Raw genomic sequence first — 57,671 nt, forward strand, 5'->3', positions numbered from 1 at the left:
GGCAACCACTATCAATGGGAAAATGAATTCAAAAATATTGGCGTGGACCAGATACAAGGGAGAGTCAAATTGGATTTTGACAGATTTAGCCTCAGCCCAAGTCTTACCCTCAATCGGGTGAATAATTATGTGTTTTTTGGGCTGGATAAGCAAGTGGCGCAGTCTGACGGAGGAGCGTTTATGCTAATGCCAGGGGTTTTAGGCAATTTCCAAATTGGAAAGAAGTTCAAGCTGGACTTCGAGGTGATTTATACTGAAATAACTGGAGCGGCTTCGGATAACTTCAGAATTCCAAGACTCTATGCAAACACCAGGTTCTACTTCGATAGTCCCGCTTTCAATGACAATGTCTATATCCAGATGGGAGTGGATGTGAGATATAAGTCTTCCTATTTTGGGGAAGCCTATAATCCTTCCTATCAGCAGTTTTATTTACAAAACACTTTTGATGTTTATGCCTATCCAGTGGCCGACATATTTTTGGATTTCCGAATTAACCGAACCCGAGTATTGTTTAAGTACAACCATCTCAATGCAGGCCTGATGAACCGCGAAGGATACTTCGTAACCCCGGATTATACCGGATATAAGTCCTTAATTGATTTGGGGATTACTTGGTATTTGTTTGATTAAAAAAAGAGGGATTGGCAGAGGGCAAGAGGCAATTGGCAATAAGCAAATGGCATTGGGCAAATGGCAATAAGCAAAATCCAATGACCAATGTCCAATAACCAATAACAAGTATCCAATAACTATCCTTCAAATCTCAAATCTCAAATTTCAAATCTTTAATTCCGATGACTTGGGAAGAAAGCACAAAACAGAAAATGCTTCATTTGAAGCTTCCTACTGATCCGCGATGGGTGAGAATTGCGGAAATGCAAATTGAGGATATTCTGGTGGATCATGCTTATTGTGAGCAAAAAGCTGCCTCTTCTTGCATTTCGCTTATTGTAAGATTTAATGAGTTGGAGGAACTTGTTGATACTTTGACTCCGATCGTAGCCGAGGAATGGGGGCATTTTGAGCGGGTTTTGGAACAGCTCCGTAAAAGAGGGATGAAGTTTGGTCCTCAGCGCAAAGATGAATATGTGGCCAAATTGAATGAATTTGTCAAAAAGGGAGGAAGCAGAAAGGATCAACTGACCGAACATCTCCTGCTAAATGCCTTGATCGAGGCAAGAAGTTGTGAGCGTTTTAAGCTTTTGTCAAAAAATATTGCAGACTTGGAGCTCCAGAAGTTCTATTATGAATTGATGATTTCTGAGGCGGGACATTATGTGACTTTTATTGATTTGGCTAGAAAGTATCAAGACCGAGAAAAAGTAGACAGACGTTGGCAGGAATGGCTTGACTATGAAGCAAAAATCCTAAAAAGCATGGAGCCTAGAGGAGACCGCATGCATTGATTCTCCCAAATTCAAAATTTTAAGAGAACATAGATATGGAGGATTTTGGTTAATAAATCAATTAAAATCCTCCTGAATTCCGGCTTGGTTTTCCTTATTTGTTTAATATTAAATCTGTTTTTCAGAAAATACCTTTTAATCTGTTCTAAACCGAACACAATATGAATTTGATCGAGAATGTCCGCGAAGCTCTAAAGTCCGTCAAAGTTAATTTGCTGAGAACTGTGTTGACTGGAGCTATTATCGCTATTGGTATATCTTCTTTGGTGGGTATGCTAACCGCGATTGATGGGATCAAAGCACAGATTGCGGAGAGTTTTGCAGGTTTAGGTGCCAATTCTTTTGATGTTCGCAATAAAGGACAAAGCGGAGGAAGGGTAGTTCAAGAAGGTAAAACAGAGAAAATTTATCCCAGAATCACTTACAGGGAAGCTAGCCAGTTTCAGGAAGAGTACAAGGAAATCGGTATTTCTACCATTTTTACTTCAGTGACCGGAATAGCAGAGGTGAAGCGTGGGTCTAAAAAAACAAACCCAAATACCCGTATCCGTGGAGGAGATGAAAATTATCTTTCCATCAAAGCCATGAAGCTGGCAAAAGGAAGGAATTTCAGCCAAATGGATATCAGATATGGTAGTTCTGTTGCGATCATTGGAAAAGAGGTGGAAGAAACCCTCTTCAACGCCGGCGAAGATCCGATCAATGAAAAGATTACTTTTTTGGGAAAGCCCTACACGGTTATTGGGGTTTTGGATAAGCAAGGTGGAGTAGGTCAGGACCAAGGTGCGGACAGACAGATTTTAATTCCTGTTGAAAACGCTTCCCGCATGGATCTACGCGGCAATTTCAATTACAGAATTACCGGTGTAGCTTCTGATCCGGGCAAGATTGATTATGAAATGGGACAGGCAATCGGGATTATGCGAAAAATCCGACAGGATCGAGTGGCTCAAGAAGATTCATTTGAACTCACCAAAAGTCAGTCAGTAGCGGAGAGTTTGGAGGAAGTGGCCGGATACCTTCGAATAGGTGGATTTGGAATTGGATTTATTACGCTTTTGGGAGCCTCGATAGGTTTGATGAATATCATGTTGGTTTCTGTCACCGAACGAACACGGGAAATTGGAATCCGAAAGGCACTTGGCGCCACGCCTCTACGAATCCGTCAGCAATTTTTGATTGAAGCCATTGTGATTTGCGTGATCGGCGGAATATTCGGGATGATGCTAGGTATCGCCATCGGAAATATCATTGCCAACTTCATCGGTCCGGGAGGATTTTTGGTTCCTTGGCTATGGATGGTGGTTTCCTTTGGAATTTGTATAGCAGTAGGACTTTTAGCTGGATACATCCCTGCATTCAAGGCGAGCAAGCTAGATCCTATAGAATCGCTACGATACGAATAAATTAAGTTATTTTATGTTTCTTCAAAGCCTCATCCATGAGGCTTTGATTTTTAGACCCTTGCAATTCGCTTCTTTAGCAAATTCTTCAAGAACTTTAGCGAGATTTGATCTCGAATTTAAAATTTTGGCCAATCCATATTTGATTTTTGGTTCAATCTTTGGCCATTCTTTTCTACTTTTGCCAAGTTTTCTCAAAAACTCTATCTAATTATTTATGCTTAAAATCCTAAAAGGAGCTGTTTTTGCACTTTTAATCTGGACGTCTTTCTCCTGCGTTTCCAACGAGAAAATCATCTATCTCCAGAATCTCGAAGGGAAGCAATCCATTGCCGAAGGAGAATTGATCACCTACGAAATTCCTGAATACAAGCTTCAGTACAATGACATCATTGACATCAATATTCAGACGGTCGATGATTTGCTGAAAAATGGTTTTAATACCAATAATGTCCCTTTTAATAATCAGATGGGAAATATCGCTGGCCAGGGCGGAGGGGATATTTATTACATGACTGGATATTCTGTGGATAAAAACGGAAATATCCGGATTCCTATCGTAGGAGAAGTTTCCGTGAAGGACAAGACATTGGAGGAGGCAAGAGCCGAGATTGAAAAACGAATCAAGGATTTTGTAGTCACCGAAGTCTATGTCAAAGTAAAGCTGGGCGGGATTCGATACTCAGCTTTGGGAGAGTTTAGACGGCCTGGGAAGTTTGTGATTTTGCAGGATCGTATGACTATTCTGGAAGCTGTTGCCAATGCAGGAGATTTAACCAATTTGGCTAAAAGAGATGAAATATTACTTATTAGGCAATACCCAGAGGGAACCAAGCTTCATAAAATCAACCTGAACGACCGACAGCTCGTAGCCTCGCCATTTTATTTTATCCAGCCGAATGATCAGTTGTATGCTGAGCCAATGAAGGTCAGAGAACTAGGAGCAGGTGAAAATGCTGCTCAGTCACTTTCCTTATTCATCTCAGCCATTACTGCTGCTGCGCTAATATTGAATTTAGTTATTGTTGCAAATAGAAACTAATGTACCCTAATTCACCACAAGTAAATCCTCAGCCACAGGCTCCATTTTTAGTTAATCAAGAGGATGAGATTGATTTGAAGGTTATTCTTTTCAACTACCTTCAGTATTGGCCGATCATTGTCCTTTTTGCCTTTTTGGGCCTTGTCAGTGCATTTTTGTTCAACAAATTCGCTACGCCAATCTTCAAAGTTGAGTCCACTGTAATCGTCAAAGACGAAAACAATGCTTTAGGATCCGATTTATTTGCAAATGCAGGTTTGGTAGGATTGCAGGGGAAAAGCAACATCGAAAATGAAACCGGAATCCTGAAGTCCTATTCATTGGCCATAGCAAGTCTGAATGAGCTAAATCTAAATGTTCGGTATTTCACAGATGAATTATTTAGAAAGCAACAATTGTATTCCAATAATCCCATTCTGGTCAATCCTGATTGGAAAAAACCTCAGGCCGTAGGGGGATTATTCAGACTCGAGGTTTTGGATGAGACCTCCTTTGAGCTTTCCATCGAGGAAAATGTTTTCCAGCTTTTCAATCCTGCTGACCCTAATTACAAAACCGCTCTCGAAGGCTTGACACTTGGGAAATCTGTGTTCCAGTTTGGAGAGGCGATTCAGTCGGAATATTACAACTTCAAAGTTGATCAGGTATCTGCCCTTCCAGGTGAGGTAGTTTATTTCAGCTTGGTGGATACTCCTTCCTTGGCCTTGAAAATGGTGCAGGACTTGAATGTCGCTCCTACCAATAAGCAGAGTTCCATCCTGACGCTTAGCATGGAAACACCTCTCAGAAGAATGGGGGTGGATTACCTGAATAAGCTGATGGAAACTTATCTGAAGCGTGAGCTGGATGAGAAAAACAGAACCTCAGAAAACACCATCCGATTTATTGATCAGCAGTTGAGCGGAATCACGGATTCTCTGAAATACTCCGAAACTAAACTTCAGCAGTACCGCTCCGAAAACAAGATTTTCAACCTTTCCCAGGAAGGCTCCGTGATTTTCCAGAGACTTCAGGAGCTTGAGAAGGAAAAAAGCCTAAATGAGATCAACCTAAAGTACCTACAAACCCTGAGAGACTACTTGGCCAGCGGGCAATCTGGGGATTTGGTGGCTCCTTCCATCATTGGTACAGCCGATCCATTGCTGAATGCGCTTGTTCAAAACTTGTCAGAACTCCAGGCAGAGCGGGTTCGTCTTACCGCCAATTTCTCGGAGCAAACACCACAGGTGAGAGACATCAATTCTAGAATCCAGAATACCTCCAAGGCATTGCAGGAAAACGTGAGTTCCGCTATTGTCAATACTCAAAACCTGATTGCCAATCTTCAAGGTCAGATTCGCATGATTGAGCGGGACATCAATCAGCTTCCGGAGACCGAAAGAAAGCTTTTGGATTTTACCCGCCAGTTTACCATCAACGAGAACATTTACATTTACTTTTTACAGAAAAAGGCGGAAGCTGAGATTACCAAAGCCTCCAACATGCCGAGCAACCAAATTTTGGACTTTGCCAAATCCGGTCAATTGCCTGTTGCTCCCAAAAAGTCTTTGAATTTGTTGATTGGATTGATTTTAGGATTGATTCTCCCAATCGGTTTTATTACCATCAAGGATTTCTTGAATACAAAAGTGGAAGATCCAAAGGAATTGGAGAAGCAACTTAAAGTGCCTTTGATCGGGATGATTGGAAGAAATAGCTCTGATGATTCTCTTCCAGTATTGAATTCCCCAAGATCTACAGTCACTGAGTCATTCCGATCATTACGGGCCGATTTGACGTATTTAAGCCCTCAAAAAGAAGGTCTTACCTTACTTTTCACCTCTTCGGTATCAGGAGAAGGAAAGACCTTTGTTTCGATGAATATGGCTTCCGTATTTTCCTTGCTAGGGAAAAAGACCATTCTTATTGGGTTGGATCTTCGAAAGCCAAGAATTGCTCAGGATTTCGGTCTGGTCAACGACAAAGGAATGAGTACTTGCTTGAGCAGCAATATTTATTGGAAAGAAGTAGTAAAGCCATCTGGTTTTGAGAATCTGGATGTGATCCTCTCAGGACCTATTCCTCCAAATCCGGCAGAATTGCTTCTTCAGGAGAAATTCTCCAAAATCATTTCGGAAATCAAGCAATCCTATGAAGTCGTGATTTTTGACTGTCCGCCAGTAGGCTTGGTTTCTGAGACTAAGGAGCTTTTTGCTTTCGCTGATGTGAATTTCTATGTGTTCCGTCAAGGATATTCCATGAAAGGAAATTCTCAAATCGTGAACAATTTGGTAGAAAAAGGAGGGGTGACAAAGATGTATGGTGTCCTCAATGACTTGCATATCGACAAAGGCTACGGATATGGCTATGGGTATGGCTACGGATATGGCTACGGAGGCAACTCTTATGGATACCACGAGGAAGTTCAATTGCCTTGGTGGAAAAGGGCTTTGAACCGAAAAAAATAATAAGGCTTCCAATTAAGGGCGAGGATCAATGGCTTCCTAGCCCTTTTTTAATCCGTAATCCTTCTATTTTTCTGAATTTCCGATCTTCTAATATTTTTTGTTTTTGATTACCAGTAAATTGCAGTATAAACTTATTTTCTAATTAATTTCTGAGAAAAATTATTTTTTTAATCCCAAAACTATATTTTCTTTGCGACTCAATTCAGCCATGGAAGCTGTCCGGTTTAAATCTGCCGTGGCAGTTCCTTTTTTAACTTTGTTTTTAATATGAAAAGCTATTTTAATAAGTTAATTACTGGGTATTCTTTAGAGAAAAAAGAAGTAAATGGCCAAAAATACCTTTTCAAGTATAGAGGCAAATTAACTTTCTTCGATCCGGTTTTGATGATTCAGGAGTGTAGGTATCGGGCAACCGACTCAAAAGTACAAACCTATGAAATGATAGGTTCTTGCTCTGATATTCAAAAACTTCTTCCTAAACCTCCTCAAGCAAGTAAGCCTTCTGTTATTTGTGAATTTAAAAAGGATGATCAGAAATGGTTAGTTTCCAGATTTGCCTTAAAAAATGAAAACAGATCCGTCAGTCATTATCGATTTGAAGTCGATGGTGAATTTATCGGGGGCTTATACCGGATTTATGATAATGGTAACAATATGCTCAACCATGCCCTGAAAATCGCATCAGCACAGGGGACTACACTTTCACTTTCTGCCGAAAAACTTATCTGGAAATCCAAAACCGGAGAAGAGGTTTTTGTTGAAAAATTCGGTCATACCCAAATATGGGTTTGGACACAACCTGTTTTGGAACTGGTTTCCTTGGAGAAATAAAGAGCAAAAAAACACAGGTAAAGTACAGGTTCAATGGTATGAAAATCCTTCAAAAAATTATGCCTTATAATGAGTACAAAAATTACTCACTATGGCTATCTTTGAGCCTGTAAATATGATTTAAATGTCGATTCTGATGGAATTGACTGTTTTTTAACTAAGAATACTAATATCAGATTTATCTGATTCTTTACTCAGAAAAAGTACACGTTAAGACCAAATAGAATCCGGGAAAAAGCTAGTCGATAGGTCTAAATTCAGGCTTTTGATCATTTCTTTTTTTCCAAAAATTCTAGACTGGGACTGAAAGGGCGAAGCTGTATCTGACCTATACCATTATCCCTATTTTTTCCCGAGCTTGAACGACTAAATTTGGTTGTTAAGCTCATCTCCAAAAATCTCCTTCATGTCGATTGTTAATGTTATTCTCTCCGGAGGAGTAGGTTCCAGGATTTGGCCTTTATCCCGAAAAAGCAGACCCAAGCAATATCTGCCCATTTTTAAGGGAGCGACTCTTTTTCAAAAAACTGTTGCTAGAAATACCTCTTTTTGCGATCAGGTTTTGGTGGTGGGAAGTATTGATAATTACCAACTTTCCAGACAAGATCTTCAAAGCACTGGGATAGAAGATTTTAAAGAGATTATTGAAGCTTGTCCAAGAAATACTGCGGCGGCGATAGCTTTTGCGGCTTTTGCCTGTCAAGGTGAGGATATTTTGTTTGTAACTCCATCTGATCATTTGATCGAATCAGGTGATGCTTATATGAAGGCCGTAAACCGAGCTCTTGAATTGGCCAAAGAAGGGTATATCGTCACTTTCGGATTAAAACCCACCAAACCTGAAACAGGCTTTGGATATATCGAGGCAGAAGGGGAGAATGTCAGAAGTTTCCGGGAAAAACCTGATCAGGAAACTGCCCAAGAGTTTATACAAAAGGGAAATTTCTACTGGAATTCCGGGATGTTTTGTTTCCAAGCAGGAGTATTTCTGGAAGAACTGAAAAAATTTGAGCCTAAGGTCTTTGAGGCTTCCAAAAAGGTATTTGATGAGGCTAAAGAAGGGAAGTTTGACGAAGAGTTGTCTCTTCAAATTCCATCTATTTCTGTGGATTATGCGGTAATGGAAAAAACACAGAAGATTAAGGTGGTTCCTTCAAATTTTGCCTGGTCAGATATGGGGAGTTTTGAGGCCATTTATGAATACAATCAAGCTCAAGGCTATCCTATAGATTCCAATGGAAATATGGTTATTGGTTCAGAATTACATACTGAGTTTGTGGGGATGTCCAATAGTATATTGATCTGCACTGCAGATGCGATTTTGGTATTGAATAAGGAAAAAGCCCAGGACGTGAAGAAGGTGTATGAGAGGTTGGAGAAGGAGAAGCCGGATTTAGTGGAATAGTTCGCTCGTAGGCTCCTTGAAATTGTAACACGGAGTTACACCGAGGATACACTGAGTTTCACAGAGTGCTCGCAAGCTCGCATATCTTTTCTAGACACAGAGGATCACTGAGGTGACACGGAGGACCACAGAGTTTGCTCGCAAGCTCGCGGGATTTGTTACACGGAGTTACATCGAGGATACACTGAATTTCACAGAGTGCTCGCAAGCTCGCGGGATTTGTACCACAGAGTTACATTGAGGAGGGACAGAGTAAAATATAGTCCGTTTTAAACCTGCTTGATAGAGCCGCTCACTAGTTTTAATACTGTTATAAACTCCGTGAGATTCCGTGTGTACTCCGAGTACCTCCGTGATCTAAAGAAACACCTTTCTCTCCTAAAATAAGAATGCTTCTAAAAGAAGACCTTACTGAACAAATCTTGAATTGTGCTTTTAAAGTGCATTCAAAACTTGGTCCAGGCCTTCTTGAATCTGCCTATCAAGCTTGCCTAAAATATGAACTGGAGAAATTAGGCCTTGATGTTAAATCTCAAGTTCCAGTACCGTTAGTTTATGAAGAGATAAGACTTGAGTGTGGCTACAGAATTGATTTGCTCGTTGAGGACCAAGTAATTGTTGAATTGAAAACTGTCGAGCAAATAACAGATGTTCACAAAGCCCAAGTTTTAACCTATTTGAAATTTTCTGGATACAGAGTTGGTTTATTGCTGAATTTCAGGACAAAAAGTCTTGTAAACGGAATTAATCGATTCATCATATAAACAAATTTTAAACTCAGTGGGCCTCTGTGTAACCTCCGAGAAACTCTGTGCTCCAAAAGAATAAATCTCCTTGGGATTCCGGGCTAACTCCGAGAAACTCTGTGCTCCAAAAGAATAAATCTCCGTGGTACTCAGTGCAAACTCCTGAAAACTCCGTGATCCAAAAAAACTCCTTCAATTCCTTTGCTCTAAAAAAAATCTCGGTGGGACTCCGTGCTAACTCCGAGAAACTCTGTGTTCCAAAAGAATAAATCTCCGATGGACTCCGTGCTGACTCCTTGAAACTCTGTGATCCAAAAACAAAAACTCCTTCAATTCCTTTGCTCTAAAAAAAAATCTCGGTGGGACTCCGTGCTAACTCCGAGAAACTCTGTGTTCCAAAAGAATAAATCTCCGAGGGACTCAGTGCAAACTCCTAAAAACTCCGTGATCCAAAAACAAAAACTCCTTCAATTCCTTTGCTCTAAAAAAAAATCTCGGTGGGACTCCGTGCTAACTCTGAGAAACTCTGTGTTCCAAAAGAATAAATCTCCGATGGACTCCGTGCTGACTCCTTGAAATTCTGTGACCAAACAAAACCCAATGATATCTAAGAATACCAAAATATACATCGCTGGTCATCGAGGCATGGTAGGATCGGCGATTTGGAGAGCGCTGGAAAGTCAAGGTTATTCTAATCTGATAGGGAAAACCTCCAAAGAATTGGATTTGAGAAATCAGCAGGCGGTTCAGGATTTTTTCAAAAATGAAAAGCCGGAAGTGGTAATCGATGCAGCAGCTAGAGTAGGAGGGATTTTGGCTAATAATGAGTATCCCTATCAGTTTCTGATGGAAAATATGCAGATCCAAAATAATCTGATTGATACTGCCTTTCATGCCGGAATCAACAAGTTTATCTTTTTGGGTTCTTCTTGCATCTATCCCAAAATGGCTCCTCAGCCTCTGAAAGAAGACTATTTACTTACCGGGCCTTTGGAGCCTACCAATGAGTGGTATGCAGTAGCAAAAATTACAGGAGTAAAGGCTTGCGAGGCAATACGAAAGCAATTTGGAAGAGATTACGTATCATTAATGCCGACCAACCTCTATGGTCCATATGATAATTTTGATCTAAAAACTTCTCATGTGCTTCCAGCCATGATTCGTAAGTTTCATGAAGCGAGTCAGTTTGCAGTAGGCAGCGAACAGTTGGCAGTAGGCAGTGAGCAGTTGCCAGTTGGTGGTGTTGATAGTAAGAGTGAACATGTGCCAGTAACGTTATGGGGGAGTGGGGCTCCGATGAGAGAGTTCTTATATGTTGAGGATCTTGCAGAAGCTGTAGTCTTTGCTTTGGAGAATGAATTCAAGGATAATCTTTATAATGTGGGAACAGGCCAGGATTTGACAATTCGGGAATTAGCGGAATTGATTCAAAAAATTGTAGGTCACAAAGGAGAGATAATCTGGGATTCTTCGAAGCCCGATGGCACGCCTAGGAAATTGATGGATGTATCTAAGATGGCAGATGCAGGCTGGAAGGCAAAAACCTCACTGGAGGATGGAATAAAGAAAACTTACCAGTGGTTCCTCGAAAATCAAGACACTTTCAAGCAAGTCAAGATTTAATGCTCGCAAGCTTGGGGATTTTGGAACACGGAGGTACACAGAGGGGGCAAAGAGTTACACAGAGTCTTTTCAGGTGCTTGATTAATAATTCACTCCTATTTAAAATTTAAATAACCTCGGTAAAACTCTGTATTGACTTCCCTTAAACTTCGTGTACCAACACTAACCTATAAAAGGCTCTGTTTACTGCTTATTGGGAAATCAAAAAAAGAATTAAACTACGTGAGCCTCAGTGAAACAACTGTCTAACTCCGGGTTCCAAGAAGATTCAACGACCAACTCTGTTAATAAAAAAATAAGTTCCGTGAGCCTCCGTGAAAACTCTGCTGAACTCCGTGACCAAAAAATATGAAAAAAGCATTAATAACCGGTATTACCGGCCAAGACGGCTCTTACTTAGCCGAACTACTTTTAGAAAAAGGCTATCAAGTGCATGGGATTAAGCGAAGAGCTTCTTCTTTTAATACCCAGAGGATTGATCACCTTTACCAGGATTTGCATGAAACTCACGTAAATTTTGTCTTGCACTATGGAGACTTGACTGATTCGACCAATATCATCAGAATTATTCAGGAAGTACAGCCAGACGAGATTTACAACCTAGGAGCCATGTCTCATGTAAAAGTTTCCTTTGATTCTCCTGAGTATGTTGCCAATGTAGATGGGATTGGTGCTCTTCGAATTTTGGAAGCTGTCAGAATTCTAGGTTTGGAGAAAAAGACGAGAATATATCAGGCGTCTACCTCCGAACTCTATGGTGGAATGGAGGAGAATAAGAATTCTGCAGGTTTCTATGATGAGAGTTCACCTTTTTATCCCCGTTCTCCTTATGGAGTAGCTAAGATTTACGGCTTTTGGATCACCAAGAATTATAGAGAGGCTTACAATATGTTTACCTGCAATGGGATTCTCTTTAATCATGAATCTCCAAGAAGAGGGGAGACCTTTGTGACCCGAAAGATTACTATGGCCGCGGCTGCCATCGCCTTGGGTAAGCAGGATTGTCTATACTTGGGTAACCTCGATGCACAACGGGACTGGGGACATGCCAAGGATTACGTAAAGGCTATGTGGTTAATCTTGCAGCAAGAAAAACCTGAGGATTATGTAATTGCCACAGGTAAATCCACCAAGGTTCGGGATTTTGTTCAAATGGCCTTTTCATATGTTGGTTTCACTATTCGCTGGGAAGGAGAGGGAGTCAATGAAGTCGGAATCCTAGATTCAATTGATCAAAACAAGTTTGAAAAAGCTACGAGTTTCAGCCAGGGCACCTCAGAGACGAAACTTGATAAGTTTAAAGGCCCAACGATTGGATCAATATTGGTGAAAATTGATCCGGCCTACTTCCGCCCCACAGAAGTCGACCTCCTGATCGGAGATCCTACCAAATCCAAAACCCAACTAGGCTGGGAACCAGAATATGATTTGGATGGATTAGTTGAGGATATGATGAGGGGGGATATTGAATATTTCAAGAATAAATAAAATTACCAGTAACTTTTTTACATGTTTACTAACTTAAAAAATAGCAAAATAGCCATTATTGGCCTTGGCTATGTAGGATTACCTCTAGCCACTGCATTTGCCGAGAAGTTCAAAACAGTAGGATACGATATTGACCCCAAGCGGGTGGATGAACTTCAAAAAGGGCATGACCGAACCTTAGAGGTAGAGGATTCTTTTCTTCAGTCAGTGCTTATAAAAACCTCACTTGAATTGGATGAAAAAGGGAAAGGCTTAGTAGTAACAGATGCCGTAGGCCCTATCTCGTCTGCCAATATCTACATTGTAACCGTTCCTACTCCTACGGACAAGCACAATAGGCCTGTTTTAACACCTATGCTGAAAGCCTCTGAAGCCATTGGCAAAGTTCTAAAAAAAGGGGATGTGGTGATTTATGAATCCACGGTTTATCCTGGTGTAACGGAAGAAGAATGTGTCCCTGTTTTGGAAAAAATATCAGGTTTGAAGTTCAATGAGGACTTCTTTGCAGGCTATTCTCCGGAACGAATCAATCCTGGAGATAAGGAACATACCGTTACCAAGATTTTGAAAGTAACCTCGGGATCCACACCGGAGGCTGCGGAATTTGTGGATCAGTTGTACAAGTCAGTGATTACGGCTGGTACGCACAAGGCTTCTTCCATTAAGGTAGCTGAAGCGGCAAAGGTGATCGAAAATTCACAGCGGGACATCAATATTGCCTTCGTCAATGAACTGAGCAAGATCTTCAATCTTTTGGGCATTGATACCCAAGAAGTGCTGGAAGCTGCCGGCACCAAGTGGAACTTTCTTCCTTTTCGACCCGGATTGGTAGGAGGGCACTGCATTGGAGTGGACCCTTTTTACTTAGCGCAAAAGGCCCAAGAAGTAGGCTATCATCCCGAGATAATTCTAGCTGGTCGTAGGCTTAACGACTCAATGGGTAAGCATGTAGCTACTGAGACCATCAAGCACATGATGCGGAAAGATCTAAAGGTAATAGATGCCAAGGTGCTGATTTTGGGCTTTACTTTTAAAGAGGATTGTCCGGATGTAAGAAATACTAGGGTAATTGATATTTATCAAGAATTGAAATCCTTCGATATGGAGGTGGATGTTTATGATCCTTGGGCTGATCCGGCCGAAGTGATGCACGAATATGGAATTCAAATTCTCCAAGGTGCCAGTCAGACTTTAGCTTTAGCTGATTCCTTTGAGGAATATGATGAAGAAGAAACCTATACTCCAAATTTGAAAGATTACTCCGCAATTATTTTGGCCGTAGCCCACCAAGAATTCAAAAACTGGCCGATTCAAAAATCGGAGAATCAGGTGATTTTTGATGTGAAATCAGTATTGGAAAAAGAAAAAGTAGATGCACGACTTTAAATCAAACCCTCAATTTCAAAATTTAGCTGGAAAGCGAGTCCTAGTTACTGGTGGGGCAGGATTTATAGGCTCTAACCTTTGCGAAGCACTTTTAGATTTAGGAGCTGAAGTTGTCTGTTTGGATAATTTTGCCACCGGGCATCGATATAATATTGAAGAATTTCTTGCTAACGCTCGATTTACCCTGATTGAAGGGGATATCCGTAACCTGGAAACCTGCCAAAATGCATGCAAAGGAGTCGATTTTGTATTGCATGAAGCAGCTTTGGGTTCGGTCCCAAGATCGATCAATGATCCGATTACCAGCAATGAAGTAAATATTTCAGGCTTTCTGAATATGCTTGTCGCTGCTCGGGATAATGGGGTCAAGCGATTTATTTATGCAGCGAGTTCTTCTACCTATGGGGATTCTACTGAGCTCCCTAAAGTTGAAGAGCGAATCGGAAGGCCACTTTCTCCATATGCCATCACCAAATATGTCAATGAGTTGTATGCGGATGTTTTTTACAAAACCTATGGCTTGGATACGATAGGACTTCGATACTTTAATGTATTTGGTCGACGCCAAGATCCGAATGGAGCATATGCAGCAGTGATCCCTTTGTTTATCAAAAAACTGATGAACTATGAGAGTCCGATGATAAACGGAGACGGTTCCTATTCTAGAGACTTTACTTATATCGACAACGTGATTCTAATGAATATGCTTTGCTTGACTAATGAAAATCAGGAAGCATTGAATCAGGTATATAATACAGCAGCTGGGGAGAGGACTACCTTATTAGAATTGGTAGAATTGTTGAAAAAATATTTATCGGAACTGGATCCTAAGATAGAAGAGGTTGAGATAAAGTTTGGTCCAGAAAGGAAGGGTGATATACCACATTCTTTGGCAGAAATAGAAAAAGCTAAAAACTTGCTAAAGTATAATGCAGAACCTGCTTTTAGCAAAGGTATTCTTAGAACGATATACTGGTTTTACGAAAAGAATTTATCGATTTAGTAATGAAAAAGGAAAAAATTCTATTTGTTTTTGGAACAAGACCAGAGGCAATTAAGCTTGCGCCTATTATCAAGGGATTTTTGGAGAGAGAAGAGTTTTTAACTAAAGTATGTTTGACTTCCCAACACCGGGAAATGTTAGATCAAGTCATAGATTTTTTTGAGTTACCAAAAGATTATGATTTGAACATCATGCAGCCAAACCAAACATTGGCCGGAATAACTTCGCGAATTTTTACAGGGCTTGATCCGATAATGAAGGACTTTCAACCAGACTATGTATTCGTCCATGGAGACACTACCACATCAATGGTGGCATCGTTATCGGCTTTTTATGCAGGCGCAAAAGTTTGTCATGTTGAGGCAGGTTTGAGAACAAATGACAAAAATTCCCCCTTCCCTGAAGAAATGAATCGGCAAATAACTGGAAGAGTTGCAACATTTCATTTTACTCCAACACAAGTAGCTAAAGAAAATCTGATAAAGGAAAATATTGCTGATTCATCCATTGTTGTTACGGGGAATTCAGTCATTGATGCCTTGTTGTTTACAGCCAAAAAGACTGTCCATCTCAAAAATGCTGAAATCTGTGAAATTTGCTCAAAAGTTGATCTTTCAAAGAAGGTAATTTTAGTTACTGGGCATCGACGGGAAAATCATGGAGAAGGTATTATCAAAATTTGTCAGGCACTTCGAAGAATTGCACTGGAAATAAAAGGGACTGAAATCGTTTTTCCCGTACATTTAAACCCAAACATTGCTTCCCCAGTAAAAAAATTGCTATCAGATATCCCCAATATCCATCTGATAAACCCATTGTCATATCCTTCGTTCGTTTGGATGATGAAACAGTCAAAATTAATTCTTACAGACAGCGGCGGGGTTCAGGAAGAAGCCCCAAGTCTTGGTAAACCCGTTCTTGTACTTCGAGAAAACACAGAACGCCCTGAAGCTGTAAAGGAAGGAACAGTTATTTTATTAGGGACTGATGAAGACAAAATATTTTTTACGACACAGGCACTATTAACTGACTCTGAAATGTATCACAAGATGAGTATAAAAAACAACCCATACGGAGATGGAAAAACTACTGAAAGAATAATTCAATTTATGCTTAATGCAAGTCTATGATCGTGTAGTAAAAATACGTCAGAACAAAGCAATAACTAATTCTATTTGGAATATGTTATCGACGGTTCTGTTGAGAGGTGGTGTTTTCTTGTCAAACATAATTATCGCTCAAATCCTAGGTGTTGAAATGTACGGGAAATATGCTTACATTAAAAATACATCTCAGGTTTTTGAGTTCTCATTGGGAATTGCATTTGGAATATCCATGACGAAATTTGTTGCTGGGGGAATCCAAAGGTCTGATAAGACTGACTTGTATGGTATAATTAAGTCGAATCTTGTAACATCAATACTATTATCTTTTTTTATTTTTATTATCCTGGAAATTTTCGCATACTTATTTTTATCTGAAAATATAAATAGTACTAATGATTTGATTCTCCTCAGGGTTTCATTCCTTTACCTAATATTTATCAATATCAGCCATTCATTTGTAGGAATATTGAAAGGCTTGGAAAAGTTTAAATTGTATTTTCAAGTTTCCTTGTTTGTAGGAACCACTAACTTATTATTTGCTTTTATTTTCACGTACTTTTTTAGTTTGGTAGGTGCGGTTATAACCTTGACTCTTTTGGCTTTTATTCAGTTAGTAATCCTTACGATAGTAGTAGAAAAGCACATTCCAGTATTTAAATATATTTTATCAAAAAAAGTAATTTACAATCATTCAATTCAAAAGTCTTTTAACATCCCAGCCCTGCTTTCGGGGTTGACTGCCCCCCCCATTCTTTGGCTTATAAGTTATTTGCTTATAAAACTCCCGAATGGTTTGACTGAGGTTGCACTTTATAATGTTGGATTCCTGATTTTTGCATTGCTTGTTTTTGCTCCAATGGCTATTTCGGATAGTTTATTTCCATCCATCAACAAATTGGTTGAGAACAAGGTGGAATTCATAAAAACTATAAAAAAGCATATTGTTATGCTGTTTGCAATATCATTTATTGTTGCCCTTCCGACCTTTTTATTTCCTGCTCAAATACTTTCCCTATTTGGAAAGGAATTTTCGGGAGGTACTACAATCCTTCGGTGGTTCTCGATTGCAGCAATTTTAAGCTCTTTGCTTGTTTACCTAGGTAAAGTACTTGCTGCACTTCATTTGATGTGGTCAAATCTAATGTTTAACTTCATTTGGGCCATTCTAGTCCTAATCATCGGATTTATTGATTTGAACGAGGGAGCCCAATGGATTGCAAAGTCATTTGTCTTTTCTTATGCAGGCTTGTTTGTAATTCAGTCTGGATATATCTGGTATAAATTACGAATAAATGAAAATAGCATTCAGCGGGGATATATCGTTTAATAACAGATATTCCTCTATAGACAAAAAGCGTTTTAGCCAATTTAAATTACCTTTTGAAACAGACTATTTTATAGGAAATCTTGAATGTCTTGCGAGCGGGGAAAATGGCGAAATAAATCCATTTAAAATTCCCTCTCTGAGTACATCGAGTAAAGCCCTTGAGCAGCTTAAAACATTCGGATTTACTCATGTAGCATTGGCAAACAACCACATTTACGATAATCTTGAAAGTGGTCTTAAGAAAACTACTTCGATTCTTGACCAACTTAATATTCAGTACTTTGGGGCAGCAGTAAAAACTCCGGCTCAGTCATCTTTAATTTTAGAAAGTTCGGAGGGTTTTAAGGTGGGAATACTTAACTATGTTGATAAACCAACGAATCCTTGCCCTCCACCGGATACCACTATTCAAGTATCCTATTTTGATATTGGAAAAGTAAAGGCTGACATAACCCAACTCAAAACTTCTTGTAAATACGTTATTATTTACTTGCATTGGGGGGGGAAATCTGAAAATATGATGTTTCCAGATTCAGATCAGTTAAGAAAAGCAAGGCAATTATCTGAAACAGATGCCGATGTCATTATTGGCCATCATTCGCATGTGATTCATCCGATAGTTAATCAACAGGGAAAAAAAATCTATTATAGCCTAGGTAACTTCTGCTTTGATGATATCAATTTCAACAATCAGACATTTTCTTTAAAAGAAGAAAATAAACGAGGGCTGATTGTTCTCCTGGATTTTGGAAATCAAGGAATCATTCACCGGGTTGTAGGAACACGGATTCGTCATGACGGTGAAATAACCTTTATTGAATCGTATCATAACCGTTCAGCTCTTTTCCATATGCTGAGTTTGTTTCCCCCTTTGTTAAATCTTCAATTTCACTTTAATCACAAGTTAATTCGACCCATAAAGTTTCTCTTTCGAGGTAACCCTATAAAGCAAATGAAGAAAATTGATGGGAAAAAAATTAAATCATTATTCAAGTGAAAATAGTAATTATTAGCCGAGGTGAAATTTTCGCCTCCCCAACTGTTCTTAATTATATTCAAGCCTTCTTATCATTAGGGTATAATGTTGTTTGTATTTGTTCCTCTTGTAGGAATAATATAAAAGAGGATAGAGTGTCAATTTATCAAACAGGAGAACCAATCGTTAAAAATTTGATTTCTAAAATTTTCAATTTTTGGAGATTTCGAAAAAGAACCCTAAAGGTGATTAAAGAAAATAACTTAAAGTCTAATGCTATTTTTTGGGTTGCACGTATTGATACTGCTATTGCTTTTGGAGAATATTTTAAAAACGAAAAATCTGTTCTCTCTCTCCATGAATTGCACGATCAATTTCTATTCTGGAAATATATTACACAAAAAGTCATTAGATATTATGATCAAATTGTTTTTAATGAATACAATCGTGCAAATATTGCAAAAGTGTGGTATAAGTTATTGGATACTCCCAATATAATTCCAAATAAACCAATGTATCATAGTCGTGAGCGAAATGCAATTATTACCAATTTGGAGATTCAAAACATAATATATTCGATTAAATCTTTCGGTAAGAAAATTATAATTTATCAGGGTTCTTTACTATCAGATAGAAATTTGGATCCACTTGTTAAAGCGACTTATTTATTGAGAGATAGGTTTCAGTTGATACTAATGGGTAAAGATATAGAAAAAAGAGTTCCTTCTTTTATGAAAATAAACCCGAATCTAATTCATATTCCTTGGGTGGCTCCTCCTGATCATTTGAACGTGACAAGTCATTGTCACATAGGAGTCGCATTTTATGATTATGATTCATTGAATTCGATTTATTGTGCTCCTAATAAAATTTGGGAGTATTCTGGATTTTCTATACCTATTTTAGCTCAGAATATTCCTGGACTTTATACAACTATAGGTATTTCAAATGCAGGTGTTTGTGTTGATCTTAACAATCAGGAAAGTATAGTTGATGCAATAATGGAATTGGACAATAATTATCATAGCTATTCAGTTAATAGTAGGGATTTTTATGATTCAGTTGACTTTAAAGAAAGTGTAAGAAAAGTTTTGTATAAGGTAACAAAGTGAAGTTTTTATTATTAATATATTTTATATTTGTCTTCGGAATTTCTTTTTCGAAGTCAAGAAATATTTTTTCAATATCAAAAGTATATTTAGTTATATTATTTACTTTTTTTGGTGAGGTATTTTGGGAAAATCAAAATCCTTATATTTTGTTTTTAGTTTTTTTTTTAATTAGCATAAGTTTCCTGATTTTTATTATTGAATCAAATATTACTTTTATCCAAAGTTCAATTGTAATTTCTCCAATTGCAGTAAGGAAAATGGAAAGGAGAATTTGGGTGTTGTCCTTGATTCCAATTCTCGCACAATTTTACTTAATTAATAGTATTGGTGATTTTAGTTCTTTTATTTCCAGTATTAATTCCCGTGTTGTTTCTTGGCAAAGTTTTGGAGTTGCTATTTTGCTAATAAAAGTAATAAATGTTCTGAATTATCTTTACTTTATTATAATTATTAAGTTTCATCCAATCAATAAGAGAAATATTTATTTATACTTAGTTCATTTAATTATCTTCATTGGAATTTCACTATTATCTGGGTCTAGAAGTACATTGCTTTGGAATTTTGTTTTTATGCTTATGTTTTATAATTTCTCTATTAAAAAGGTTAGTCTTCGTTGGGCTACGATTGGAAGTATTTGTATACTTATTACTGCTTCTTTTATTGGATTTATTCGATCTTCTGGGATTAAATATGAAAACAATACTTTTAGTATTCAGAAAAATGTTGATCAAAAATTAGAATTTTCTAATTTTTCCTATGGAATAGTGCCTCTTGAAAAACTATTTGAGAAAAATGTAATTTCTGATCCCGAATATGGCTGGACATACATCACCGCAATCACCAACTTAGTTCCAAGATCAATATGGCCGGATAAACCTCCAAGTGGGGGTGTAATTATTACAGAGAAGTACTTTGATAATCGTTATGATGGATATTCTTATTTTACCACCGGTGTAATTTCTGAGGCAATTATTAACTTTGGATTTTTATTTGGAATTGTCTTTGGACTATTTCAAATGAGTGTTCTTTTAATATTACTTGCTCAATTTGCAAAAAAGAGACTATTTTTCCAGAGGAAAAATTATAATATGTTTGAAGCCTCTATCTATCCATTTCTTTTAGTTGGGGTATGTTCTTATCTTTACACAGAATTTACAACTAATACTATTAGTTTATTTGTTTATAAGATATTTGAGTTTTATATTATTTATCTGTTTGTTGTTGGGCCAAGAAATAATTATTTTATAGTTCAAAAATGAAAGATATATATATTGTTACAGATTATAGGGGTAAACTTTACTCATCAGTTAGGTATTGGGATGCTTCATTGGACTTAGATTTAATAAGGGAAGTTTTTTTAAAGCTGGACTATAAAGTTTATTTTGTTTCATTTTCTGATATTATTCAAAGAATTAATGATTTTAAGGATACATTTGTTATATATCCTTCTTCTGAGGATCCAGGAGGCCAATATAAAGGATTTATAGAAGATGTTGTTTTGGCTCTTAATGAGATTCAAGCAAAATTAATTCCTCCATTTCCATATCTCAGAGCGCATCATAATAAGGTATTTATGGAGCTTTTTAGAAAAATTCATCTATCTCCGAAATTTAATATTCTTCCTTCTTTTGCTTACGGGACATATGAAGATTATTTAAAGGACATTGATAATTTTCTTGATCATGAATGGGTACTAAAACCAGCCTCTGGGGCATTAAGTTCTGGTGTTAAGTTATTAATAAGTCGTTCTGATAAAGTGAAACTTCCAAAAATGGCATCTAAATCCCATAATTTGGTTGATAGCTTTAAAGTTACTTTTAAACATTTATTGAAGTTTAGATATAAAAATTATATAAAAAAATCAACTCACCGTAATAAATTTATTGTTCAGAAGTTTATTAAAGGTCTAACAGGTGACTATAAGGTTTTGGTTTATGGTGATAAGTTCTATGTAGTTCAACGCATGAACAGAGACAATGATTTTCGTGCTAGCGGAGGTGGAAAATTGAATATTGAACCAACGATTCCGTTAGGTCTACTTGATTTTGCTCACTCATTTATTGAGGAAATTAAAACACCTTTTGTTTCTCTTGATATTGCCTTTGATGGCTTTAGATTTTATCTGATCGAATTTCAGTTTTTGAATTTCGGAAATTATACTCTTGAAAAATCTACTAGATTTTTTCAAAAAATAATGGGCGAATGGCATCTGGTAAATATGCCCTCTCAACTCGAAATAGAATTCGTTTATTCTATTAAAAAGTATATAGATGAGAATTGGAATTGATGCTACGAATGTAGGTGGAGGAGGGGGGATAACCCATTTAAAAGAAATATTATCTTATTTTAGTCAAGATGATTTCTCAGTAACTATTTCAAGAATAGTAATTTTTTCATCTGATACAGTTTTAAAACAAATCCCTGAAATTCAAAGATTAGAAAAAATATCTTTCCCTGATCTTAATTCTGGTTTATTTAGTAGAGTTCTTTTCCAAATTTTCAAATTTGATAAGCATATTAAAAGTAGTTGTGATATTCTTTTTTCTGTTACAGGGGACTTCTTAGGAAATTTCACACCCGTTGTTGGAATGTCCAGAAATATGCTTCTATATGATCGATCTGCATTGAATGAGATAGGAAGCTTTAAAGAAAGATCGAGGTTTTATCTCAATTTTTTAAAGCAAAAACGATGTTTTAAAAATTCTGTTGGTTTGATTTTTATCTCCTCATATGCTAAAAGGGAAATTAATCGAATACTTTCTATAAACGGGAAAAATCAAGTTGTTATCCATCATGGAATATCAACGAAGTTTATTGGGAAAGTAAAAGTTCAAGAATCAATAGATAATTATTCTCCAAATAAGCCATTTCGATTTTTATACGTTTCAACGGTACATGTCTATAAACATCATGTCAATGTTGTTAGAGCCTTAGCAGCCTTAAAATTGATAGGGTTACCGGTTGAGCTTCATTTAGTTGGAGGAATAATTTTTAAACCAGCTGGAGATCAATTAATGAATTGTTTTAAAGAATTGGATCCTTCCTCAAACTTCATCATTTATCATGGTCATCAACCCTATGATGAAATTGAAAAGTTGTATCAAACAGCAGATGGGATTATTTTTGCCTCCTCTTGTGAAAACATGCCCAATATTTTAATAGAATCAATGGCATCAGGTTTACCTATTGCTTGTAGTAATTATCAACCAATGCCGGAATTTTTGGAAGATGGTGGATTTTATTTTGATCCCAAGTCTGTGAAATCTATCGAAAAGGCACTTTTGGAATTGCTTCATTCTCCTAAAGAAAGATATACGATGTGTGTGGAGAATATTGAAAGGGTTAAGAAATATTCATGGGAAAAAACATCTAAAGAAACTTTTCAATTCATTATTGATCAAGCAAGAAAATATAATGTTCAAAAATAAAACTTTATTAATTACGGGAGGAACAGGCTCTTTCGGAAATGCTGTTCTTTCACGGTTCTTGGATTCCGATATTGATGAAATTCGAATTTTCTCTCGAGATGAGAAAAAACAGCATGACATGCGTGTAGCCTTAAATCATCCCAAAGTTAAATTTTACATAGGGGATGTTCGGGATTACAATAGTTTGGACCTAGCATTAAAGGGTGTGGATTATGTTTTCCAAGCTGCTGCACTTAAGCAAGTGCCTTCCTGCGAGTTCTTTCCTATTGAGGCTACTAAAACCAACGTGCTTGGTACCGAAAATGTAATTAAGGCTTGTGTAGCCAATAAAGTAAAAAATGTTATTTGTCTCAGTACAGATAAAGCAGCTTATCCTATTAATGCCATGGGTATGACCAAAGCATTAATGGAAAAAGTGGCTGTGGCTGAATCCAGAAATATTAAAGGGGCTAAGACGAAAGTATGTCTAACTCGATATGGAAATGTGATGGCTTCTAGAGGTTCAGTGATTCCCTTATTTGTCGAACAGATAAAAGCAGGTAAAGCTATAACCATTACTAATCCCGATATGACTCGCTATTTGATGTCATTGGAGGAAGCAGTGGATCTAGTACTTTTTGCTTTTGAAAATGGAAATCAAGGGGATCTTTTTGTTCAAAAAGCTCCTGCCTCGACGATTGGGGACTTGGCTATCGCTTTAAAGGAGTTATTCCAGGTTGAAAATGAAATTCGGGTGATTGGTACTAGGCATGGGGAAAAACTCTATGAAACTCTTTGTACCAGAGAAGAAATGGAGAAGGCCGAAGATTTAGGCGATTTTTTCAGAATTCCTGCTGATAATCGGGATTTGAACTATGGAAGCTATTTTACTGAAGGAAGTACCAATGTCGAAAAATTAGAGGATTATAATTCTCATAATACCAGTAGACTTAGTATCTCTCAAATCAAAGAGAAATTGCTGGCACTTCCTTTTATTCAGGAAGAACTTGCTAATTGGAAAAATTAATGAAAAAGCTAAAAGTAGTTACCGTAGTAGGAACCCGTCCAGAAATCATTCGCTTGGCAGAATGCATTAAAAAATGTGATCATTTTTTTGAACATAAGTTAGTTCATACCGGCCAAAATTACGATTACACTCTCAACCAAATCTTTTTTGAAGATCTCCAGCTTCGCGAGCCTGATTTCTATTTGAATGTCGCAGGTAAGCATCTTGGAGAGACCATTGGTAATGTAATTGCCAAATCATTTGAGGTTTTAGCTCAAATTCAGCCAGACACATTATTAGTTTTGGGCGATACAAATAGTGTACTTTGTACCATCGCCGCAAAGCGATTGAAGATTCCGATTTTCCATATGGAGGCAGGAAATCGTTGTTTTGATCAAAATGTACCTGAAGAAATCAACCGGAAAATTTCTGATCATATTTCAGATATTAATTTGACCTACACGGAAAATAGCCGAAGATATTTACTTAGCGAGGGTTTTCGGAAAGATCATGTTTTTGTTACCGGTTCGCCTTTAAGGGAAGTGTTAGACAAGTACGAAACTGAAATATTTTCTTCGGATGTGGTTCAAAGATTAGGTTTGGAGTCAGGTCAGTTTATAGTGGTAAGTGCCCACCGTGAAGAAAATATAGACCTGAAAAACCATTTTGATATTTTGGCAGATTCTCTGAATGCTGTTGCAGAGACCTATCAAATTCCAATCATTTTCAGTACCCATCCTCGGACGAAAAAGCGAATTCAAGAAAAGGGGATTGTTTTTCATGAATTAATCAGAAATGTAGAACCATTAGGCTTCTTTGATTATGTAAAATTGCAAAAAGAGGCATTTGTGGTTTTATCTGACTCTGGAACTATCTCTGAAGAATCAGCTATGATGAATTTTCCTGCTGTGAGTATAAGAACTAGCACAGAACGACCGGAAGCCATCGATGCCGGAACAATTGTATTGGGAGGTATTTCAAAAGAAAGCATGCTTCAATCTATACCGGTAGCACGAGAGCTTCATGCATCGGGTCATCAGCACTTGCCTTTCGAGTATGATATCAAAAATACATCTACAAGAGTTATTCGGGCAATTCAAAGCTATACTTCGATTGTTAACAAAGTAACTTGGAATAAAGAATGAAAAGCGTTTTGGTATTAGGCTCTACCGGTATGTTAGGCCATCAAGTTTTTTTTAAACTTGATAATAATCCTGAATACCAAGTTTTTGATCTTTCCTTTAGAAATAAACTTCGGCAGGAGACAATTATTTGTGATGTGACGGATTTCAGTCGCCTAGAGCAAGTTGTCAAAGAAATCAAGCCAGATTTCATAGTTAATTGTATAGGGATTTTAATTAAGGGTTCAAATGATAATCCCAAAAATTCCATTTTGATAAACGCTTATTTACCTCATTTTTTGGTTGATGTAGCAGAGGGAATTGGATCGGGGGTGATTCATATTTCAACAGATTGTGTCTTTTCTGGTAAAAAAGGGGGATACCTAGAATCGGATTTCAGAGATGCAGATGATGTCTATGGAAGAGGAAAAGCATTGGGTGAGATTTTTTCAACAAAGCATTTAACCCTGAGGACTTCTATTATTGGACCAGAGCTAAAGCAAAAAGGAGAAGGACTTTTACATTGGTTTATGAATCAGACAAATGAAGTCAATGGGTTTACTCAAGCTTTTTGGGGTGGTGTGACTACGATAGAATTGGCTAAGGTTATTGAAGAAAGTATCCAAAAGGGAATTAAGGGTTTATATCATATCACCAATGGAGAATCAATTTCCAAATTCGAATTATTAAACCTTTTCAATTTAGAATTTAATAAAGATCTAAAGATTAATTCAGTGGAAGGGAAAAAAGTGGATAAGAGCTTAAAATCTGAATATTCAGGCACTTTTTCAGCTATCCCTTCATACCATCAGATGATTCATGAAATGAAACTTTTCATGAGTCATCATAATGAACTTTATAGCACCATATATCCTAATGTTGGATAAAAAACTTTTAATAATCGGGGAGGCATTTTACCCTGAAGATTTCATTATCAATGATTTGGCCAAGGAATGGTCTTCTCAGGGATATCAAGTGGAAGTTTTGACAAGAAACCCTTCCTATCCTTTCGGAAAAATTTTTGAAGGTTATCAAAATAAAATTTACCAAAAAACATTTTTTGGCGAGATTCCAGTACACAGGGTTTTTGTTTTACAGGGCTACCAAAAGAGCAAGGTTATTAAAATATTAAACTATTTTAGTTTTGTTTTTTTTGCGTCTTTGGTATCACTATGGATTGGGCGAAAATTCGACAGGGTATTCGTCTATCAAACGGGGCCTCTAACTGTTGCACTTCCAGGGAATTTAATTAGGATACTATTTAATAAGAAGCTTACGATCTGGACTCAAGATCTTTGGCCTGATACAGTGTACGCCTATGGATTCAAAAAAAGCAAACTTTTTGATAAATGTTTAAATTGGCTCGTTTCATTTGTTTACAATAATTCAGATAAAATAGCGGTTTCTTGTTCTGGATTTACACCCAAACTTTCGACCTTTCTTAAAGAAGAAAAAACCATTCAATGGATACCCAATTGGCCAATCATAGAATCTACATCCCTTGATCCTAAAGTCCTACCTGGCAGATTTAACTTTACTTTTGCTGGAAATTTAGGAAAGGTTCAAAATCTTGAAAATGTACTCTTGGCTTTTAAAAATATTTCCATAAAACATCCAGAAGTATGGATTAATTTAATTGGAGATGGTTCTGCGATGAGTTCCTTAAAAGCATTGGTTAAAAATCATGAGATAAAAAATATCAATTTTGTTGGGAGACGACCTTTAATGGAAATGCCTGATTATTTTTCAGGGAGCGATGTTTTACTTATTTCCTTAGTAGATTCTTCTATTTATGAATTTATGATTCCAAGTAAGTTTCAAACTTACTTGAATTATGAAAAGCCTATTTTTGCGATAATGAAAGGAGAAGTTCCTAACATGGTAAAGCGATATAATTTGGGAATTATTGCTGATCCAAATGATATAGACTCTATCTATCAGGGCTTTGAAGCTTTTTTAAATCTTTCCAGACAGGATCTGGATCAAATGGGGTCATATTCCATTGATTTGTTAAATTCAACTTTTATCAGAGAGAAAAATATTGAGAAGCTTACAAAATTGACATTTGAAGAAACCTGTACTGTATAAAGTAGAAAAATTTAAGGATCATCGAGGTCAATTGGATTTTTGTAATGAATTTGTTTTAAACAAATTTGTTAGATTTTATGTGATTTCCTCTGAAATTCAAGGTCAAATAAGAGCTTGGCAAGGGCATAAAATTGAGGAAAAGGCTTTTTTCCCCATTCTGGGTAAAACAAAAGTTATTTTAGTTCCCGTTTTAGACTTCGAAAAAAGGATATCTCTCGATCCAATAGAATTTATCCTTGACTCTAATACTCCCGAGATATTAGTTATTCCTGGTGGCTATGCAAACGGATTTCAATTTTTGACCGATGAATCAAAGCTTATGGTCTATTCAAATCTAAAGCTTGAAGAGTCAAAAAATGACGATTTCCGGTTTAATTCAAACGAGTTTTATGCCTGGAGCTAGAATAAATAAACTTTTAATTACAGCCCTTGTAGTTTTATCTTTTTCAAAGATTTCTGCACAATCATTACCAGCCGGCTTACCGATTCTTGAAGAATTACTTCGCAGAAAGCAATTAATATCTAATGATTCTCTAGAAAGCTCTTTTTTGGTTCGTTCTATCCCCATTTCAGACTCAAGTTATTGGTTGGCAGAACCTTTAGCTTTGCCATTTAATGAAATAAATGGATTTTCTCTTGGGGTCTTGCCTTTTGTAAATACGACCCGAATCTTAACAGGAAGGCCTTATGGTTGGGCAGACTATGGATTAATTCCCAATCCTGGTTTTCAGACTTATTTTTCAGGAGGAGTTGAAGCCAAGTATAAGTTTATCAATTTCACTTTTCGCCCTGAATTTGTTTTAGCGCAAAATGCAGGATTTCAAACGGGACTATCTGAAATGAATCCTTCAGAAATAAGCAGCCGATTTTTTTTGTGGAATTGGGGTGATAATCCAGAACGTTATGGAAATGGAGTTTACTTCCGTCCGTGGTGGGGACAATCTAAACTGACTTTTCAATACGGAGCATTTGAAGTAGGGGGAAGCACAGGAAATATTTGGTGGGGTCCGGGGCAGTTTAATGCCTTAACATTTTCAAACAATGCACAAGGATTTCCCCATTGGACAATAAATACTGTTAAACCTGCAAAAACATTTTTGGGTAATTTGGAGCTTCAGATGGTAATCGGAAGGTTAAGGAATTCAGGTTTTGCGCCCTCTCAAAATGAAGATTTGAATGAGCGATTCTTTAGACCATTTTCAGGGGACTTCAGATACTTAAATGCAATCACTTTTTCCTGGAATCCTAAATGGGTAAAAGGTTTTTATTTTGGATTTAGTAGAACCTTCCAGCAGTACAATGAAAATCGGGGAAATTCTTTTTATGATTGGTTCCCAATTTTTGAGGGTTTCCAGAAGAAAAACTTCTTTGAAGGAGGAAATTCAGTTGACTTCGATGGGAACGGGAGAGATCAGACTATTACGATTTTTGGTAGGTTAGTTGTTCCAAGGACAAAATCCGAGCTTTATTTTGAATATGGTCGTAGAGATCATGCGTTTAATTGGAGGGAATATATTTTAAACCCAGAACATGCCAGAGCCTTTATTTTCGGATTTAATCAATTATTTGAAATCCAAGAAATAGGAAAAATGATTCAAATTCGGTCTGAGGTAACCCATCAGCAGGAATCAGTTAATAGATATATCCGGTATGGAGGGATTTCTGGAGGAATTCGTGGAGGACTTTCTTGGCATACTCATAATCCTGCACGGGGCTTTGTAAATTACGGGCAACCTCTAGGTGTGGGAATTGGTACTGGTTCAAATTTGCAGACTGTAGAAGTTTCCTTAGTTGAGGGTGTGGATAAAATGGGATTGCTTTTTGAGCGATTAGCTAATAACCAGGACTTTTATTATAAGGCCTTGCTTCAGTTCACAGAGAGGAAACCCTGGATAGACCTTTCTCTCGGTTTCCTGTATGACAAGCAATTTGACAATCTATTGCTTAGCTCCAAGCTTCAGTTGATTCATGCCAGAAACTATCAGTGGCAGTTGGATCCGGCCAGTACGCCTGACTTTCCGAAAGGTCAGAATCTGACCTCTGTAATAGCTCAGGCTTCGATAATTTATTTCTGGAATAAGAAGGAGGAAAAAGGCAAGGTTTTTGACCTAAAGAATTTTCAACCTTTCTAGTGGAAAAAGAATCGTGATTCTAATCCACAGTGATCGAAGATTTGTTGAGATATTCAAAATATTGGGCTTAGGATTATTCGGATCTCTACTTTTTCGGGTCATTTTAATCCAATCCAGTAATGTTTGTCTCGGATGATTCGTTCATAGAAAAAATCATTGACCTACTCAAAAATGGTGTTCAAATTTGAGCAGGTCCTTTTCAAAATCAAGAAATTGAATTTTATGTTTTTTTAAAAAAACCTTGAAAAATTATTTCTCTTGCAATTTCTAGGCATAAAAATTGACAATCGTTAAATTCAAGTCGTGAATAAGATTTTTAAAACCAACTACTTATGAATTATCTTTTTGCACTGCTCACCTCTTTTTCCGTGGGCTTTTTGTTGACTCCTGTGGTGATTTCGGTTCTGAAAAAAGCCAATATAGGAGATACCCCCGGTGGAAGAAAAATCCACAAGAAATTCACCCCATCCATGGGTGGAATAGCCTTTATTGTCGCCACTTTCGTTGCTCTTGGGATTTGGGGTTGGCAGTATCCTTTACCGGATATTCGCTACCTGCTAGGTGCCATTGCCTTGATGTTCTTTGTAGGGCTTCGTGATGATTTGGTGGAACTTAAGGCCAAACATAAAATCTTGGGGCAGATAGTAGCCGTTCTGCTGGTAGTAGTGGCCGGAGATATCCGGATTAAGGACTTCCACGGGTTTATGGGGATTGAGGAATTGCCACTATGGTTTAGCTACGCTTTCACCTCCTTTGTGTTACTTGCCTTGACCAATGGGTTTAACCTGATTGACGGGTTGGACGGACTTGCAGGAAGTATAGCAGTGGTAACTCTTGGGATTTTGGGATTCTGGTTTCAGATCCAAGGCCTGGAGAGTTTCTCCATTTTGAGTTTCACCTTATTGGGTGGAGTTTTGGCCTTCTTAGCCTTCAATTGGCATCCGGCAAAAATATTTATGGGAGATACCGGCTCCCTGACTTTAGGCTTTGCAATGGGCAGCTTGGTAGTGGCTTTTATGGAGTACAATTTTGCGCTGCCCGAGGATGCCTTTATGAAAATCAAGCCATCCTTCACCTTTGGCATTGCCTTGATGATCTACCCGCTTTATGATATGGCAAGGGTGTTTGCCAGAAGGATTTCCAAAGGTCAACATCCTATGACTGCAGACAAAACCCACATCCATCACTTCATGATTCGTATGGGTTATCGTCATGATCAGGTTGCGATGATCCTGGGTATTTTGCATTTGATATTAATATTTTTGGTTTTTGCATTTAGAGATTTTTCTGATAATGTCTTTCTGCCGGTGCTTTCTTGTATTGTACTATTTCTAGGATACAGACTGGATAAAGTCACGGTGAAGTATGTCAAGAAGAAAGTAATGAAGTCGCCTAAGGTTCTTGAAATAAGACCTTTGAACACGAATAACTTGTCAAAAATGAGAAAGGATTCTAAAGAGGTTGACCCGGAAAAATTGCACTTAAATTGATGGAATATTTAACTTAGATCTTTTGAGGCCCGTTAAGGGCCTTTTTTATTTTCGGTCAAAAAATATTGTTGGTTGGGTTTTTGAGTACATTTTTGGTATGTTTCGTAATCGATTTCCTTACACCCAATAGGATGGCATATCAAATACCTCTTTCTTTCCCAGTTTTCGAAGGCAATGAAAGTTTGTATGTCCAAGAAGCTATGAATTCTGGGCATTTGTCCACCAATGGCTTCTTCATCAATAAATTTGAAACAAAGCTTGGGAGAAAAATAAAGACTCACCAAGTAGTGGCTTTGAACTCTGGAACCTCGGCACTTCATTTGGCTTTGGTGCTATTAGGAATCGGTCCGGGAGATGAGGTGATTTGTCAATCGTTTACTTTTTGTGCTTCTGCCAATCCTATAGTCTATTTGGGAGCAACTCCCGTGTTTGTGGACAGTGAAAAGGAAACCTGGAATATGTCTCCGGAATTATTGGAGGATGCCATTCTTAGTAGAATTTCCTTAGGAAGAAAGCCCAAAGCAATTGTGGTAGTTCATCTTTTTGGAATGCCAGCAAAAATGAAGGAGATCATGGCGATTTCCGAAAAATATAACATTCCGGTTTTGGAGGACGCTGCTGAAGCAGTGGGAAGTAAAGTTGATGGCAAATTCTGCGGTACTTTTGGGAAAATCGGTATTTATTCCTTCAATGGAAATAAAATCATAACCAGTGGGGGAGGAGGGGCATTGATCTCGGATGATGCCGGTGTGATTGAAAAATCAAAGTATTTAGCCTCTCAAGCAAGAGAAGATTTGCCTTATTACCAGCATTTGGAAATTGGCTACAACTATAGAATGACCAATATTTCCGCTGCTGTGGGAGTCGCTCAGTTGGAGCAGTTGGACCAAATGGTCGCCAGGAGGAGAAAGATCAACTTACAATACAAAGAATTGATGAAGGATTTTCCGGGAGTGACTTTTCAGGAAGAACTAGATACCTCCGAGTCCAATTATTGGTTGACCTCGATTCTCATAGATGAGGAAGTCACTGGGATTTCTAATGATAAATTGAGAGTAATTCTTTTCAAAAATGGTATAGAGACCCGGTTTTTGTGGAAGCCACTCCATCTTCAGCCCATTTATCGAAAGACACCTTATTATGGAGGAAATGTCTCTGAAAAATTATTTCAGGAAGGCTTGTGCTTGCCAAGTTCTTCAAATCTGACATTGGATCAGCAGGAGTATATCCTTGGCTTAATCGAAAAGGAATTCAGAAAAGTCTTTTGAGGTGATATACAGGGAGTTTGGAAAAAGAGCAATAGACTTAGTTCTGTCGTTTATCATGTTTTTGGTTTTGCTTCCTGTTTTTTTGATTCTCTCCATCCTACTCAGCACCTATTTCAAAGGCTCCCCGTTTTTTTATCAAAAGCGTCCCGGAAAGGATGGAAAGATATTTTGGATAATCAAATTCAAAACCATGTGGGATAAAAAGGACAGTTCTGGAAATCTCCTTTCGGATGAAATCAGAATTTCTCCTCTAGGCAAATGGGTTCGAAAAAGCTCATTGGATGAAATCCCCCAATTGCTCAATGTTCTCAAAGGTGATATGAGTATGGTTGGTCCCCGGCCGCTATTACCTGAATATTTAGACCTTTATTCAGAAGAGCAAAACAGGAGACATTTAGTCAGACCTGGGGTGACTGGATGGGCTCAGATCAATGGTAGAAATGCCATTTCCTGGGCAAAGAAATTTGAATATGATACTTGGTATGTGGATCATTTATCCATTTTATTGGATGTCAAGATCCTTTTTATAACCCTTTTTAATGTTCTTCGTGGAAAAGGTGTGAGTCAACATGGTCATGTGACCGTCGGAAGATTTACAGGACGAAATTGATTCTTTTTGGGCTTAAAGAAATTCTTTAAGTTTATCTAGACCTTTTCAATATTATCTTCTGTTATTAATCAAAATTTTTGATCTAGGCCTAAAAATCTTACTTATTTATAATAAAACTTCAAAGAATTCACCGAAAATTGAAAATTGTTCGGAATTCTATTTACTTTGTATGTATTAATAAATTTGATTAGGTAGTCTAAATTTTAACCTTTCTGAAGGAAATTTTACTATGAATTTTTTATCCAGGCTGAAAATTCTCCCTAGGTGGATAATCGCCTTACTCGACTCATTCATTCTTTTTTACTGCGCACTGTTCGGATATTTGGTACGGTTCAATTTCGAACTTCACCAGATCGAAGAGTATGACGCCTTTGCAGGTAGTTTTACTTTTATGGTCGGTGGCCTGCTGGTCATGCAAAACACAAGAAGCTATGAAGGCATTGTCAGGCATACCGGGTTCAGAGATGGATCCAACATCTTCAAGACGATCTTTATAACCTTCATTCTATTCCTCTTTTTGAATTTCTTCCATGGAAATTTTCTAAATGACAGGTTTCTTCTTCCCACTTCAGTCTTAATCATTGCCAGCCTTTCAGCTCTGTTTATGCTGATTTTTTATAGATTGTTGGTGAAGGAGATTTTTGTTTACCTCAAAAATGGGTTTTCAGAAAAGGCTCTCAAGAACGGGGTGATTTTCGGTGCCGGAGAAGCAGGAATTATTGCTCAGGAAGCTATCAAAAGAGATTCTAAAAGCCAGCTGAATATCCTTGCTTTTTTGGATGATGATGAAAAGAAGGATGGAAAAAACATTGATGGAAAGAGGATCTATAAAGGAATAGAAACTCTTGAAAAATTGGTTAATCAATTCCATATCACGGATTTGATCATTGCAGTAAGAGATTTGTCTGTCAAAAGAAAAAGTGAGATCATCGATGAGTGCCTTCGCTTGAATATTTCGGTTTCCATAGTTCCTCCGGTAGATCAATGGATCAACGGGGGATTAACAGCAGGAGCAATTCGGGAAATCAAAATTGAAGATCTACTGAGTAGAGATCAGATCATTCTGGATAATCCTAGAATCGAAGAGGATTTGAGAGGAAAGGTTGTCATGGTAACCGGTGCTGCTGGATCTATTGGGTCTGAGCTTTGCCGACAAATCTGCCACTATCATCCCAAATTAATCGTGATGCTGGATATCGCAGAATCTCCTTTGTATGATATCGAGCAGGAGTTTAAAGAACATCACCCGGGATGCTCAATCAAGATTATTCTTGGCGATGTCAGGAATAAAAAGAAAATGAAAGAGGTTTTCAAGGACCTGAAGCCTCAAGTGGTATTCCATGCGGCTGCCTACAAGCATGTGCCGATGATGGAGAATTATCCGGAAGAGGCGATCCATGCAAATGTGATTGGCACCAAAGTTTTGGCTGATTTGGCAGTTTTATCCCAAGTTGAAAAATTCGTTTTTGTCTCCACTGACAAAGCAGTGAATCCAACAAATGTCATGGGAGCCAGCAAAAGAGCGGCAGAAATGTACGTTCAGGCTCTAAATGAATATTTGGAAAGTAATCATAAGAAGTTCCACACCAAATTCATCACCACCCGATTTGGAAATGTTTTGGGCTCAAATGGCTCCGTGATTCCTCTTTTCAAAAAGCAAATCCTAAACGGAGGCCCGATTACAGTCACTCATCCTGAGATCACCAGATACTTCATGACGATTCCTGAAGCGTGTCAACTGGTTTTGGAAGCCGGCGTGATGGGAGAAGGAGGAGAGATTTATGTGTTTGACATGGGAGAGCCAGTGAAGATTCTCGATTTGGCGAAGAAGATGATCCAGCTTTCCGGAAAAAAGGTAGATCAAGATATTAAAATTGTGTTTAGCGGACTTAGGGAAGGTGAGAAACTTTTTGAAGAACTTCTAAATGACTTTGAAACTGTAAAGATCACCCACCATCCTAAAATCAAAATTGCACAGGTTCTTCCTTCATCCTACCATAAGATTGATGGACAAATTGAACTATTCCAGGATCTGGTCAATAAAAACAACGAAACAGATCTGGTTAGACATCTCAAAGCACTTGTACCGGAATTTATTTCAAATTCATCCAGATTTGAAGTTTTGGATCGGATGAATTGATAATTTAAATTCATTGATCTATTCCAAAGAAAATCGGCTTTAATAATATCTAAGTCTTCTCTATTCAAATTCTCCTAGAATCAAACGATATCAGGCTTTCCCAAAAAAGGAAAGCCTTTTTTGTGAAATCGCCCTGCCTGATTCATCATTCCTCATTCCTAATCCCTAATTTTACGGCTCTTTAAGGATAAACACCTTACGATGAAAAAGACCTTCACCCTCCAGTTAAGCCCTGAAGAGGCTTACGACGCTGAGACTTTCAAAAAAACTCTCCTCAAGAAAGCAGGGATGTTTGCAGAGACTCCGCAAGCTTTTGCCCGACAAACCCGGAGATCCATAGATGCCAGGGGAAGAAAAGTCCTGGTCAATGTTGAAGCGGAATTGTTTATCAATGAAAATCCAGGTTCCCTGCTCGATCATTTTCCTGAATACAAGCAAGTAAAAAATGAAGCCCCTCTAATCATCGTCGGTGCAGGGCCAGCAGGACTTTTTGCCGCTTTAAGGGCGATTGAATTGGGTGTAAAACCCATTGTCATAGAGCGGGGTAAAGATGTAAGGTCAAGAAGACGTGATTTGGCTGCCATCAATAAAGATGGTGTCGTAAACCCGGATTCAAATTATTGTTTCGGAGAAGGTGGAGCAGGAACTTACTCTGACGGTAAGCTTTACACGCGCTCCAAAAAGCGAGGCGATATCCGCAGAATCATGGAGATCCTGGTGGCTCATGGGGCCACTGAGGAAATTTTGGTGGATGCCCATCCCCATATCGGAACCAATAAGCTTCCAGTTCTGGTTTCCAAACTCAGAGAATCGATTTTAGAGGCGGGAGGAGAGATCCTTTTTGAAACTCGGGTTACTGATTTCCTGATAGAAAATGATGAGCTTAAAGGTGTCAAAACCCAATCAGGAGAAATTATCAAGGGGATCGGTGTAATTCTCGCGACAGGCCATTCAGCAAGAGATATTTTTACCTTATTGAACGCCAAGAGAATACTGATCGAGGCAAAGCCTTTTGCCTTGGGCGTGCGTATTGAACACAGTCAAAACCTTATCGACCGGATTCAATACCATTGTGAAATTGACCGTGGACCTTATTTGCCGGCTTCTTCTTATTCCTTGGTTCAACAGACAGAGTTTAAGGGAAAACAAAGAGGAGTCTTTAGCTTTTGCATGTGTCCCGGAGGGTTTATCGTACCTGCTGCTACAGCACCCGGTGAACTCGTAGTCAATGGCATGAGTCCTAGCCGAAGAGATTCAAAATTTGCTAATTCAGGCATGGTGGTTTCCGTGGAATTGGAAGATTTACCTGAGTACCAGAAATATGGTCCTCTGGCTGCGATGCATTTTCAAGCGGAAATTGAAAAGAAGGCCTGGGTTTTGGGAGGGGAAAATCAAACTGCTCCAGCCCAGCGTATGGTTGATTTTGTAAACAGAAAAGTCAGCTCTTCACTATTAGACACATCTTATCAGCCAGGATTGAATTCTGTGGAAATGAGAGAAGTTCTTCCTGATTTTATTTCTCAGCGAATGGCAATGGCTTTTAAAGCTTTTGGTCAAAAAATGAAAGGCTACTTTACCAACGAAGCTCAATTAATAGGAGTGGAAAGCCGAACTTCTTCTCCGGTGAGGATTCCTAGAGACCGGGAAAGCTTTGAGCACCCGGAACTCAAAAGACTTTTCCCTTGTGGTGAAGGAGCTGGATATGCCGGTGGAATTGTCTCTGCGGCGATGGATGGCGAAAGGTGCGCCGAAAAGCTGATCCAAGCTTATTCGAAAAAGGGGTAGGGATCAGGTTGTATGTTGAAGGTTTTAGGTTGTATAAAGGGGGGGGTAATTTTTTCGATTAGGGACGAAATCCGATTGATTGTAAGATTGGGTTGAATCCTGAGATCTCGGACCGTCATTTCCCGTCAGAATAGTTTCTTCTTTTTTACAATTCCGTACTTTTAGGAGATGGAATTTGCCATTGTGGATATCGAGACGACGGGAGGCTCTGCCTCAGGAGGGGGAATTACTGAAATTGCAGTATTGATTCATAATGGGGTAGAGATTATTGAGGAATTCCAAACTCTTCTCAATCCCGGACATTCAGTTCCTGCTTACATCACCGGGCTTACGGGGATTGATAATTCCATGCTGGAAGATGCTCCAATTTTTGAAGAAATCGCTGAGCAACTTTGGGATCTTTTGGAAGGAAGGGTATTTGTAGCCCATTCCGTGAATTTTGATTACGGTTTTATCCGGGAGGCATTCTCCAAAGTCGGACGCCAGTTGAATACTCCCAGGATTTGTACTGTGAGGCTTGCCAGAAAAGTCTTTCCCGATTTAAAATCTTACAGTTTAGGCAGACTTTGTGAAAACCTAAAAATCCCCATTTTAGCTCGGCATAGGGCAATGGGAGACGCAAGGGCCACTGCCATCCTTTTCGACAGAATGTATAAAATGAGGGAGGAAATCATCCTTTCTTCCTTGAAAAGAAATACTGGGGAAGCCTTCCTGCCGCCTAATTTTTCTCTTTCCAAATTCAAGGAAATTCCCGAAGCCTGTGGAGTGTACTATATGCTCAATGACAAAGGGAAAGTAATCTATGTGGGCAAAGCGCTTAACATTCGGGAGAGGTTTAAAGGCCATTTTTCGGGGAAAGTTCTTCCAAATCTAAAGCTGCAACTTAAGTCTGAAATCGTGGATCTTCAATGGAAGTTGACCGGTTCGGAAATGATGGCGCTTTTGCTGGAAACCCTTGAAATCAAGCGACTTTGGCCGAAATATAATTCCGCGCTCAAATTGCCCAAGAGCCTTTGGGGGATTTTTGATTATCAGGATAGCATGGGATATTACCGGTTTCAAATTGCCAAAGTCACCAAAAACCTTAGGCCTCTGGAGACCTTCTTCACCTCCGAAGAAGCCCATCAATTTCTTAAGTCAGGGATTGAGAATTTTCAGCTGTGCAAAAAGCTATGTGGATTACGGAAAGTCACCTGCAGCACTGTTCAGGATAAATCCTGTATGGGGGCCTGCCAATCTCAGGAGCATCCCAAAGATTATAACTCTCGGGTCAAAGACTTCATAGGATTGATCAAGGAAAGCAAAAAAGAGATTTTGCTGACCCTTCCCGGCAGAGAAAAAGGTGAAAAAGCCCTATGTCAATTCGAAGGGGGAATGCTTGTCAAGTTTGGTTTTGTGAAAGAAGAGGAGGGAAATCCGGAATCTTTGGAGGTAGTTCCAAAGATCCCGGAGACTTTTTATATCCTAAGACAGTTTTTGCCTACACTTGATTTGGAGTCCATCCAGATTTTGGATCCAGATTCCTCAACTCCAAACATGAGCTTATTTTAATTGAGCTCCTGGATTTTTCCTTCCAGCATCAGCAAGAAGGTGTATTCCATAGCCAATTCTTTCAGGGCATTGAATCTTCCTGATGCACCTCCATGACCGGCGTCCATGTTGGTGTGAAGTAGGAGGAGATTGTTGTCGGTTTTTAAATCCCGGAGTTTGGCCACCCACTTGGTCGGCTCCCAATACTGAACCTGGGAATCATGCAATCCTGAAGTCACCAGCAAATTGGGGTAATCTTTGGCTTCCACATTATCATAAGGAGAATAGGAGAGCATGTATTCGTAATATTCTGGATGTTTAGGGTTTCCCCATTCCTGAAATTCCCCTGTAGTCAAAGGGATAGTTTCGTCTAGCATGGTGGTCACCACGTCCACAAAAGGAACATTGGCAATGACTCCATGAAACAGTTCTGGTTTCAAATTGATCACGGCGCCCATCAATAATCCCCCTGCGCTTCCTCCCATGGCATATAGGTGATTAGGAGAAGTGTATTTTTCCCCAATCAAATGCTCTGCGCAAGAAATAAAATCCGTGAAGGTATTTTTCTTCTTCAACATTTTTCCATCCTCATACCAATGCCTTCCCAAATCTTCTCCTCCTCTAATATGGGCGATAGCAAATACAAATCCGCGATCCAAAAGACTCAGGCGAGTACTTGAGAAATATGCGTCCATGCTAAAACCATAGGAACCATAAGCATAAAGGAGAAGAGGATTTTCCCCGTTTTTCTCGAATAATGATTTTTTGTAAACCAGAGAGATGGGTACTAGCACCCCGTCTTTAGCTTTCGCCCAGATTCGTTCCGAATGATAAGCTGAAGGATCATGTCCACCTACTACTTCTTGCTGCTTGAGAAGTACTTTTTCTTTGGAAACCATGTGGTAATCAAACGTGGAGGAAGGGGTTACCAGAGAATTGTATCCAAAGCGGAGCATTTCAGTTTCAAATTCCGGATTTGCCCCGATCCAAGCGGTGTAGGTCTGATCTTCAAACTGGATAGTGTGTGAATCTCCATCCCAAGGTTTTACCTGGATTTTCGTCAAGCCATTGCTTCTTTCCTGAGTCACCAAAAAACCTGCAAACAAATCAAAATCCTCCAGCAAAACTTCTGATCTATGTGGGATAACGTCCACCCAGTTTTCTTTTTGGGGAGCAATGCAGGGAGCTTTTACCAACTTGAAGTTTTTTGCCTGATCATTGGTTCTGATCCAGAAGAATTCTCCGAAATGGTCTGCGGCATATTCTAAATGTGGAGTTCTTGGCTGAAGGATTTTGAAATCTCCAAAGGGATTATCAGCTTCCAAAAACCTCATTTCTGAAGAAATTGTGCTCTCAGAGTGAATGAGGAGGCATTTTTCTGATTTGGTTTTGTGGACTACACAGGAAAACTCTTCATCTTTTTCCTCATAGATCAACACGTCCTTTTCGACAGAATCACCAAGTTCATGTCGATAAACCTGGTAGGATCTGAGCGTATCTGGGTTTTGTTTAGTGTAAAAAAGTGTCCGATTGTCAGCTGCCCAAGTCATGTTTCCGGTGACATTTGGGATCTTTTCTTCCAGGATTTCTCCAGTCTCTAAATTTTTGAAATGGATGGTATAAATCCTTCTTCCGACCTCGTCTGCCGCAAATGCCAAGAGCTTCTGGTTTGGAGAGGTCACAGTGCCGCCAACTTGATAATAAGATTTTCCTTCTGCCAAAACATTGACATCAAGAATGATTTCCTCAGGGCTTTCCAAGCTTCCGCTTTTTCTGCAAAAGATTGGATATTCAGCACCCTGAGTGTATCGAGAATACCAATAATAACCTGCTTTGCGATACGGTACACTTTGGTCATCTTCCTTGATTCGCCCTTTCATTTCTTCAAAAAGAGCGTTTTTGAAAGATTCTACAGGTTTTAGAGTTTCCTCGAGGTATCTGTTTTCGGCCTCGAGATATTGGATGACTTCCGGGTTTTCCCGATCATTCATCCAATAGTAAGGGTCGTTCCGCTGGTGACCGTGGATTTCCAAAACTTTTGTTTTCTGCGAAGCAATTGGTGGTGTCATTTCTTGAAATTTGAGCCTGCAAGGATAAAGAAAAGGAACGAATCCATAAAAATGAATGATGTTTTAGTTTGTTTTGAAATACATTTTTTTGTCTAGGTATTGTAATTCCCCGAAATTTTTCAGACTTTTTATGAGTATTAACCATCAACCTTAATCATTTATGGGATTACTCAAAGAGTTTAAAGAGTTCGCAGTAAAAGGCAATGTCGTAGATCTTGCCGTTGCGGTTATCATTGGAGGAGCCTTCGGTAAAATCGTAGCTTCCTTTGTCAGTGATGTATTGATGCCACCAATAGGATTATTATTGGGTGGGGTGGATTACACCTCTCTCCAATTGATTCTGAAAGAGGCTTCAATGAACGATGCGGGTGAGGAAATTGCTGCTGTAGCGATCAACTATGGCGTGTTTCTTCAAAATGTGATTGATTTCATCATTATCGCATTCGTTATATTTATGGCTATCCGTGCTATTAACAGCATGAAAAATAAAGAGGCTGCTGCGCCACCGCCACCACCTCCTGGACCAACACCTAGTGAAAAGCTTTTGGAGGAAATCAGAGATTTGCTCAAGAAGTAGTAAACCAAAAGGTCCCGGGATTTATCCGGGACCTTTTTTAATTTCCTCCTCTTTGTCTTTGATAAAGTTGTCGAGTAAAATCCCTCGCAATATTATTGAGCATTAAGATCTGCTTATAATTCAGGATTTTGGAGACGTTGTTCACAAAAGCTTTTTCTTCATTAATTAATTTTTCCTCCAGTTGAAATCTCTGTTGAATTCTGGACTTAGCCTCTTCCTCCGAAATTTCATTGACGTTCCTGTTTAGAGCTACTAGTTGTTTCATCAGTCCTTCCCGTTTTTCATTGTATTCATTGAAAATCGGCCAGAATTTTTCTGCTTGCTCTGGCTTAAGGTCGATTCGGGTCGTGATAAATGCAATTCGGGCTGCTTGAAGTCTTTCCGGATCAATTTGTTGCCCTGGTCTTTGAGCAAGTACATTTCCCCCCATAATCAGGAAGAAAAACAGGAGATATATGGTGTGTTTTTTCATTGTTCAAACCAATTTTCATTTTCAGTCCATAGGGGATCCATTCCAGCTAACTCTTCTTGGATAATTTGGTCCAAAATTGCATTGGGATCATCAGAAAGGCTCAAGACGTCTTCGGCAGTCCACTGATTACTTTCGATGTAAAGTAAAGCTTGATCCTCTAGGGAGAGGGATGGGGTAGAGGAAGGGTTGGCTCCAAATTGCCAAATTCCCAAGGAAAGAAGGATCACCGCAGCAGCGGCATATTTCAGAAATACCGGCTTTGAATCCTTTTTGGATTTTGTAAGAATTTTGTCAGGCAAGGTGTCAAAGTAACCTTCGGGTGCTTTGAATTCCTTGATTCTGGGTAAGTTTTCCATCACAGATTAGACTAGTCAAGTAGAATAAAGTTTACTCACTTAATACAGATTGTTCAATTTTTTTCACGGCATGGTGATAACTGGCCTTCAAAGCACCCACACTTGTGCCGGTTATTTCGGCCATTTCCTCATAGCTTAGTTCTTCCTGATACTTAAGATGGAAAACCAAGCGCTGTTTTTCGGGTAATTTCAATAAGGCTTTTTGTAACCTGATTTGAATTTCATCTCCATCCAAATTACCAGGTTGATCCAAGTAAGATTCCAGCTTTTCCTGATGATCCTCTACCGAGAAGAAAAACCGTTTTTTCTTTTTTTCCAAGAAACTCAAAGCTTCATTGGTTCCGATTCGGTAAAGCCAGGTAAAAAGGGAAGAGTTCCCTTCGAATTTATCAAGATAACGATATGCCTTGATAAAGGTGTTTTGGACAAGGTCATCCGCATCTTCATGAATCAAAACCATCCTTCGAATTACCTGATAAACTCTTCGCTGGTAGGTTTCGATCATCAGCCTGAATCCGAGTTCCCTAGTAAAAGGAGACTGTATTTTTTCCAGGATTTGCTGATCGATTTCTTTCATTCTAGCTGTTTAGACTATTTCAATGTACTATGGTTTAATTCCTGAAACTGAATTTCATTTTTGATTTTTGAATATTCAAAAGGCAATAGGCAAAAGGCAATCAGTAAGGGATAAATCGGAGTTTTCTAGCAGGAAAAAATCAATCGAAATACTTCAATTTTAGGTGGTTAGGTTTAATTTAGTGTTAGGTTTTAAATTTATTTTTTATGGATTTCAGGCAAATGAAGGTTTTTAAACTTGGCTTTGATTTGGCGATGGAAATTTTTCAAATCAGTAAATCATTTCCAAAAGAAGAGAGGTATTCCCTTATTGATCAAATTCGAAGATCAAGCAGGTCGGTTTGTGCAAACCTAGGCGAATCATTTAGAAAAAAACGGTATCCCAAATATTTTATATCCAAAATTACGGATGCTGACATGGAAAACAGTGAAACCCAAGTTTGGCTATTATTTGCTTGTACCTGTGGATATATATATCATCAACAATATGAATTACTAATCCAAAAATCAGAGGAAATAGGACGGCTGTTAGGGCATATCATCAATAACCCAGAAAAGTATTGACTGATACCAGCATAAAGTAAATCAGGGACTGTTCACTAACCTGTGTCAGTTTGTTTAAACCGTTCAACAAACCAAGCGATTAGATCTTTACGGAGAGATGGCAAAGTGAAGATTGTTCCATGGCATTTTGCCCTTTTCCTTTTGCCCAATGCTTCTTGCCCCTTGCCTTTTGCTCAATGCTTCTTGCCAATTGCCCTTGCTTATATTTCCAAAATATAATCCAATATCCCGGCATTTTTTCCTTTCGGTCGGGTCACCAGCAAGGGAAGGCTATCGTTGTATTGAATCAAGCGTTCAGCCATGCTTCCGATAAAAAGAGCAGTGGCGGCAGTACGTCCTTTGGCACCAATAATGATCACATCTGCCCCGATTTCCACGGCTTTGGAAACAATTTCCTGAACAGGGTCATCGTCATCATCTTTGGTATAAATAGGAGTGATTTTGATTCCTTTGGTATCAATTTTTCGGATAAACTTTTTGTAGTTGATCTCGGCATGCATTTTCATGATTTCGGTAAACTCCTCATAGCTCTTGCCGGTAAAATGATAACCTGAAGGAACGTTAAAAACATTCTGGCATACGATCTCAGCGGTGCCTCCATGTTTGGAAGCAATCATTACCGCCTCTTCCAGTGCATCTTTGGAGTAGTCAGAAAAATCACTGGGAACCAATAGCTTGGTGACTTTTGGCTTGGATCCTTCTGGAACGATCAAAAGTGAACAGCTTGCTCTTCTGGCGAGTCTTTGTGAGGCAACACCGGTTCCGGGAAGATCTACTTTTCTACCGATGATGATCATGTCCGCAGATTTTTCCTCAGCCAGTTTCAATATCTTTTTAGAAAGGTTTCCTTCTTTGACTACATAGCTAATCGTAAGCCCTTTGATATCTGGGAAGTGTTCATTCACCATCTTCTCCATAGCCTCTTTTCGCTCATTGATCATGTTTTCCACCAGGTTGGGGAATTCCTCCAAGACCTCTTTTGGAATCGATAGGTTTTTGATCACATTGGCGAAATAGACCTTTTTGGTTTGGTTCACTCTGGCAATAAAGGCCGCTTGTTCAATCAAGGTCTGGTCCAGCGGAGTTTGGTCCAGACATACGATCAATTTTTTAATCAGATACATAGCAAGGGAAGGTTTGCACCGCAAAGTTAAATCTAGTCATTCAATCTATTCAGAAATCCGCAAAATAAAATTTTGATTTTGACGAATGGTGGCTTCGGGACTTGGATTTTAGGTTTATTGGATTGTTTTGCTGGCAAATAAAATTTGGAACAGTGATTTTTTCAGAAATTGTGTTGGTGTTAATTCTCCAATTATTCTGCCAATTGACCAACTCGTCCTGACTCAATTCGTATATTTGCAATGTCCGGGCCGCCGACATGTTCAAACTTCACAATTTAATTACAATTACGAGTGAAGCCCTCTCCAAAAACAGGCCTCATCCTGATTTCGATCAGGACCTCGCACAAAACGCAGGATAACAGTGGAAGTTTGCGGTTTTAAGGCAGCTCAAATCTTGTCTATACGGAGGTTTGTAACACTCTAAGGCCCGGACTTTTTTAATTTCTTTTTGATAAAATCCCACTCCTCTTTTCCCAAATTGAAAACCAGGGAAAAGAGAATAAAACCTCCCAATACGAGCAAAGACTTCAGTATAATATTCCCGATCGGGTGAAGATAGGAGACTTCTAATTCGTGTGCTACAAAGCATGCAGTGCCTGTGAAAAGGATTTTGAGGGTATCCCAACTGAAAGGGTCTAAACTCAATCTGGCTTTTAGATAGAGATATTTGACCCCGTTGAAAATCAACATGACCAAAGCGGAGCCGATGGCAGCACCTTCGATACCGTAAATCGGGATCAACCAATAATTTACTGCGATGATCAACATACTCATGGCAATGGTCAGGATCAGGTTAAAGCGGTAATATTTTGAAAACACGAGGATCTCGCTGTTTACCGAAAAGGCGACATCGAATATTTTTCCCAATCCAATGTAAAAAACCACCCATTTTCCAGCCTGATAAATCTCCCGATTGGGCACGAAATGATAAATCTGATCGATACTGCTCCAAATCAATGCAAAAAGCAAAATGCAGATATAGAGTTGCCGATTGGAGATTTGTCGGTAAAGGGTGTTGATCGAATCCAGCTGATTTTTCGCAAAGTGATCTGCAATCACAGGCATGGAAACTTGGGAAATCGCCCTCCTGGGAAGTTCTACCACCAAGGCCATATAAAATGCAATGGAATAAACGGCATTGGCCTCCAAGCTTACCATGGAACTGACCATGATGGAGTCGATTTTCATAATCAAAGTGGAAGCAGCTGTTGCCAAAAAAGTGATCAGGCTAAAGCGAAGAAAGGAACTTCGAAATCCCTTAGGGAAATTGCTCCAGCTGAAATCAAATTTTAATACCCCCAACCAAATGAGATAAATCCAAACTCCTGCCAGTGCTATCCCATAGACGATGACCAATCCCAACATAACTTGGTCAAAATTGATCCAGCCTAACAAATAAATTCCAACCAAAACAGAAGTCAAGAACCTTAGAAAAACCTCTCTGAAAAAGGTGGGTACAGCCACTTTTAGAAAAGATCTTGCATACGCGTCCAGCACACTGCTTAATAAAGAGAAAAGGGTGATCAGAAGAACTACCCCCAAGAAATCGACCACCTCAGGTGAATTGGTGGCAAACAAACCGATTAATTGCTCCTTGAATCCAAAAAACAAAACAGAAACTCCCAGAAATCCGAGAAGAGATATCAGCAAACTAAAACTGAAAAAAGCGGATTGTTTTTTTTCTAATTGAGGAAAAAACCGGGTAATCCCGTGACCAACTCCCAATTGGGCAAATGGGACAAACAAAAGCCCCAAATCCTGAATGGTACGGAAAGTTCCTAGTTGAGTAGCGTCAAGGGAGTAGGGGTAAAGCCAAAGGACATTGATATAGCCTAGTACTACACCGATGTAGGAAAAAACAGCTGTCTGGATACTTTGGCTGGCGATTTTGCCCATGGGCCAAATGTATCAAAAAACCTTAGTCCTAAAAAGGCTTAAAATTATCACTTAGCACATTTATCACAGCCAGGCTGTGTTTTGGTCTTGCCAAAAAACTTTCTCCCCAAATAGGCTAAAGCTCCAAGTACAACCAATGCTAAAATGATTTCCTGCCACATTTTACGAAAGGATTTGAAAGGTGAGAAATGCCATCAAATACGCCAAAGCACTCATGTAGACGGTTTGGATGATGGGCCATTTCCAAGTTTTGGTTTCTCTTTTCACCACAGCAAGAGTACTCATACATTGCATGGCGAAAACATAGAACACCATTAGAGAGAAGGAAGTTGCCTTGTTGAAGGTTTTTTCACCCGTTACAGGGTTGATTTGCTGGTTCAGTTTCTCCCGAATGGTAAGTTCATCCTCGGCATCGCCTTCTATACTATAGATGGTAGCCATGGTAGAAATAAATACTTCTCGAGCAGCAAAGGAAGTGATCAACGCGATGCCGATTTTCCAATCATAGCCCAAGGGTCTGATCACAGGCTCAATGGCTCTTCCCATTATTCCGATAAAAGAATTTTCAAGTAAAAGGGAAGAGGTTTCAGCTTCTATGGAGGCTATTAGCTCCTCGTCGCTGACATTTTCCAACCTAGCCTGACTTTCTTCACGGATTTGATCCATCCGAGAAGGCGGTCCATAGGAAGCCAAGACCCAAAGGACAATCGAGATGGCCAAGATTACCTTACCAGCCTCTGTGACGAAGGTTTTGGATTTTTCAAACATGGTGATCCCAACATCCCCCCAACGAGGAAAACGATAGGGAGGAAGTTCCACCAAAAGAAAGCTTTGCTCTTTGGTTTTCAAGTAAAATTTCAACAAAAGAGAAGTTAAAAGAACGCCTATGATTCCCAGAAGGTAAAGGCTTAACAATGCGAGTGCCTGGAGATTTACAAATCCAAGAACCAATTCATCCGGCACAGTCAAGCCGATTAAGATGATATAAACAGGAAGTCTGGCAGAACAGCTCATCAATGGTGTCACCATGATAGTGATCATCTTTTCTTTCCAGTTGGCGATATTTCTGGCAGCCATTACTCCAGGAATCGCGCAGGCAATTCCGGAGACCAGAGGAACAATGCTTTTTCCATGAAGACCAAAAGGTCTCATCCAACGGTCCATCAAAAACACGACTCTGGACATGTATCCTGTGTCTTCCAAAATCGCCAAAAATCCAAATAAAAGGGCGATTTGGGGTATAAATATGACGACGCCACCGATTCCTGGAACCACTCCCTCGGCAAGTAAGCTGGTCAGTGGACCTGCTGGAAGATTTTCAATCAAAAGTCCGCTTATTTGGGCAAATAAGCCATCGATCATATCCATGGGGTAGGAAGCCCAGGTGAAGATCGTCTGAAAAATAAGCAATAGAATTCCCGCAAAAATCAAATAGCCCCAAACCGGATGAAGGATCAATGAATCAATTTTTGATTTAGGCTTGGCTTCTTCTTTTTTGACTACAATCTGAGAAACAATGTCAGTGATTTTTTTGTACCGCAGCTTGGTTTCCTCCAATTGGGCCTCTTGCATATTGAAATCAGAAGAAGCAATAAGTTCTATTAGCCAAATCCTCGATTCTTCAGGCATGGCCACGTCTTTGGCTCCAAACCGGATCATCTGGTAGGCCTGATATGGATTTTCCAAGTCAAACTTGGCCATGACCTTTTCCAAAATTTCAGCAGGAATTACCTGCTTGATATCTACCAGAGCTTTTCCCTTGGAAAAATTCCTTTCGCTGATCAAGGACTTCAGCTGATCCAAGCCTTTTTGGTTTCGGGCGTCAGTCGATAAAATAGGTACCCCTAGATGCTTAAACAACTCGTAAGTTTTGATTTCGATTTTGCGCTTTTCTGCCAAATCTGACATATTCAGAATGATGGCCAGATTGACCCCCAAATCTATTAGCTGAGTGGCTAAAAAAAGTCCTCTGGAAAGCTGAGAAGAATCGATTACCATCAGCACATAGTCTGGCCTGGCTTCGATTTTGGTATGATTGAGGACGCGGTGGGCAATGATTTCATCCTCTGAATTAGGAAAAAGACTGTAAGTGCCCGGTAAATCTAAAATCTCAAAAGTCTCTCCGTTCAAATTGACATTCCCGGTTTTTTTGTCCACCGTAACCCCTGGGTAGTTTCCGATTTTCTGACTCAAACCTGTCAAAAAATTGAAAATGGTAGACTTTCCTACATTGGGGTTACCGATGAGAGCTACTTTATGGGATTTGATTTGCTTGGAAAGGAGAGTTTCAGCCATGAAGTCTTAGATCAATTCCACCAGGATTAATTCCGCCTCGGATTTCCTTAAGGCAAGGAGTGTTTCTTCCATTTGAAAGGCTAGTGGACCACCTGAAGGTGCTTGGTGATGCAAGGTGATGTATTTACCAGGTAAGAACCCCAATTCCATCAAATTGATTTTCAAAGGAGAGGTTTTTATTTCCAGGATTTTCCCGGTTTTATTCAATGGAAGCTTATCTGCGGTCATGGGTAGTCGTCACCTTGGCCCGCAAAAATAGCTGTATTTGGAATGAATCTAAAGAAAAATAAAGAAGATTTTTGTCAGCTTCCATCGCAATACCGATATATCTTTCTTTTCCCTCCAACTCTTTTTTTATTTTCAAGTCCACCCGATAGCAAATTTTGGATTAAAAGGAAGCCTTGAGTGAAAGGCTGAAATTCCTTCCCGGTGCAACGATTCCTGAACTGTAGGGTCTGTATTGCTGATCAGTGAGATTTTCAATCCCAAAGTTTACCTGCAGAAAACTCAAAACTTGATAATTGGCGGTGAGATTAAAGATGATCCAAGAAGGAGAGTATGGATTTCCATTGGCATCGGTCGCATAGATAAAAGTTTTGGCTTTTTCTTCTTCCGGCATTTCCTTAAAGGATCTTTCACCGCTATACTGTGAGGTGAATTCAACTCTCAGCTTTGAACTCGAATAACTTATCCTACTTAAACCAAAGGAGGGAGGGGCATGTCTGGAAGGACTTTGACTTCCATTTTCCAGTTCTTCTTTCCCTTTTTGCCAATTGTATCTGGAGGTAAAAATTAGGTTTTTGCTCAAGGCGAATTCAATTCCTGCCTGAATTCCCGACACATTAGCAAATGCCGCATTTTGAAGCGCCAATACTTCGCTAAGCTCGCCTTCGTAGAGAACTTCGGATTTTCCATCCAGTGTAAATGGTCTTCTGACCATAGCCTTGTCCAAATAGGTGTAGTATCCTGTAAGATCGAGCTTGAGTTTGTTCTCAAAGTGTTTGTTGATGTTTATTTCCGCATTGTAGGCATATTCGGGAACGAGCTGAGGATTGGGGACAATGACCGCCCCGGGAGCTGAGTCGAAGATTTTTCCGATATCATCCACATTTGGTGCTCTAAATCCCGTTGAGATCAAAGGTGAAATACTCAAGGAAGGCTCAGGAGTAAAGATCAGTCCAAGATTACCTGTGAGGGAATGGTGGTTTTCTTTGGATTCAGAAAAGGGTAAGCGAAAAAAAGCCGCGTTATTGGAGAAATCGGCGGTTAGCTCTGTGAAATTATATCTAATCGCAGATTGGAATTTCCATTTTTCAGAAAGCTGATTGTGGTAGCTTCCATAGATTGCTGCTGAGTTCCATGAGGCATTTGGGTAGCGAGCAGAAGCTTGGGATTCGATTTCTGTCAGGACATTTCTTTGGATTCCAGAGGAATTTACCCGGTTGGTCACTCCTTCAATTCCATAGCTGATGTAAGCCTCTTCTGATAGGGATTTAAAAAAGTCCGCATTCAAGGAATAGGCATGTACTTTTTCTGTCCTGTCAAATTCGGTATTGGCATTCAGTCTTCTATCGATCCGGCTTTCCTCAAAAATTTGTTGTGCAAAAATCACCTTCACTTGATCAAACCAAGGATGGGAGGCACGGTAAGTCCAGCGGAGATTGTTCATCATCCATTTTTGGGGCCCATAGTCCCATCTGGCGAATCGCAGCTGCCCATTTCTTTTCTCAATCAACCGGTCGTATCTGGGGATATCTGTGGAAGTCGAAAGATGAAACCCATAGTCCAAAGTTGATTTTTCACTGACTTTCCAAAGAGCCTTTTGCATTAGGTTAAGCTGAGTATATCCGCTGCCTATCTGGATTAGTGGGTTGGGATTGGATTTGACCACATCTGCTTCATTTTCGCGAATGACAAAATCAGGTCGCAAATAGGAGTCTTGTCCTCCGTTCTTGCCCATTTTGGAATCTCCAAATTCCAAATAACTTAAACTGGTGAGGAATTTTAGCTTTTTGGATCCATAGGAAATATCCCCATGAACAGTTTTTTCAGAATATGCTGAGGAAAACCTCGAGATAAAATTCCCCGCAATGCCTTCCGCTTCGGGATTTGGGCGAAGTGTTTCAAAGACCATTACCCCGCCAATCGCATCTGAGCCATACATCACTGATCCTGGTCCAAATTGCACCTCGGTATTGGCCACGGCAAAGGGATCTAAGGAAATGACATTCTGAAGGTTTCCACTTCGAAAAATAGCGGTATTCATCCGAACTCCATCTACAGAATAGAGCAGGCGATTGGCCGAAAAACCGCGGATCATGGGACTTCCTCCGCCTAATTGACTTTTCTGGATGAAAACCTCCCCCGATGAGCCTAACCAATCGGCAGTATTGGCAGGGTTTCTTAGAATGAGTTTTTCCTGATCGAGTCTCCTTACTTTTTCCGGAGTATCCTGTTGGTTTTGGCTCCATCGGTTTGCAGAAATCACTGCAGCATCCAAGGAGAGTAAGTCGGTTTCCATGGATACAGTAAACTTGAGAAGGATCAATTCTTCCCAGGAAAGGATTTGAGTTCTAAACCCGAAATGACGGAAATGTATTTTCTTTTCTCCCTCAAATTTGGAGAGGTCTGCTAGCCCTTTTGAATTAGAAAAAATAACTTCACCTGCTTCCGAAACATAGATCAATGCATTAGAAAGTGGCTTTTTGCTTTCTTTTTCCAAAACAGTTACCTGCTGGGCCTGTAAAAAGCCGGAAAAGAGAAGGAAAAAGTAGAATAGTGGTAAAGCTCTCATTGGGATAATTTGCGCAAATAAACCAAATGAAAGCGGAAATAGCCATTGGAAACTTGACAGACGGCTTTTGGGAAGTAATTCGGCAGTAGTTTTTTCTAAATAGACAAAATAAAACCCCAATCTGAGACAGATCAGGGTTTTCAATCGTGTTAAGTTAAAAGTTAAGCTTTGCCTCTAAGCATCAAGTTCCAATACATAAATGGCAGACCGTATTTTTTCAGGAGCCACATGCTGTATTGTTCTTTAGTAGTATCCACAAATTTGGTAATCAATGGATCGCTGTCTTGGACATTGTCGTATTTGAACTCACAGAGCAACATTTTGCCATATCCGGTAACAATAGGGCAGGAGGAGTAACCCTCATAGGATTTTTGTCCAACCTTTCCACTATTGATCAAGGCTAATAGATTTTCTACCAAAACAGGGGCTTGTTTACGAATAGCGGCACCGGTTTTTGCAGTTGGCAAATGAGCCACATCCCCAATGGAGAAAATGTTGGGATACCTTTTGTGCTGCATGGTATGGATATCCACATCGATCCAGCCTTTTCCTGGTCCTTCCTGAATAGATACTTTGGATTCTTGGATAAACTTCGGGGCTGTTTGTGGTGGTGCGAGATGGAGCATGTCATAATGAATCTTGATCTCCGTGGCACCAGTCAATTCTTCCCCAAGAGGATTACCTTCCATGATGGTGCAGTTGCTTTCCCCCGGCTTGGAGTACTGAAAGTAAATCTCCTGTTTCTCAGGATCGATTTTAACGGGAGCGTAGAATGGCTTGAAGATGATATCCCGATCGTGAATGATTTTATTCAAAGTCTTTGCAAATGCCGGAACTCCAAAGATGACTGTGCCGGGTGTTGCAAAAAGGACATTTGTTTTGTCACGAATTCCCTTCTTGCGGAAATAGTCCTCAGCCATATACATAATCTTTTGAGGAGCACCACCACATTTGATGGGAGTGGTAGGCTGGGTAAATACGGCATTCCCTCCCTTGAAATTCTGAAGAACTTCCCAAGTATGCTTGGGATCCGTATAGTTGGAGCATACGACACCTTTGTCCATGGCCTCTGTTAATCCCGGAAGTAATTCCGGAGCCATTACCAAACCAGGAACAGGGATTAAATAATCATAAGTGAAATTTCCAGAGGACTCAGTGGAAACTTCATTCTTGTCGGGATCAATGCCTGTAGCCTTGTCTTTGATCCATTCGACACCTTTTGGGATATAATCAGCCTCGTTTCTTTCTGTCTCTTCGAAATCAAAGGTACCTGCACCTACCAAAGTCCAGGCAGGCTGGTAATAATGCTTTTCGGAAGGTTCAATAATGGCGATTTGGAGGCTGGAATCTTTTCTTTTCAATTGAGCGGCAATGGTGATGCCGGCTGTTCCTCCTCCGATAATGAGAATCTGATAATGTTTCATAGTGAGGGTCGTTTGCATGTCTGAAAATAGGCTGATTCCCTAACTTATAAAGTGATATTTGTCACCTAATTTTATGAGACACCATCAGAAATAGCAGATCCTCATTAAATTTAAATCCATGTGAGAAATATCACTAAATTTAAAATAGGTCTGGTCCCATTTTTACATTTTAGTTTTGAATATGACTTTAGAAAAACTCAAGCAAGCACTACCCAATATCACCGATCCCAAGTTGCTTCAGGCCATTCTTGAAAAAGGCCAGGAAATGACTTTGGAATCCGGAAAGGTTCTCATGGAACCCGGCCAGTTTATTAAGGCAGTTCCATTGGTCTTGGAAGGATCAATCAAGATCATGAGAATGGATGATGATGGAAAAGAGTTGTTCCTGTATTATCTGGAGCCGGGACAGACCTGTGCGCTTTCTCTGACTTGTTGTTCTGCAGCCAAGCCAAGTGAAATTAAGGCAGTAGTGGAAGAAAAAGCTGTCCTAATTTTTATTCCTATTCAGCTTCATGAGCTTTGGATGGATGAATTTAAGCAGTGGAAAGATTTCGTTTCCAGCACTTATCAACACAGATTTCATGAAATGCTAATAGCCTTGGACGCGGTAGCATTCAAAAGAATGGATGAAAGGCTCATGCGCTACATAGTGACAAAAATGAAGCAGCTAAAAGCCAATGAGCTAAATACCACTCATCAGGAAATCGCCAATGAATTGGGGACTTCCCGAGAGGTGATTTCCCGCCTTTTGAAACAACTGGAGAAGAAAAAATGGATTGAGCTCGGGAGAAATGTAATTTATATCCGAGATGATTTCGAGGAATTGATCAGCAAATAGCCTTTACAAAAGATTCAAAGTCCTAAATACCAGTTTAGGGCTTTTTTTATGTTTTGGATTTAGTTCATGATCAACAAAGGGACGTGAGTGTGATAGGCCATTTTGATAGATTTGCTTTTGTGCAGCACTTGACTCCAGAGGTTTTTGTGCTCATGGCACATAACCATAATCAGATTTTCGTGCTCATGTAGGTAATTGTCCAGACCCTCAGCTGCATTTTCAGCATAGTAGGTGTGGATACGGATAGGGATTCCTGGATGCTTTTTCTCCAAGTAAGATTCGATACCCATCACCATTAACTGTCCCCGGAAATCCTGGGCTGTTTGAACGTGAAGAATTTCCAGACTTAAATTCCATGTTTTGGAGAGTCCCACGATCCAGTCGATGAATTTTTCTTCATGATTTGAAAATTCCAATGCAAGGGTAATCCTTTTGATTCCGTTGATTTGGGCTTCACCAGGAACTACCAGTACAGGGCAATTAGCTTCGCGGATGACATTCACGGCAGTTGATCCAAACAAAACTTTATTAATTCCTGCTTCTCCCTGAGTTCCCATAATGATCAAAGAAGCTTCTTCCTCTTCTGCAATTCTGGCTATGGAGATGGAGGCAGTTCCTTCCTCGACTCGATATTCTATTTCCACCCCTTCGCTTTGGTGTTTTTTGATAAGCTGCTTCATACTTTCACCAGCTTCCTCATGCATCGATTCCATGGCAATGGAAGCCTGGGAAGCAAAATCATAGACTATCTCTATGACATGTACTAGTATGATTCTTCCATTTCTTTTTTCCGCATAAAAAATGGCGAATTCAAGAGCTTTCAGTGAATTTTCTGAAAAATCGATTGGGACTAGGACTTTCATGATGCATGGTTTTATTGATATAATTTAAGACTAATCCCTTGTTTTATCTTAAGGCGGGGTATTTTTATCAAAAAATAGAGCTTTCGAGGAGGAGAAATTCCAAATAGGCCGATTCGCAAGATGGCATGTAACATTTGTCACCGCTTCCAGGCAGAGTAGCGAACTACCTTTGTCTCAGGAAAAAATTAAAATAAAATGGATGTAATTGTCCTTATTGGATTTGCAGCTGCCATCTTGATTGGCGTCAGTTTAGGTTTGATCGGCGGGGGTGGGTCTATCCTTACCGTTCCGGTATTGGTTTATATTCTCGGTGTAGATCCGGTTTTGGCGACTGCCTATTCCTTATTTGTAGTCGGAAGTACCTCATTAGTAGGGGCAGGAACCTACATGAAAAAAGGGCTGGTGGACTATAAGACAGCCGTGGTTTTTGCCATTCCCTCCTTTATTGCGGTTTTCTTAACCCGGAAATTTTTAGTGCCCGCCTTGCCTGAAACCCTTTTTACGGTCGGAGGAGCTGACATTACCAAAAATATAGGCATCATGGTCTTCTTTGCCCTGATCATGTTGGCGGCCTCTGTATCGATGATTCGAAACAAGAAGTGCAAGGATTGTGGTGAGAACGAAGAGGTGAAATTCAACTTCCCCATGATTGCTTTGGAAGGGTCTGTCGTGGGCGTAATCACGGGGATTGTCGGTGCAGGCGGTGGATTTCTGATTATTCCGGCATTGGTGATTTTGGCTAGACTACCCATGAAAATGGCAGTAGGAACATCTCTTTTGATCATCGCCGCCAAATCCTTAATTGGATTTCTTGGTGATATTTCCACTCAAACTATTGACTGGAAAATGTTGTTAATTTTTACGTCACTGTCCATTGTGGGAATTTTCGTCGGAAGTTCACTTTCCAAGAAGATCAACGAGAAAGCACTTAAAAAAGGCTTTGGTTGGTTCGTCTTGATCATGGGCATTTATATTATCGGAAAAGAATTGGCTAGGCTTTAAGCGATGTTGCAAGAGTATTTCAAAATCTTCTTAGATGGCTATTATGGGTATTGGAATTACCTGACCTCTGAAATTTTGTACCCATCTTGGCACAATTACTTCTGGTGGCTGGTCGGAATTTCGTTAGTAGTTTGGGTTTTGGAGCTGGTATTTCCTTGGAGAAAAAATCAAAAAGCCATCCGTCAGGATTTTTGGCTGGACGGCTTTTATATGTTCTTCAATTTCTTCCTGTTTTCCCTTATTGTATATAACTCCGTTTCCAATGTGGCAGTGGAGGCCTTCAATGACTTCTTGGGGATCTTTGGAATCGAAAACCTGGTTGCGATTCAAGTGGCTTCCTGGCCAGCTTGGGCTCAGTTCGCCTTGATGTTTGTAGTTGCCGACTTTATCCAATGGAATGTACACCGATGGCTGCACCACAGTCCCTGGTTATGGGAGTTTCACAAAGTTCACCATTCTGTTGAACAGATGGGCTTTGCAGCGCATCTTCGCTACCACTGGATGGAGACCATCGTTTACAAATCGGTGCAATATATCCCCTTGGCCATGATCGGCTTTGGCTTGGCTGATTTCTTCATTCTTCACATTGTTACCATTCTCATCGGGCATTTGAATCACGCCAATGTAAAGATTACTTACGGACCCTTTAAATACCTATTCAACAACCCGGTGATGCATTTGTGGCATCATGCCAAACATCTTCCCGAGGGAAGCCACGGAGTCAATTATGGTATTTCCCTCAGCTTGTGGGATTACCTTTTTGGGACGGCCTATATTCCTAATGAGAATGAAAATGAGCCTTTGGGCTTTGATCATGTGGAGGAATTTCCAAAGACTTTTTGGCAACAAATCACTTATCCATGGAACAAGAAAAGCCAAAAAGCTTAAATCCAATCAACAGCTGGGGGACAGTTTTGATCTTTTGTGCTACGCTAGGCTTAGCTCCAATCCTCCCCGAACCCCACGTTTGGGGAAAGCTTAAGTGGATGGCAGGAGGAGCTGTGGGAATGAAATTGATAGATTGGGGGGATTTTTTGATGCATGGACTACCATGGATATTTCTGATCCGCCTAGTGATTTTGACTGGTAAGCAAAAACTCAGTACTACTAAGTCCTGAGTTGCCCAGGTGACTTTTATTACTGATCTGAGCCTCATCTGTTTGGTAAATTTGTATTCAAACAATTCACTACCATGTTCAATTTCTTTAATACAAAACCAAAGAATTACGAAGATATTCCAGCGGGTCCTTTTCATGATTTGGCACTTAATAAAGATTCGGTAATTCTGGATGTCCGAACTGCGGGCGAGTTTGCAGGAGGAAAAATCCGGGGAGCGAGAAACATCGATATTATGTCACCGGGATTTGCCCATCAAGTGAAGAATCTTCCAAAAGACAAAACCTATGTGGTGTATTGCCGCAGTGGAAACAGAAGTGGTCAAGCCTGTGAAATTATGGCCGAAATGGGATTTAAAAACTTGAAAAATTTGGCCGGAGGCATCATGCGATGGCCTTTTGAGACAGTTTAGTTAATAGATAAATATTTTATCCGCTATCTAACCAGTTAGCCATACATAATAAATAAAATCCCGCTTGAAGTTCAGTTTTAGCAGCTTCGGGCTTCGGTCTTCCGACCTCCCAATCAAAGGAATTTTGGCTCGAGGTCCAATTGCGGGTAATCAAATAGATAAATATAGGTTTGGGTTAATGAAAATGCCGGGCTCCTTAGGGTCCGGTTTTTTTTGTGCTTCTAAATCCAGAGGATTAATTCAATTCGTATCTCCCCGAGAAACAAATTAATCCTATGAAAAAACAACTTAACTTTTCTTTGGGCTTAGCCCTCTTTTTGATGGTTTTGGGATTATCCTCCTGCGAGGAAAAAAATAACCCAAGGGTGATCAATCCAGGTAATCCTCCAATGGTGGATTTAACAGTTTTAGGTGAGGGAAATCAATTGTATTTCTTTAAAAATGGTGAGATTAATTCGCCTGCCAGTTCTATTTCAATAAGAGGTTTGTCGGCTGGAGAGGTGATTTTATCCATTGATTATCGACCTGCAACAGGGCAACTTTATGGGGTAAGCTCAGCCAGTAGGATTTACATGATCAATGAGAATTCCGGCCAAGCTACGGCTTTGGGTACTCAGGCATTCTCGCCTTCCATAGAAGGTACAAGGGTATCTTTGGATTTTAATCCCACAGTGGACCGGATTAGATTAGTCACTGACACAGGTCAAAACCTCAGATTGCATCCTGAAACCGGTGCAGTTGTGGCAGTGGACGGTAGAATCAATGGAGGTATGAACCCGAAAATTTCCGGCGTGGCCTATACAAACAGTGTTTCTGGAGCTACCAGCACCACACTTTATGATATTGATCTCACTCAAGACAAACTTTACAAACAAATGCCTCCTAATGAGGGAGGATTGATGGAAGTGGGGAACCTGGGAGTAGATTTTGACGGACCTACCTCTTTTGACATCAACCCGGATAATACCATCGCATTGGCTGTCAGTAGGACTACCCCTAACCAGTATAGACTTTATCAGATTATTCTTGAAACAGGACAGGCCAACTGGGTTGGCAGATTTAAAGAGAATGTATTGGGTATCGCATTCAAAACGAATCCAATAGCCTACGCAGCAGATGGAAATGGAATGCTTTACAGATTTAATCCTGCCAATCCAGAGCCTACTATGGTGGCATTTCAAGGATTGGAAATGGGAGAACAAGTACTTGGTCTAGATTTTAGGCCGGCCAATGGACAACTTTTGGCTGTGACCAACAGAAATCAACTCTATGGCGTCAATACGTCCAATGGGATGCTTACCAAAATTGGAATGCCCTTTTCTCCGGGAATTGACGGAGATAAAGTAGGCTTTGACTTTAATCCTACTGTGGACCGGATTCGTTTGGTCACTGAAAAAGGTCAAAATCTCAGA

The 57,671-nt window shown here is 39.4% G+C and carries 50 protein-coding genes (2 of these 50 cut by a window edge); 39 read left to right on the forward strand and 11 right to left on the reverse strand.

Translation table 11 applies throughout. The features are described from left to right. From G458_RS0113000 to G458_RS20790, 31 genes are all read left to right on the forward strand, one after another. A protein-coding gene (locus G458_RS0113000; RefSeq protein ID WP_026952280.1) for a putative porin crosses the window boundary here: on the forward strand, positions 1 to 633 show its 3' end. 1,311 nt of this gene lie to the left of the window's left edge; only the last 633 of its 1,944 coding nucleotides appear in the window; the start codon falls outside the window, past its left edge; its stop codon occupies positions 631 to 633. 164 nt (positions 634 to 797) lie between these two features. Continuing rightward, positions 798 to 1,409, forward strand: a complete 612-nt coding sequence (gene miaE, locus G458_RS0113005; protein ID WP_026952281.1) for a tRNA-(ms[2]io[6]A)-hydroxylase — start codon at positions 798 to 800, stop codon at positions 1,407 to 1,409. A gap of 161 nt (positions 1,410 to 1,570) precedes the next feature. Continuing rightward, a complete protein-coding gene (locus G458_RS0113010; protein ID WP_026952282.1) occupies positions 1,571 to 2,815 on the forward strand; it encodes an ABC transporter permease in 1,245 nt (414 codons plus the stop codon). Between the two features lie 214 nt (positions 2,816 to 3,029). Then, complete coding sequence (locus tag G458_RS0113020) at positions 3,030 to 3,854, forward strand: polysaccharide biosynthesis/export family protein (protein ID WP_026952284.1); 825 nt, start codon at positions 3,030 to 3,032, stop codon at positions 3,852 to 3,854. Beyond that, on the forward strand, positions 3,854 to 6,301 hold the full coding sequence (locus G458_RS0113025; protein ID WP_026952285.1) for a GumC family protein: 2,448 nt from the start codon (positions 3,854 to 3,856) through the stop codon (positions 6,299 to 6,301). Before G458_RS0113020 ends, G458_RS0113025 begins: the two co-directional genes overlap by 1 nt. Positions 6,302 to 6,568: 267 nt before the next feature. Further along, positions 6,569 to 7,132 carry a hypothetical protein gene (locus G458_RS0113030; protein ID WP_026952286.1) on the forward strand — a complete coding sequence of 188 codons (564 nt, stop codon included), beginning with the start codon at positions 6,569 to 6,571 and terminating at the stop codon, positions 7,130 to 7,132. A gap of 406 nt (positions 7,133 to 7,538) precedes the next feature. After that, a complete protein-coding gene (locus G458_RS0113035) occupies positions 7,539 to 8,537 on the forward strand; it encodes a mannose-1-phosphate guanylyltransferase (protein ID WP_026952287.1) in 999 nt (332 codons plus the stop codon). A gap of 389 nt (positions 8,538 to 8,926) precedes the next feature. Further along, positions 8,927 to 9,301 (forward strand): GxxExxY protein, encoded by a 375-nt coding sequence (locus G458_RS0113040; protein WP_035468216.1) that lies wholly within the window; start codon positions 8,927 to 8,929, stop codon positions 9,299 to 9,301. Between the two features lie 582 nt (positions 9,302 to 9,883). Then, positions 9,884 to 10,906, forward strand: coding sequence for a GDP-L-fucose synthase family protein (locus G458_RS0113055; RefSeq protein WP_084438870.1), 1,023 nt, complete (start codon positions 9,884 to 9,886; stop codon positions 10,904 to 10,906). Between the two features lie 348 nt (positions 10,907 to 11,254). Beyond that, positions 11,255 to 12,394, forward strand: a complete 1,140-nt coding sequence (gene gmd, locus G458_RS0113060; RefSeq protein ID WP_026952291.1) for a GDP-mannose 4,6-dehydratase — start codon at positions 11,255 to 11,257, stop codon at positions 12,392 to 12,394. A gap of 21 nt (positions 12,395 to 12,415) precedes the next feature. Further along, a complete protein-coding gene (locus G458_RS0113065) occupies positions 12,416 to 13,780 on the forward strand; it encodes a nucleotide sugar dehydrogenase (protein WP_026952292.1) in 1,365 nt (454 codons plus the stop codon). Beyond that, complete coding sequence (locus G458_RS0113070) at positions 13,767 to 14,783, forward strand: SDR family oxidoreductase (protein WP_026952293.1); 1,017 nt, start codon at positions 13,767 to 13,769, stop codon at positions 14,781 to 14,783. Before G458_RS0113065 ends, G458_RS0113070 begins: the two co-directional genes overlap by 14 nt. Before the next feature lie 2 nt (positions 14,784 to 14,785). Then, the gene (gene wecB / locus G458_RS0113075) at positions 14,786 to 15,913 is read left to right on the forward strand and encodes a non-hydrolyzing UDP-N-acetylglucosamine 2-epimerase (RefSeq protein ID WP_026952294.1); all 1,128 of its coding nucleotides are present in this window, start codon (positions 14,786 to 14,788) and stop codon (positions 15,911 to 15,913) included. Beyond that, entirely contained in the window at positions 15,900 to 17,216 is a 1,317-nt protein-coding gene (locus G458_RS0113080) for an oligosaccharide flippase family protein (RefSeq protein WP_026952295.1), read from the forward strand. The genes wecB (G458_RS0113075) and G458_RS0113080 overlap by 14 nt, the downstream gene beginning before the upstream one ends. Beyond that, on the forward strand, positions 17,182 to 18,213 hold the full coding sequence (locus G458_RS0113085; RefSeq protein ID WP_026952296.1) for a CapA family protein: 1,032 nt from the start codon (positions 17,182 to 17,184) through the stop codon (positions 18,211 to 18,213). Before G458_RS0113080 ends, G458_RS0113085 begins: the two co-directional genes overlap by 35 nt. Beyond that, entirely contained in the window at positions 18,210 to 19,304 is a 1,095-nt protein-coding gene (locus G458_RS0113090) for a glycosyltransferase (RefSeq protein ID WP_026952297.1), read from the forward strand. Before G458_RS0113085 ends, G458_RS0113090 begins: the two co-directional genes overlap by 4 nt. Continuing rightward, on the forward strand, positions 19,301 to 20,563 hold the full coding sequence (locus G458_RS0113095) for an O-antigen polymerase (protein ID WP_169719272.1): 1,263 nt from the start codon (positions 19,301 to 19,303) through the stop codon (positions 20,561 to 20,563). Before G458_RS0113090 ends, G458_RS0113095 begins: the two co-directional genes overlap by 4 nt. Continuing rightward, positions 20,560 to 21,591 carry an ATP-grasp domain-containing protein gene (locus tag G458_RS0113100; protein ID WP_026952299.1) on the forward strand — a complete coding sequence of 344 codons (1,032 nt, stop codon included), beginning with the start codon at positions 20,560 to 20,562 and terminating at the stop codon, positions 21,589 to 21,591. The genes G458_RS0113095 and G458_RS0113100 overlap by 4 nt, the downstream gene beginning before the upstream one ends. Then, entirely contained in the window at positions 21,575 to 22,732 is a 1,158-nt protein-coding gene (locus tag G458_RS0113105; protein WP_026952300.1) for a glycosyltransferase family 4 protein, read from the forward strand. The genes G458_RS0113100 and G458_RS0113105 overlap by 17 nt, the downstream gene beginning before the upstream one ends. Then, the gene (locus tag G458_RS0113110; protein WP_281171618.1) at positions 22,698 to 23,738 is read left to right on the forward strand and encodes a polysaccharide biosynthesis protein; all 1,041 of its coding nucleotides are present in this window, start codon (positions 22,698 to 22,700) and stop codon (positions 23,736 to 23,738) included. Before G458_RS0113105 ends, G458_RS0113110 begins: the two co-directional genes overlap by 35 nt. Continuing rightward, positions 23,738 to 24,862, forward strand: a complete 1,125-nt coding sequence (gene wecB / locus G458_RS0113115; RefSeq protein ID WP_026952302.1) for a non-hydrolyzing UDP-N-acetylglucosamine 2-epimerase — start codon at positions 23,738 to 23,740, stop codon at positions 24,860 to 24,862. The genes G458_RS0113110 and wecB (G458_RS0113115) overlap by 1 nt, the downstream gene beginning before the upstream one ends. Beyond that, on the forward strand, positions 24,859 to 25,725 hold the full coding sequence (locus G458_RS0113120; protein WP_026952303.1) for a dTDP-4-dehydrorhamnose reductase family protein: 867 nt from the start codon (positions 24,859 to 24,861) through the stop codon (positions 25,723 to 25,725). The genes wecB (G458_RS0113115) and G458_RS0113120 overlap by 4 nt, the downstream gene beginning before the upstream one ends. Further along, the gene (locus tag G458_RS0113125) at positions 25,715 to 26,926 is read left to right on the forward strand and encodes a glycosyltransferase family 4 protein (protein WP_026952304.1); all 1,212 of its coding nucleotides are present in this window, start codon (positions 25,715 to 25,717) and stop codon (positions 26,924 to 26,926) included. The genes G458_RS0113120 and G458_RS0113125 overlap by 11 nt, the downstream gene beginning before the upstream one ends. Next, on the forward strand, positions 26,904 to 27,329 hold the full coding sequence (locus G458_RS0113130; RefSeq protein ID WP_051287273.1) for a WxcM-like domain-containing protein: 426 nt from the start codon (positions 26,904 to 26,906) through the stop codon (positions 27,327 to 27,329). Before G458_RS0113125 ends, G458_RS0113130 begins: the two co-directional genes overlap by 23 nt. Before the next feature lie 184 nt (positions 27,330 to 27,513). Next, a complete protein-coding gene (locus tag G458_RS20785; protein ID WP_245579272.1) occupies positions 27,514 to 29,058 on the forward strand; it encodes a capsule assembly Wzi family protein in 1,545 nt (514 codons plus the stop codon). 332 nt (positions 29,059 to 29,390) lie between these two features. Then, positions 29,391 to 30,548, forward strand: coding sequence for a glycosyltransferase family 4 protein (locus G458_RS0113140; protein ID WP_026952306.1), 1,158 nt, complete (start codon positions 29,391 to 29,393; stop codon positions 30,546 to 30,548). A 131-nt stretch (positions 30,549 to 30,679) separates the two neighbouring features. Then, positions 30,680 to 31,816 carry a DegT/DnrJ/EryC1/StrS family aminotransferase gene (locus tag G458_RS0113145; RefSeq protein ID WP_026952307.1) on the forward strand — a complete coding sequence of 379 codons (1,137 nt, stop codon included), beginning with the start codon at positions 30,680 to 30,682 and terminating at the stop codon, positions 31,814 to 31,816. A 1-nt stretch (position 31,817) separates the two neighbouring features. Beyond that, entirely contained in the window at positions 31,818 to 32,426 is a 609-nt protein-coding gene (locus tag G458_RS0113150) for a sugar transferase (protein WP_281171619.1), read from the forward strand. 229 nt (positions 32,427 to 32,655) lie between these two features. After that, positions 32,656 to 34,566, forward strand: a complete 1,911-nt coding sequence (locus G458_RS0113155) for a polysaccharide biosynthesis protein (protein WP_026952309.1) — start codon at positions 32,656 to 32,658, stop codon at positions 34,564 to 34,566. A 201-nt stretch (positions 34,567 to 34,767) separates the two neighbouring features. Then, positions 34,768 to 36,351 (forward strand): NAD(P)/FAD-dependent oxidoreductase, encoded by a 1,584-nt coding sequence (locus G458_RS0113160; protein WP_026952310.1) that lies wholly within the window; start codon positions 34,768 to 34,770, stop codon positions 36,349 to 36,351. Between the two features lie 168 nt (positions 36,352 to 36,519). Next, positions 36,520 to 37,902 carry an exonuclease domain-containing protein gene (locus tag G458_RS20790; RefSeq protein ID WP_035468217.1) on the forward strand — a complete coding sequence of 461 codons (1,383 nt, stop codon included), beginning with the start codon at positions 36,520 to 36,522 and terminating at the stop codon, positions 37,900 to 37,902. Here G458_RS20790 and G458_RS0113170 read toward each other — a convergent pair. Beyond that, positions 37,899 to 39,950 carry a S9 family peptidase gene (locus G458_RS0113170; protein ID WP_026952311.1) on the reverse strand — a complete coding sequence of 684 codons (2,052 nt, stop codon included), beginning with the start codon at positions 39,948 to 39,950 and terminating at the stop codon, positions 37,899 to 37,901. The two genes, G458_RS20790 and G458_RS0113170, sit on opposite strands and share 4 nt — an antisense overlap. 160 nt (positions 39,951 to 40,110) lie before the next feature. Here G458_RS0113170 and mscL point away from each other — a divergent pair, with 160 nt between their 5' ends. After that, positions 40,111 to 40,527 carry a large-conductance mechanosensitive channel protein MscL gene (gene mscL / locus G458_RS0113175; RefSeq protein WP_026952312.1) on the forward strand — a complete coding sequence of 139 codons (417 nt, stop codon included), beginning with the start codon at positions 40,111 to 40,113 and terminating at the stop codon, positions 40,525 to 40,527. Positions 40,528 to 40,564: 37 nt separating this feature from the next. Here the strand turns inward: mscL and G458_RS0113180 are convergent, their stop codons facing one another. Genes G458_RS0113180 through G458_RS0113190 form a run of 3 tightly spaced genes read right to left on the reverse strand, consistent with a single transcriptional unit; the run spans position 40,565 to position 41,932 of the window. Next, positions 40,565 to 40,999: a hypothetical protein gene (locus G458_RS0113180; protein ID WP_026952313.1), complete on the reverse strand. Its 435-nt coding sequence runs from the start codon at positions 40,997 to 40,999 to the stop codon at positions 40,565 to 40,567. Beyond that, positions 40,996 to 41,355 carry a hypothetical protein gene (locus G458_RS0113185; protein WP_026952314.1) on the reverse strand — a complete coding sequence of 120 codons (360 nt, stop codon included), beginning with the start codon at positions 41,353 to 41,355 and terminating at the stop codon, positions 40,996 to 40,998. The genes G458_RS0113180 and G458_RS0113185 overlap by 4 nt, the downstream gene beginning before the upstream one ends. A gap of 31 nt (positions 41,356 to 41,386) precedes the next feature. Further along, entirely contained in the window at positions 41,387 to 41,932 is a 546-nt protein-coding gene (locus G458_RS0113190; protein WP_026952315.1) for an RNA polymerase sigma factor, read from the reverse strand. A 206-nt stretch (positions 41,933 to 42,138) separates the two neighbouring features. Here G458_RS0113190 and G458_RS0113195 point away from each other — a divergent pair, with 206 nt between their 5' ends. Beyond that, the gene (locus G458_RS0113195; RefSeq protein WP_026952316.1) at positions 42,139 to 42,495 is read left to right on the forward strand and encodes a four helix bundle protein; all 357 of its coding nucleotides are present in this window, start codon (positions 42,139 to 42,141) and stop codon (positions 42,493 to 42,495) included. Between the two features lie 200 nt (positions 42,496 to 42,695). On the opposite strand, the gene G458_RS0113205 is transcribed toward G458_RS0113195, so the two are convergent. The 6 genes from G458_RS0113205 to G458_RS0113245 all read right to left on the reverse strand — a co-directional run bounded on the left by G458_RS0113205 (position 42,696) and on the right by G458_RS0113245 (position 52,028). Next, positions 42,696 to 43,619, reverse strand: coding sequence for a universal stress protein (locus G458_RS0113205; RefSeq protein ID WP_026952317.1), 924 nt, complete (start codon positions 43,617 to 43,619; stop codon positions 42,696 to 42,698). A gap of 420 nt (positions 43,620 to 44,039) precedes the next feature. Further along, positions 44,040 to 45,515 (reverse strand): lipopolysaccharide biosynthesis protein, encoded by a 1,476-nt coding sequence (locus G458_RS0113215; protein WP_026952319.1) that lies wholly within the window; start codon positions 45,513 to 45,515, stop codon positions 44,040 to 44,042. A gap of 162 nt (positions 45,516 to 45,677) precedes the next feature. Then, positions 45,678 to 47,810 (reverse strand): ferrous iron transport protein B, encoded by a 2,133-nt coding sequence (gene feoB, locus G458_RS0113225; RefSeq protein WP_026952320.1) that lies wholly within the window; start codon positions 47,808 to 47,810, stop codon positions 45,678 to 45,680. A gap of 6 nt (positions 47,811 to 47,816) precedes the next feature. Next, the gene (locus G458_RS0113230) at positions 47,817 to 48,038 is read right to left on the reverse strand and encodes a FeoA family protein (RefSeq protein ID WP_026952321.1); all 222 of its coding nucleotides are present in this window, start codon (positions 48,036 to 48,038) and stop codon (positions 47,817 to 47,819) included. Between the two features lie 160 nt (positions 48,039 to 48,198). Beyond that, on the reverse strand, positions 48,199 to 50,604 hold the full coding sequence (locus G458_RS0113240; protein ID WP_026952322.1) for a TonB-dependent receptor plug domain-containing protein: 2,406 nt from the start codon (positions 50,602 to 50,604) through the stop codon (positions 48,199 to 48,201). A gap of 161 nt (positions 50,605 to 50,765) precedes the next feature. Continuing rightward, entirely contained in the window at positions 50,766 to 52,028 is a 1,263-nt protein-coding gene (locus G458_RS0113245) for an NAD(P)/FAD-dependent oxidoreductase (RefSeq protein ID WP_026952323.1), read from the reverse strand. Positions 52,029 to 52,209: 181 nt separating this feature from the next. Between G458_RS0113245 and G458_RS0113250 the strand changes: the two genes are divergently transcribed. Continuing rightward, on the forward strand, positions 52,210 to 52,866 hold the full coding sequence (locus G458_RS0113250) for a Crp/Fnr family transcriptional regulator (protein ID WP_026952324.1): 657 nt from the start codon (positions 52,210 to 52,212) through the stop codon (positions 52,864 to 52,866). Between the two features lie 59 nt (positions 52,867 to 52,925). On the opposite strand, the gene G458_RS0113255 is transcribed toward G458_RS0113250, so the two are convergent. Then, a complete protein-coding gene (locus G458_RS0113255) occupies positions 52,926 to 53,729 on the reverse strand; it encodes a universal stress protein (protein WP_026952325.1) in 804 nt (267 codons plus the stop codon). Between the two features lie 195 nt (positions 53,730 to 53,924). Between G458_RS0113255 and G458_RS0113260 the strand changes: the two genes are divergently transcribed. From G458_RS0113260 to G458_RS0113280, 5 genes are all read left to right on the forward strand, one after another. Continuing rightward, positions 53,925 to 54,731, forward strand: a complete 807-nt coding sequence (locus G458_RS0113260; protein WP_026952326.1) for a sulfite exporter TauE/SafE family protein — start codon at positions 53,925 to 53,927, stop codon at positions 54,729 to 54,731. A gap of 6 nt (positions 54,732 to 54,737) precedes the next feature. Then, a complete protein-coding gene (locus G458_RS0113265; protein ID WP_035468233.1) occupies positions 54,738 to 55,619 on the forward strand; it encodes a sterol desaturase family protein in 882 nt (293 codons plus the stop codon). Then, positions 55,592 to 55,849 (forward strand): hypothetical protein, encoded by a 258-nt coding sequence (locus G458_RS0113270; protein ID WP_035468218.1) that lies wholly within the window; start codon positions 55,592 to 55,594, stop codon positions 55,847 to 55,849. Before G458_RS0113265 ends, G458_RS0113270 begins: the two co-directional genes overlap by 28 nt. A gap of 74 nt (positions 55,850 to 55,923) precedes the next feature. After that, a complete protein-coding gene (locus tag G458_RS0113275; protein ID WP_026952329.1) occupies positions 55,924 to 56,259 on the forward strand; it encodes a rhodanese-like domain-containing protein in 336 nt (111 codons plus the stop codon). A 275-nt stretch (positions 56,260 to 56,534) separates the two neighbouring features. After that, positions 56,535 to 57,671, forward strand: the 5' portion of a protein-coding gene (locus G458_RS0113280) for a DUF4394 domain-containing protein (RefSeq protein WP_026952330.1). Its footprint extends 381 nt past the window's final position; only the first 1,137 of its 1,518 coding nucleotides appear in the window; the start codon lies at positions 56,535 to 56,537; its stop codon lies beyond the right edge, outside the window.

The organism is Algoriphagus mannitolivorans DSM 15301 (assembly GCF_000429425.1).
In the GTDB taxonomy this organism is placed as follows: domain Bacteria; phylum Bacteroidota; class Bacteroidia; order Cytophagales; family Cyclobacteriaceae; genus Algoriphagus; species Algoriphagus mannitolivorans.

Excerpts from the sequence above, each read along its gene's own strand:
- G458_RS0113170 (WP_026952311.1), bottom strand. The coding sequence starts at position 39,950 with ATGACACCACCAATTGCTTCGCAGAAAACAAAAGTTTTGGAAATCCAC.
- G458_RS0113190 (WP_026952315.1), bottom strand. The coding sequence starts at position 41,932 with ATGAAAGAAATCGATCAGCAAATCCTGGAAAAAATACAGTCTCCTTTT.
- G458_RS0113055 (WP_084438870.1), top strand. The coding sequence starts at position 9,884 with ATGATATCTAAGAATACCAAAATATACATCGCTGGTCATCGAGGCATG.
- G458_RS0113230 (WP_026952321.1), bottom strand. The coding sequence starts at position 48,038 with ATGACCGCAGATAAGCTTCCATTGAATAAAACCGGGAAAATCCTGGAA.
- G458_RS0113020 (WP_026952284.1), top strand. The coding sequence starts at position 3,030 with ATGCTTAAAATCCTAAAAGGAGCTGTTTTTGCACTTTTAATCTGGACG.
- G458_RS0113145 (WP_026952307.1), top strand. The coding sequence starts at position 30,680 with ATGGCATATCAAATACCTCTTTCTTTCCCAGTTTTCGAAGGCAATGAA.
- G458_RS0113065 (WP_026952292.1), top strand. The coding sequence starts at position 12,416 with ATGTTTACTAACTTAAAAAATAGCAAAATAGCCATTATTGGCCTTGGC.
- G458_RS0113255 (WP_026952325.1), bottom strand. The coding sequence starts at position 53,729 with ATGAAAGTCCTAGTCCCAATCGATTTTTCAGAAAATTCACTGAAAGCT.
- G458_RS0113040 (WP_035468216.1), top strand. The coding sequence starts at position 8,927 with ATGCTTCTAAAAGAAGACCTTACTGAACAAATCTTGAATTGTGCTTTT.
- G458_RS0113025 (WP_026952285.1), top strand. The coding sequence starts at position 3,854 with ATGTACCCTAATTCACCACAAGTAAATCCTCAGCCACAGGCTCCATTT.
- miaE (WP_026952281.1), top strand. The coding sequence starts at position 798 with ATGACTTGGGAAGAAAGCACAAAACAGAAAATGCTTCATTTGAAGCTT.
- G458_RS0113205 (WP_026952317.1), bottom strand. The coding sequence starts at position 43,619 with ATGTATCTGATTAAAAAATTGATCGTATGTCTGGACCAAACTCCGCTG.
- G458_RS0113260 (WP_026952326.1), top strand. The coding sequence starts at position 53,925 with ATGGATGTAATTGTCCTTATTGGATTTGCAGCTGCCATCTTGATTGGC.
- G458_RS0113080 (WP_026952295.1), top strand. The coding sequence starts at position 15,900 with ATGCAAGTCTATGATCGTGTAGTAAAAATACGTCAGAACAAAGCAATA.
- G458_RS0113035 (WP_026952287.1), top strand. The coding sequence starts at position 7,539 with ATGTCGATTGTTAATGTTATTCTCTCCGGAGGAGTAGGTTCCAGGATT.
- gmd (WP_026952291.1), top strand. The coding sequence starts at position 11,255 with ATGAAAAAAGCATTAATAACCGGTATTACCGGCCAAGACGGCTCTTAC.
- G458_RS0113105 (WP_026952300.1), top strand. The coding sequence starts at position 21,575 with ATGAGAATTGGAATTGATGCTACGAATGTAGGTGGAGGAGGGGGGATA.
- G458_RS20790 (WP_035468217.1), top strand. The coding sequence starts at position 36,520 with ATGGAATTTGCCATTGTGGATATCGAGACGACGGGAGGCTCTGCCTCA.
- wecB (WP_026952302.1), top strand. The coding sequence starts at position 23,738 with ATGAAAAAGCTAAAAGTAGTTACCGTAGTAGGAACCCGTCCAGAAATC.
- G458_RS0113245 (WP_026952323.1), bottom strand. The coding sequence starts at position 52,028 with ATGAAACATTATCAGATTCTCATTATCGGAGGAGGAACAGCCGGCATC.
- G458_RS0113010 (WP_026952282.1), top strand. The coding sequence starts at position 1,571 with ATGAATTTGATCGAGAATGTCCGCGAAGCTCTAAAGTCCGTCAAAGTT.
- G458_RS0113120 (WP_026952303.1), top strand. The coding sequence starts at position 24,859 with ATGAAAAGCGTTTTGGTATTAGGCTCTACCGGTATGTTAGGCCATCAA.
- G458_RS0113125 (WP_026952304.1), top strand. The coding sequence starts at position 25,715 with ATGTTGGATAAAAAACTTTTAATAATCGGGGAGGCATTTTACCCTGAA.
- G458_RS0113070 (WP_026952293.1), top strand. The coding sequence starts at position 13,767 with ATGCACGACTTTAAATCAAACCCTCAATTTCAAAATTTAGCTGGAAAG.
- G458_RS0113155 (WP_026952309.1), top strand. The coding sequence starts at position 32,656 with ATGAATTTTTTATCCAGGCTGAAAATTCTCCCTAGGTGGATAATCGCC.
- G458_RS0113185 (WP_026952314.1), bottom strand. The coding sequence starts at position 41,355 with ATGGAAAACTTACCCAGAATCAAGGAATTCAAAGCACCCGAAGGTTAC.
- G458_RS0113140 (WP_026952306.1), top strand. The coding sequence starts at position 29,391 with ATGAATTATCTTTTTGCACTGCTCACCTCTTTTTCCGTGGGCTTTTTG.
- G458_RS0113215 (WP_026952319.1), bottom strand. The coding sequence starts at position 45,515 with ATGGGCAAAATCGCCAGCCAAAGTATCCAGACAGCTGTTTTTTCCTAC.
- G458_RS0113275 (WP_026952329.1), top strand. The coding sequence starts at position 55,924 with ATGTTCAATTTCTTTAATACAAAACCAAAGAATTACGAAGATATTCCA.
- G458_RS0113180 (WP_026952313.1), bottom strand. The coding sequence starts at position 40,999 with ATGAAAAAACACACCATATATCTCCTGTTTTTCTTCCTGATTATGGGG.
- G458_RS0113240 (WP_026952322.1), bottom strand. The coding sequence starts at position 50,604 with ATGAGAGCTTTACCACTATTCTACTTTTTCCTTCTCTTTTCCGGCTTT.
- mscL (WP_026952312.1), top strand. The coding sequence starts at position 40,111 with ATGGGATTACTCAAAGAGTTTAAAGAGTTCGCAGTAAAAGGCAATGTC.
- G458_RS0113030 (WP_026952286.1), top strand. The coding sequence starts at position 6,569 with ATGAAAAGCTATTTTAATAAGTTAATTACTGGGTATTCTTTAGAGAAA.
- G458_RS0113085 (WP_026952296.1), top strand. The coding sequence starts at position 17,182 with ATGAAAATAGCATTCAGCGGGGATATATCGTTTAATAACAGATATTCC.
- wecB (WP_026952294.1), top strand. The coding sequence starts at position 14,786 with ATGAAAAAGGAAAAAATTCTATTTGTTTTTGGAACAAGACCAGAGGCA.
- G458_RS0113160 (WP_026952310.1), top strand. The coding sequence starts at position 34,768 with ATGAAAAAGACCTTCACCCTCCAGTTAAGCCCTGAAGAGGCTTACGAC.
- G458_RS0113195 (WP_026952316.1), top strand. The coding sequence starts at position 42,139 with ATGGATTTCAGGCAAATGAAGGTTTTTAAACTTGGCTTTGATTTGGCG.
- G458_RS0113270 (WP_035468218.1), top strand. The coding sequence starts at position 55,592 with ATGGAACAAGAAAAGCCAAAAAGCTTAAATCCAATCAACAGCTGGGGG.
- feoB (WP_026952320.1), bottom strand. The coding sequence starts at position 47,810 with ATGGCTGAAACTCTCCTTTCCAAGCAAATCAAATCCCATAAAGTAGCT.
- G458_RS0113100 (WP_026952299.1), top strand. The coding sequence starts at position 20,560 with ATGAAAGATATATATATTGTTACAGATTATAGGGGTAAACTTTACTCA.
- G458_RS0113250 (WP_026952324.1), top strand. The coding sequence starts at position 52,210 with ATGACTTTAGAAAAACTCAAGCAAGCACTACCCAATATCACCGATCCC.